A 44,656-nucleotide genomic window follows, 5' to 3' on the forward strand; every position below is an offset into this window, starting at 1 on the left:
TTTTTCCTCTTTTCTTTTTTCTCTTTTTTATTTCTTTATTCCTGTATTTCTTACGCTATTTCCCCTTCCCCTTTTCATCTCTTTGGCTTATGGGAAGCCATTAATACATCTTTACCGCTGATCGTGGTGAATAGAATTGTTGGAACTAAAGTAGTAAGTAACAGCCCACTTATTTCTTAATTAAGTACAGGTAAGTCAATAAAATCAAACGGATATAGTGTATTGATGATTATCTATTACTCCAGGGAATGTAACTGCTTGAGCTAAAGTAGTAAGTAACAGCTCACGTATTTTTTAATTAAGTGCAGGTAAGTCAATAAAATCAAATGGATATAGTGTATTGATGATTATCTATTACTCCAGAGAATGTAATCACTTGAGCCAAAGTAGTAAGTAACAACTCACTTGTTGAGGTGGGACGATGGCTGCTGGTGATGGTAGTGGGGTGGGGAGCTAGGAGGAGCAATGGAAGAAAAGCGGTTGTATTGGCGTCATGAATGGATGTTTTAGATACAAAGTAGTAAGTAACAGCTCACTTATTTCTTAATTAAATGTAGGTAAGTCAATAAAATCAAACGGATATAGTGTATTGATGATTATCTATTACTCCAGAGAATGTAATCACTCGAGCCAAAGTAGTAAGTAACAACTCACAGGTTATTTTGTGGAAAAGAGAATTTTAATAATATCACGTGAGTACTGTGGACTGGGTGTTTTTCCATCACGGTGATGAATGACATCGCTTGAGCCAAAGTAGTAAGTAACAGCTCACTTGTTTCTTAACTAAGTATAGTTAATTTCAATAAAATCAAATAAGTATATTGAGTCGACAATTATCTATTGCTGGGGGGAATGTAATTACTTGTGGTAAAGTAGTAAGTAACAGCTCACTTTTTATGGAAATATAAAAATATAGCTGGAAGGAAAGTAATAGAATGTAGAAAATAAGGTGGTAGTAATTTTCTAACTGATTAATTTTTATATAAAAATATGAGTTGGATTTATTGATAAAGAGAGTGGGTTAAATAAAAATTATCAATTATATTTATTGTTGAAGATAGGGCGGGAGAAAATATTAATTAATCTAACTTAAACTTAAACTTAAACTTAAACTTAAACTTAAACTTAAACTTAAACTTAAATCAATACTATTACTAAGTGGAGTTTAATAATATTACGTTTATTACTTGAATATTTATAATGCTACAAATAGATATAAATATTCTTCATAATTAAAAATGAAGATTAGAAAGTTAAATTATTCATAAAAATGTTATAAAACATATTTATTTAAAATCTAATAAAGGAAATTCTTCTAGTATCTTTTTGAACCACGGTGTGAAAATTTCAGGAGTAAGAACGATCTCTTGTCTTAATTGAGGAAGGCTTACCCATCTTACAGATGAGACTTCCTGTCTATTTGGTTGAATATATTGGTTATAATAACCAATAAAAATATGGTCATACTCATGTTCAATTAAGCCTCCCTGAACATCTGCTTTATAAATTAAGGAACCTATGTGCGTCAATGGAGTGACAAAACCTAATTCCTCTTGAAGCCTACGTTCAGCAGCTTTCTGAGTATCTTCATTTGGTCTAGGATGACTGCAGCAAGAATTTGCCCATTGTCCCGCTGAATGATACTTATGAAAAGCACGTTGTTGAATTAGTAGCTCATTTTTCTCATTAAAGATAAATACTGAGAATGCTCGATGTAAGTGACCGAGCTGATGTGCCAATAGCTTTGGCATAACCCCAATAGGTTGGTCATGCTCATCGACTAAAATTAATTCATCTTCCATTTATATTATTTTCCGTCATTAAATGATTGCTTTAGTTTAGTATAATTAAAAATATAAGTTTGCATATTAGAGCTGTTTAATTATAAATATAATTATTTTTAACTCACAGCTATCATAAGGTGATATAGCTGTGAGAGTAAAAATTATTTTTGTTGTAAAACCCAAACTGCAGCTTCAACTCTTGATTTTAAATTGAGTTTTTTTAGTAAATGTTTAACATGTACTTTTACTGTGCTTTCTGCAATATCGAGTTTACGAGCTATCATTTTATTTGATAAACCCTGAGAGATCAGTTCTAAAATATCGGCTTCTCTTGGTGTCAATGAAGCAATATTATTATCATCCTGTGTGGTGTTATCTCTTAGTGATTCAGCAAGCACAGATGCTAATGTTGGGCTGACAACTAACTTACCGCTTGCAGCTTCTTTAAGGGCTACGATAAGCTCTTCAGGCTCCATATCTTTTAGTAAATAACCATCGGCACCTCTTTTTAGTGCATTGACTAAATCATCACTATAATTAGAAACGGTAAAAAGAATAATTCTACCTGATAGCTCTCGCTTCCTAAGTTCATCGAGAGTTTCAAAACCATTCATGCCTGGCATGTTGAGGTCAAGTAAGATAAGGTCAGGATCTTGCTCTTCAGCGATCTGTATGCCAGTTTTACCATCTCCAGCTTCACCGATAACTTGCAATGAAGACTCCAAACTAATCAATTGTTTGACTCCATTTCTTAGCATCGGATGATCATCAATAAGTAGAATGGTTGATTTTTCGTTCACTATATTTGTATTTTCCATAGATGATTTTCCGGTATGTTAAGCGTCAGATAAAGGGAAGGTAACTTTTACCTCTGTTCCACCTTGAGGCCTAGGTGTAATACAACAATTTCCATTAAGGCTTAATGCTCTTTCTCTCATAATAATAAGCCCATAATGGTTAAGTTTATCAGTATTTGACGTGATCCCTGTACCATCGTCAGTAACTGTAATGGTAACAATACCATCATACTGGTTTAATGAAACCTCAGCCCACTTTGCATTAGCGTGTTTTAAAATATTAGTTAATGCTTCTCGGACTATTTGTATTATATGAATAGATTGATGCGGTGAAATACTTTTCGCGGGTAGGTCGTAATTTAAGCCTATTGTATACCCTGTGCGTTCACTAAATTCACTAATAGTACTTTCTAATGAGGGAAGTAAACCCGGTTCCATTAATTTAAGCCTAAATGTAGTTAATAATTCTCTTAACTGGCTATATGCGGTATTAATCTCGCTACGCATTTCTGTTAACAGTTGTTGAGGTTTTTCTGGTAATGGCTCTGGCTGTAATTGCAGATAGCTAATTTGCATTTTTAAACAAGATAAAGATTGAGCAATCGAGTCATGAAGTTCACGCGCAATTGCAGAGCGCTCATCCATGATAAGTAACTGTTGCTGTTGTTCTATCTGGTGCTCCATGGCTAACATACCAGAGATTTGTTTAGCTAAAACAGAAACGAGGCTATTTTGTTCATCTGAAAGTATTTGGTTATCTTCAATCTCTCCAATAATAATGCCATAACGATGCATATTGTCTGATAAATCCCACTGTAAGCTGAGCGGTTTTTCGATTGAAGCTTGTTGTTCTAGCTGCGTTGTATTCACTTCTGATAACCCGGTTGAATGGCAGCATATTTCGTGAAAATATGTTTCGTTGCTTTCTTCATACAACCGTAAACTGAGATTTTTGAGTATGGTAATATTTTCTAGTTCAATAAGGACTTTTTGTAATCGCAAGTAGAGAGGATCTGATGAATGAAGGATTTGGCTTGATTGATATAAGTATGATAACACTTTATTTTTTGTGATTAAGTCTGCAGTTTTCTCTGCAACCCTTTCTTCAAGCTGATGATAACTTAGCGCTAATTCATCCGACATTTGGTTCAGAGTTTCTCCTAGCGCATTTAGCTCATCTTGCCTATTATTTTTAGGGTAGCGTTGGCTAAAATCTTTTCGTCCAATCGCATTGACCATTGATAATAATTTAACCCATGGGTAATAAATTTTTCTTCTCAGGTGCCAGATGGTTCCCATCAGTAATAAGAATACTAAACTGATAAAAATCAGTTGTGTCATGGCAACATAAGCAATCTTTCTTTCCGTTTTCTCATCAATGTTATGAACTAATTCATCTAGTTTACTTACAAATGATATAACTTCGTATCTTGCATCATTAGGGGCATTTGCTTCCATTAATGAGGGTTTCAAGATATGTAGCCAGTAATTGTAGAGTTCATCAAATTGAGGCGTTAAATTTTCGATCTTTACAACTTGAGTCAGTTCTGGACTGATGAGGTCAGATTCTAATGCATCGAGATAACGCTGATTCTGGGTATTTAAAGGGACTAGAGAAAGTAATCTGTAGCTCTGCATTCGTAGTGAACCTGATTTATTTATTGCATGAGCATTACCTTGCACACTTATAATCATTCGATTGGAAATCGTCATCCCAATAATTCCTAAGATCGCAATAAGTAGCATTAGGCCGATCACTTGGTTAATGATTGAAAATCGACGATACAGCGTGGGCATGTGTCACTTCCTTAAAAAGTCGTGCTAGTGAACTTAAAATGCATACTTCTAGTATTGTTCATAAAGGTTTGAATATTAAATATACTACTTTGGTAGTAATTTTTGGGATTTATAACAGAATAGTAAATAGAAAATAAAATTCTCCGTTGAGTTTTATCGTGTTATTTATTGATATATAAGATTAAATTTTATTTTGCTGTGAGTGAATTTACGTATTATAGCGTAAATTAAAGATGAGTTTCTTTTGATTTAGATCAGTTTAAATATCGAAGTAAATCAATATGTAAACTAATATACATCGAAAGTATTTTTGATAATCATATCAATGATAGAAAGAAGGGCAGCCCTAATGGATAGAGCTACCTTTTTGTTTTAAGCTTTTTTTAATTTTTTGAATAGTGAGATTATCGCAACAAGGATTAGACCTGTTACTAGCCCAAAAAATAAATTAATTATAGTTGGTAGGATAAACTGCATAGTACTACCAATGATCGGTGTTAAGGTTGCAGTAAACGATATTTCGGTAATCCATTCTGAAATATAGCTGATACCGTGGGTTAGAATACCACCACCGACCATAAACATCGCGGCAGTCCCTACAACAGATAATGTTTTCATCAGATAAGGGGTTGCATAAATCAATGAATTACCAAATTTTTTTAATAAAGATGAAGTTTTCTTCTGTAAATAAAAGCCTAAGTCATCTAATTTGACAATCCCTGCAACTAAGCCATATACACCGATAGTCATTACGATAGCAATGATAGAGAGTACGGCCACTTGGTTGATAAAAGTGGTAGTGGAAACAATGCCTAGTGTGATAGCAATGATTTCGGCTGATAAAACAAAATCAGTACGAATAGCCCCTTTGATTTTTTTACTTTCAAATTCCTTAAGTTGTTCTTCTGATAACTGTAACTGGTTTTGGGAAACAGTATTTTTTACGTTAGAATGCAAGAGCTTATGAGTTATTTTTTCTGCGCCTTCAAAACAAAGGTAGGCCCCACCAACCATAAGTAGTGGTGTGATGGCCCAAGGAATAAAGGCACTGATTAATAACGCTAAAGGAACAAGTATTAATTTATTAATAAATGACCCTTTAGCGACGGACCAAACAACAGGGATCTCCCTATCTGCACGAACACCTGTGACTTGCTGGGCGTTTAGCGCGAGGTCATCACCTAAAACTCCAGAGGTTTTTTTTGCTGCCATTTTAGTCATGACGGAAACATCGTCTAGTACAGCGGCAATATCATCAAGTAAGGTGAGTAAGCTACTTCCAGCCACAAGGTTATCCTCAATATTTTTTTAAGGTGTCATTAATGTTTATTAGGTCAGTTAATGGATAATTAGTTCACTACAACATAAGCCATATTTACAAATAAGATAATCTCACTGCAGTTGAAAAGTCTGAATTTTGAATTATTAAATTTTTATGACAATGGAACCAATATGATTTTTTCGTTTCTAAACTATTAATTTTAGTAAAATAACATACAGTTATCTACTATCTTACTTTATGTTTGGTTTAATTATTTAGTTTATAAATAATTTTTAATAGATTGGTATAGGGTTATAATACATGTCTTCTCAGCCAGTTTTGAGTATTGTCGTTGCTGTATATAACGGTGAAAAATTTTTACCTCAGTTCTTTGATAGCTTAATCGCACAAAAATTAGAAAATTGGGAACTGATTGTTGTAAATGATGGCTCTAAAGATAAAAGTGAAGACATCATTAAGTCTTATGCAGATAAATTTGTACATTTGAAAGTGCTTTATCAAGAAAACCAAGGTGTCTCAGTTGCTCGCAATACAGGGATGGTTGAGGCCACCGGGAAATACATTACATTCCCTGATATTGATGATGAAATTAGCTCACAAATGTATGGGCGCTTATTAGAAATCGCATTATCAAATAATCTCGATGTTGCAACCTGTAATGGGACTTATGTTTACACTAATGGTGATGCCCCAAAGGCAATTTTTCCACCGAATAAAGTCCCGTCAACTGGTGTCATTTCAGGCCCTGAATGGCTTGAAATTGGCTTAAGCTCTCGCAAGTTTTTGCATGTAACTTGGCTGAATTTATATCGTTTAGACATGTTGCGCGAACACAAGTTTTTCTTTGAACCCAAATTACATCACCAAGACATTCCTTGGACAACAGAAGTGTTGCTCGTGGCAAAGCGCGTGCAATTCATCAATGAACAATACTATCGATATTTAATCCATAACCAATCTGTTTCTCACTCATTGAGTGGTGATGAACGTTCAGTCCGTAAGATAAAAACCTATTTGAAAATTATTGATATGCTGTTAAATATTTACCAGCGTTATCCTGAACAAGTTAAACAAGCACCGGCTTGTCTATGGCAGGTAGGAAAAGAAGGCTTAGGGGTGATTCAAGCGCTATTAGCTATCAAATCACCAGATGTACAGAAAGAAATGGTACAACTATTTTTTGATAAGGGTTATTGGCAAATTGTGTGGGCACATGCAACTACAGTAAAATTAAAATGGCGATTAATTAGGCGCTACACAAAGCTAAAAGAAATTATCAAATCATAATTTGCGGAAAAGGTAGCTATTCTTATAGGCTACCTTTTTTGTTTCTATTTTGCTAATTGCTTTAGAGAGGCAATAAACATATCCCATAACTGTGGGTTATCTAACTTTGTCGCAACTTGTGTGTGGCAATCTGCTTTAGCGGGGTGGCGAAAGTCAGTCACCGTCATACCCGTTGTTAAAGCGCCCTGTAGTTCGATATCAATCGGGGCTTTAATCGTTTCCATTATGGATGGGTCGATAACATAAGCAACAGCACATAGGTCATGAACAGGGGCATGGTCGGTATAGCCATTACGTCTGCGGTAACCAGCAGTGTAGTAATTTAGGGACTCAACAACAAAATCACTTACAGGTGTGTTTAACGCAGCAATTGTTTCCATTATTTGGTCGTCTGGCCTTGCTTGGTGTGTAAGGTCTAGCCCAATCATAGTGATAGGCCAAGTTTCATTAAATACGATATGAGCCGCTTCAGGGTCTATAAGGATATTGAACTCAGCGACTGCAGTACGGTTACCTGTATGGTAGCCTCCTCCCATTAATACCACTTCTTTGACTAACTCTACAATTTCAGGTGCTTTTCTTACTGCCAAAGCAATATTTGTGAGTCCTCCAATCGGGACGAGAGTCACCGTTTTAGGGGGATGTGACTTTAGCGTATCAATAATCAAGTCAACAGCATGGCGCGGATCAATAGGTAATTTAGGTTCGGGGAGGTGAGTGCCGTCAAGGCCTGTTGTACCGTGAACTTCTGGGGCTGTCTGAATGGTTCTCACGAGTGGTCGAGAGCAACCCGCAGCGATAGGGATATTATTTGCACTAACGAATTCCATAATTGCGCGTGCATTATGAGTGACTTTATCTAAAGTTTGGTTTCCAACGACAGTCGTTACCGCAAGTAACTCTATATTTGAATTGCCTAATGCTAAGAAAATTGCCATTGCATCATCATGGCCAGGGTCACAATCGATAATAATTTTATTTTTAGACATTATTTCTCCTTTTCTTAGGTTATTTACTTTTGATTAACATAATATAGGGATGAATTTATTTTTATGTGACGTAAGTTCTATTTTCATGAGTGCTAATGTAATGAAACTATTCATTAGGGTAACTAATGAGGAGTGATGTGATTAACATATTAATAACAATCGTGTTGAGTTTATAAAGATAATGTGTTCTTTATGTAGTTTTAAGCAATATAAATGAAACCGCCTAGAGGGTTTTTTATTAACGAGTTAATGATTGAGGAGGCAGAATGGAGAACTATCTAGAAAGATTACCTGATGTTATTGATTCTGTTGCAACTAATCAGTTTTACCCTAATTTATTATCATGGTTGTCTTCACTTATTGTATTTGATAATGCGATTGTTTACTCCTTTGAAAAAGGAGCGCCACCCCGATTTCTTTCCAAAGTAGAGCGCCGTAATAGCGATAGTATTAACAGAATCTATCAACGAGGTGCTTATTTAATGGACCCATTCTACCAAGAAATCCAAAGAGGAGGCGCTTCCAAAGTGTTAACACTAAAAGAACTCGCACCTAAAGGATTTTATCATACGGACTATTATCTCAATTTTTATCGCAAAACGGGGTGGTGCGATGAGGCTGGGCTGTTATTAGATATTTCAGATGATAGGCAATTAGGTATTTTTTTTGGTAATGAAGATAGGCCTTTTTTCTCGGAAAAATATACACAAGCGCCACTTAAAGATGCCTTCGATATCATTCGTAGTATGGTCAAACTTCATAAAGATATTTCTCCTTCTTCGGTGTCGAATCACTACCAAAATATCGATATGCAAACACGATTTGGCCTGACCCCCAGAGAGTGTGAAGTTGTCGAGTTAATTTTAGCGGGTAAAGGCTCACCACAAATTGCACAGGCGCTTTTCATTAGTTTAGGGACAGTGAAAAATCACCGTAAGAATATCTATCAAAAGTTAAGTATTAACTCACAAGTCGAATTATTTAACTTATTAATGAATAGGCTGAGTTAAGTACAAATTATCGTAATATATTGATTTAATATGGTTTTATGGGGTGCTGTCTTTTTTGTTATTACGTTATTTTTTTTGATTTTGTCTAGATGGTCTTAATGAACTAAAATTAATAAACAATATTGTTAATATGAGAATGGTTTGTTAATTGGTTGATTTTTTTGGTTGTTTAATATTTTTTGTGAATTTCGTTACTATTTAAATATTCTACTTGGCTCACATTTGTTAACTTTATGTTTCGAATGTCCCTAAAGGGCTATGTAATTGTTAATGTAAGGTTAAGATAATCGGGTTATCGAAAGATACTAAATAGGGTATCCATAATGAATAACCAAGTAGAATCATTGACTTACTATGCTGCAACTAAGAAGTATGACTTACGTTTTCCGACATTAAAGGAAGATCTTGATGTTGATGTCGTGATCATCGGTGGCGGCTTCTCCGGGATCCATACCGCACTAGAGCTATGTGAGAAAGGGATCACCAATATTGCTATTTTGGAAGGGCGTCATCTTGGCTATGGTGGTTCAGGGCGAAATGGCGGCCAAGTGATGGCAGGCATTGGTCATGATATCGATGCAATTAAAAAATATGTTGGGCCAGAGGGTTTAGAAACGATTTTTAAACTCAGTAATATGGGCGCGGGGATCATGCGTGATCGCATCGCTAAATATGATATTGATGCAGACTTTTGCCGTGGTTACGCATACTTAGGAAGCAACAAGCGCCAAGAAAAGACCTTACGTAACTGGTTAAAAGACTTCAAGTCAGTTGATCCTGATGAAGAAATTGAATTTTACAGTGGTTCAGAACTAAAACAGATTATTGGTTCCGATGCTTATACCTGTGGTATCAAGCACATGGGTGGTGGCCATGTCCACTCATTGAATTTATTATTGGGTGAAGCGAAAGCGATTAGTGAAATATATGGCGCTAAAATATTTGAAAATAGCCAAGTATTAAATGTGGAGTATGGTAATACCATCAAAGTTAGAACTGCGATGGGAACAGTTAAAGCACAGAAAATGCTATGGGCTTGTGACTCATTTCTAAATGGTCTTGAGCCGACGCTTTATCCTAAAACCATTAATACTTACGCATATCAATTAATGACTGAAGAATTGCCTGATGAATTAATTGAGCAAATTAGCCCAATCCGTGGTGCTTATAGTGATATTCGCCCCGTTATAGATTACTACCGAGTAACGAATGAAAATCGCTTATTATTCGGTAGTTCAACGCATTTTCTTGAATACATTCCATCTGATCTTAAAGCATGGAATCGTAATTTAATGCTAAAAGTCTTTCCTTACCTCAAAGATGTCAAAATTGAACTAGCTTGGGGTGGACCGATGGCATGTAGTGCAAATTTATTTCCACAAATTGGCTCATTACCACAACATAAAAATGTGTTTTATGCACAGGGCTATTCAGGTTTTGGTGTTACGCCTAGCCAGATTGTGTGCAAAGTCTTGGCTGAAGGGATGGTAGAAGGTTCTCATCGTTATGACTTAATGAGTTCTATCCCGCACGCCAATATTATTGGTAAAGATAGCATGCGTAATGTGATTGTTTCACTGGCAAAAATAATGCATCAGACATCCGGTTATTGGCAAGGTCGCCGCTAATTCGTTATCCACTTAACTAGTTTATTTAAATCGATTAAAGGTAAAAATTATGATCAGTCCATTACTGTTAAACAAACCACTGCCAGAACTATTAAATATTGGTAGTGTGACAAACTTAGGTTCTGTGGTTGTTGAAGGCGACCCTCAAGCGAGTGTTGCGATGATCCACGGTGAACCAACGGATAACCTGACCTGCGGTATTTTTGCTTGTACTAAAGGTAAGTTTAAAATGGTATATCCATTTGATGAAATGGCGACAGTTCACGAAGGTTCGGTGAAGTTAACGGATGTGAAAACCGGTGTGACGGTTGAATACCATAAAGGCGATACATGGTTTGCTGCGAAAGGTACTGAAGTTTTATGGGAAATTGAAACACCACGCTTCGTAAAACACTACTTAGCTTGTGTAAATGCCTAATTAATTTCTATTTAGTGGAGTGATAACAATGAGCGAGTTAAGCCTATTACCAGAAGTCAGTGAGTTTTTGAAGCGCCAGCACGGTCATTTTATCAACGGGTTACCGGTTTCTGGCAAGGGCGATACTTTTTTTGATGTTGTTAACCCAGCCACAGAACAGGTTATCGCGAAAGTAAAAGAAGGGACCTTAGCGGAAGTGGATGCCGCAATGAATGCAGCTCATACTGCGTTTAAAGGGGTTTGGGCAAATACCACACCAATGGAAAGAGGGAATTGCTTAAACCGCCTTGCTGACTTGCTTGAAAAGCACCTTGAAGAGTTAGCCCAGTTAGAGACGTTATGTTCAGGCAAAACCATTCAATTATCTCGTTTTCTTGAAGTGGGGTCATCTGCGCAGTTCTTGCGTTATTTTGCTGGTTGGGCGACAAAAATCAGCGGGGAAACGTTGAATGTTTCATTGCCTTCTTTTAATGGTGAGAAATATTCTGCATTTACCCAGCGTGAACCCGTTGGTGTTGTAGCTGGTATCATTCCTTGGAACTTTTCTATTATGATTTCCATTTGGAAATTAGCCGCGGCTTTAACATGCGGTTGTACGATTGTGTTGAAACCAAGTGAATTTACGCCACTAACTATGCTCAGAGTGGTGGAATTAGCAAAAGAGGCAGGGATCCCTGACGGTGTCATTAATATCGTGAATGGCGGTGGTCGTGAGGTTGGGCCCGCACTGATCCATCATCCGCTTTGTTCTAAAGTGACATTTACGGGGTCTGTACCGACTGGGCTGGCGGTAGGGCGTTCAGCGATGGAAGGTAAATTAACCCGAGTCACACTTGAACTTGGTGGGAAAAACGGCGCAGCATTCTTAGCTGACCTCTCGGTTGAAAAAATTGTTAATGGGATTATTGAAGCGGGATATCTAAATCAAGGACAAATTTGCGCAGCTGCTGAGCGGTTCTATATTCCCTCTAAATTGATGGATGAAGTATTAGCGGAACTAAAAACACGTTTGTCTGCGATGAAAGTGGGTTCTCCATTAGATGAAACAACCGAGATGGGGCCGCTGGCAAATAAAGCGCATTATGAAAAAATCTTAGCTTTGTTTGAAAAGGCTCGCGAAGAGGGTAGTGAAATTATTTATGGTGGCCAGCCAGTTGCAGGTGCTGGGTATTTTGTGCCTCCAACCATTATTCGTGCTAATAGCCCGGATGATGTATTGATGAAAGAGGAAACATTTGGGCCAATAGGGACTTTCTTGAGTTACGATGATGAAGAAGAACTTATTGAGATGATGAATAGCACTCCGTTTGGTTTAGCTGCGAGTTTATGGACAAATGATCTCAGTAAAGCAATGCGCATGATTTCACGCATTGAAGCGGGAACCGTATGGGTGAATATGCATACTTTCCTTGACCCCGCAGTGCCATTTGGTGGCATTAAGTCATCAGGTATTGGTCGTGAATTTGGTAGTGCCTTTATTGAGTATTACACAGAGTTAAAATCTGTCATGGTGCGTTATTAGTGTTCGATTTATATTTAATTAATCAACATTTCCCGGCCACCGTGCCGGGTTTTTTGTATTTTATAGCTATCGTTGCTTATTCGTGGTTATGATGAAAGCTCGTTATTATTCATTATGGGTAACAGTATGAAGAAAGTGTTGATTACAGGTGCTAGCCGAGGGATTGGTCGAGCTACAGCGATTAAATTGGGCAGCCTTGGTATGCATGTACTGATTAACTATAAAAATCACCAGCAAGCGGCTGATGAAGTTGTGCAAGAGATTCAATCTGCGGGGGGGATTGCAAATGCACTGCAATGTGATATCAGTGATGAAAATGATGTTGTTAAATTATTTGCAACCATCAAAGAACAATATGGTGACTTAGATTACTTAGTGAATAATGCCGGAATTTTATTTCAGCAGTGTCGTACAGAGATGCTGACTGCAGAGCGCATTAATCAGGTATTAGCCACGAATGTCACCGGATTACTGATTTGTTGTCGGGAGTTTATTAAACACGCCTACCATTTTAATCAATTCAAAGATAAAGCCATTGTGAATGTTTCATCTGCAGCTGCGCGTTTAGGTGCTGCAGGGGAATATATTGATTATGCCGCTTCTAAAGGCGCTGTAGATTCAATTACAAAAGGGTTATCACTTGAGCTTGCAGAAGTAGGAATACGTGTTAATGGCGTTCGACCCGGCTATATTTATACTCAAATGCACAAAGATGGCGGTGAGGAAGGTCGAGTTGACCGTGTTGCTTCGCAATTACCGATGAAAAGAGGGGGAGAACCACATGAGATTGCTGAAATCATCGTATGGCTGTTAAGTGGTGCATCTTCTTATGTTACAGGTTCAATTATTGATGCGGCGGGTGGCCGTTAGATTCATTATCATTTTTCTTGGCGAATGATAAACCCTGATGATACAAGCTCGGTGCGGTTTGTCACATTCGCTTTAGTGAAGATATTGCGTAAGTGAGTCTTCACTGTTGATAGTGAAACTCCCAATAATAAGGCAATTCGCTTATTACTTGCGCCTTCCCGTACTAAATGGATGATTTCTTGTTCTTTAGGGGTATAAGACACTAGCGAGTCGGGTAACACATCGAATGTCATTAGTTCAGCGACAGGCAAGATAGCATTTAATCGCATGATTTCTTGTTGGCTAAATGGGCTGTCTCGCAGTACCGAAATCCCCGCAATAATTTTATTTTTACGGCGAATAAATATTTCAGCCATATCAGTCATATTATTTGGCCGCATGAAATCATGGAAAAAAGCTTGATTTTGCTGGCATATTTCAGGGGCCATTCTCACTAAGCGTAAGTCATCACCGCGAAAATGGTCAGGGTGCAATGGGTCAAATTGGTGAAAGTAAGCGAGATACTCTTCGTGCATTTTTGCCGGGATCCCATGAAGAACATAGTTACCTGGCTGGCAATGATCATTCACGAGGTAATACACCAAAGCAGAAACTGGAATAATATGTGCAATGGTATTTAGGCAGCAATCAATTAATGTTTGTTGATGAGGCTCGAATAATGGTGAATTCATCATATTCCCTTGTGTATTAATCGAATTATTATCATGCCCCTTAATGTCATTAACATAAAGCAAACATATTAATAACGTGAGGTTGATAGCAGTATTTAAAACGCATAAAAACTCCACAAATATTGATTGGTAGCTTTTTGGTATCTTTAGAGGATTGTTTATTAATATATTAATGAGTTAATTGATTGCTACATATTGATATTACTTTAATTATTTTTATTTCCTCTCAAAGTGTGGGTACTTTTCGTGAGTTAAATTTTATTTCCCCTCTCTCTAGGTATCGTTCTTTAGAACGATAGCAGCCTATTTGGGCTTATTTCTATAGTGGATGTGTAGTTACTTTGTTTTTACAAAAAATTCACATTCATGGCTGGGTAGAGAGTGAGAGGGATGTAAAATGAATTTATCCTCAAAATTGTCGACACATTTAGAAAAAGGGAAAGTTGGCTTTCCGACCACATTGGCGAGTTCTGCCGGCTTGATTATGGCTAGCCCCGTTATTTTAACCGTTACGAGTGGATTCGGTATAGGTGGTGATACGTTTGCCCTAGCCGTGCTACTTAGCTTCATTATGATGCAAGCTCAGCTAACCACATTTTCGGAGGCTGCAGCCATTCTACCAACGTCAGGCTCAGTATATGACTATATCTCTTGTGGGATGGGGCGGTTTTGGGCGATAACTGGCGCGCTTTCGGCTTATTTGATTGTGCATGTGTTTGCAGGAACTGCCGAAACGATCCTTTCTGGAATTATGGCGCTTGTTAATTTTGAGCATCTCAATACTGTCTTAGAAACCAGTAATTCGTCTTGGATGGTCGGCGTGGGATTAGTTGTCGCGTTTGGGATTTTAAATGCATTCGGCATTGAAGCCTTTGGTAAGGTTGAGGTTGTACTGACATTCGCCATGTGGTCTACGTTAGTGATTTTTAGTGTGAGTGGTTTGATGCTGCCGTTTCATGTCGATATGGACGGCTGGTTTGGTCAGCCACTCAATACTGACCCAACATTGATTCTCAGCTTTGTTGGTATGGCGATGTTCATGTTTGTTGGGTGTGAGTTAGTGACACCAATGGCGCCTGAAATTAAAAATTCCGCTAAGGTGATCCCTCGCGCGATGACAACGGGCCTATTTTGTGTCGCGCTCTGTATGGTGTTATTCGGTGCAGCTTTAGCGAACCAAGTGGAAAATGTGGTCGTTGACCCGCAAACAGGCACACGTTTACTGGAAACACCAATGGCAATCCCTGCATTTGCTGAAATTGTGATGGGTGAGTTTGGGAAGTATTGGATAGGTGTCGCATTATTATTGGCTGGTGGAGCAACCATTAATACGTTAATGGCAGCGGTTCCTCGTATTCTTTATGGAATGGCGCTTGATGGGGCATTACCACGCATCTTTGCTTATTTACATCCACGTTTCAAAACCCCAGTATTCGGCATTTTAGTGGCCGTGATGATCCCGTGTTTGCATGCTTTTGCTATTCAAGGCGACCTTGACCGTATCATTCCATTGGTACTGGCGGCGGTGTGTTCTTGGGGAACGGCTTACTTGCTGGTAACGATTTCAGTGGTATTATTGCGTATTCGTCGTCCTGACTTACATCGTGCTTATCGTTCTCCTTTTTTCCCTATACCGCAAATTATTTCGAGTGTCGGAATTATTTTAGCTATTGTGTACATTACCCCACCGGGTATGAATAAATCGGATATCTATATTCCTTTTGCCATTATGTTAGGTTTAACCGCAGGGTATGCATTAATTTGGACCGTTTTCGTGCAGAAAGTTAACCCATTTAAACCCGTAGATGTTGAATCCGTTTTATCAAATTCCTTTGCCGATGAAGAAATGGAAGGAGGCCAACTTGAGCCATTACGTCATCTCGCCTAAACCGTCTTTGTGGGAAAAAATCGGTAAGCTCACTCAGCAACGTTTGCCTGCCGGATATCAAATAGGATTGACACTTAACCGTGTTGAAAAGGACATGGCGCCTTATCCATGTGAGTGGGGAGCGACCGGAGAGCTCCTTGTACAGCCTCAACCGGAGTTAACCATTGAGGTGACAGAGCGACCAAGAAAGTTGTTTCTTGCTTTCATTGTGTATAGCCGTTTTGCGGTGTCAGGCCAGTGCACAGATAATATCAATGCAAAAATTGAAGTAAAAACCCGAGGGAGTATAAAGAAAAAACATATCCATTTCGTCTCAAAACAAATGGATGGACAGAGAGTTATTGAATGGCTGAATGAATACCCCATTATTAGGCAAACATTAGAAGAGCTGGAATTTAATCATTGCGAAATAGAGTTTAGCCATGGTCGTTGGCGTTGTGAAATCGAGCCTTACACCGCATCAGAAATGGTGAGCCGTATTCCTGCGACTCGCCGTTATTTGAGATTAGTACAAAAACAACGCTATTATTTATTGAGTGCGCTGCAGTTAATTAACCAATTGGTGGAAAAACGTGCTGTGAGCCATTGAGTTTAAAAGAGTTTTTTGATAGTAATAATTATTATCAATTGACTCGCTGGAATTTGATGTGAAATCTTTGCCTCTTTTAGGTTGTATGTTGCTGTCATCTACTGCAATGGCAACGCATTCTGACTGCATGCGTTTATCTGAGCTTTCCTTTGTTGAAGGGCTGCATGATAGCGAGGGCCATAGTTGCTTATCTATTGAAGTATCACAGCAAGATTTTATAAAACAACGTGGTGAAGGCCTTTCCAAGGTCCTGTTATTGGACTCCAATAAACAGCCAGTGCGTGCATTGCAAGAGTATGGCTCGGTGCAAGAACCCCATAGCGCAGACTATGTCGTATCAGAAAATGGGGTTTATTATTTAGCATTGAATGGTGAGCCGGGTAAACCTTGGCAGTTAAAGTTTGATATCAGCGAGTACCAACCTTTAGCCATTAAGAAAGATAATGAACCTATTAGCCCGATGCTACAAAGTTTACTTGATGAACATTATCAAAATGGCGATACAAGCGCATTTTGGCATGCTGTCTCCGCGCAAGGAACACCACTGGTTGAGGTGTTTTCAAATCGACAAAAACGCGTGACATTTCTTTGGCGAGGCGCGAAAGCAAATGCTTATATTCTAGGGGCACCGTCGGGTAATCACGAAAGAATGGCCCACTTGGCGGGAACGGATATTTGGTATCGTTCTTTTATCATTCCTAATGATACGTTATCACAATATAAAATTGCACCGGATATCCCTTCTGTGCCTGAGGGCGGCTTTGCTCAACGTAAGGCGATTTTAGTCACTGCGCAGTCAGACCCTTATAATTCTCACGTTATTCCTTCGCAAAGCATAGATAAATATAACCGTTTTTCTTTGTTATCATTAGTACCGAATATACGCCAATGTCATTTCTCTGATGTAGAAAACAGGCAGATTAAAGGCCATTTAGAGACATTTACGTTAGCGAGTCAGGTATTAAAAAACGAAAGAAAAATAACGGTTTACCAGCCTAATATCCCAATGGAAACCCCAGCACTATTGGTGCTATTGGATGGCCAAATTTACCTGCAAAACTATCAAATGGATAAATTCTTTGATAAGTGGATGGATCAAGGGAGTTTCCCAGCGATGAATATTGTGTTTGTGGACAGCATCAATTCAGCGCGTCGTGGTGATGAGCTTCCTCCTAATGATGCGTTTCCTAAGTTGCTGGCGGATGAACTTATGCCTCAGCTCGCGGAAATGGGAATTCAAGCACCTGCAAGCCATACGATTATTGCAGGTTCCAGCTATGGAGGGCTTGGGGCGACATGGAATGCGTTACAGTACCCGGAAATTTTCGGTAATGTCATTAGCATGTCAGGATCTTACTGGTGGGCTCCGAAGGATAAAGACCCTGAATGGTTAATTCGTGAAATTGAAATGATGCCAACACAACCGATCCGTTTTTTCCTTGAGGCTGGCCTATTTGAACAGCGTGGTAGTTGGGGGGGAATTATTCAAAACCACTACCGGTTATTCGATGTTCTAAAACATAAAGGTTATCAAGTTGATGCCATTGAACTCCCTAGTGGGCACGACTACGTTTCTTGGTGTGAAACGCTTTATGAGGGAACAAACCAACTTGCGTCACAATGGTAAATAGCCCTAACGCTCATTCATAAAAAGCAGCTTATATTTAGCTGCTTTTTCACATTTATGACAAGCGTCTTCATTTCGCCATAAAAGCGTCATTCAACTGTCATCTGGCTCCTTTAGCATGCCTTTCATTATTTGAAATATACATCTTCTATTTTCATTATTGATTGGCAAGGAAACAGTTATGACTGGTAATTTTATGAAATCCCTTTTAGCTGTCACGGTAAGTACTTTAATTTTAGGGAGTACAGTCCCTGCCTACGCGGCTGATAAAAATGATGCGGTGTCAGAAAACCGTGCGGCGCAAGGTGATATCACCAAATTTGGTGGCGCGCGTCGTTTAGCGACAGAGCAAACTGATATCATGAAAGCGGCACTTCACAATGGCCAAGCCAAAAATGTGATTTTATTTATTGGTGATGGTATGGGGGACTCAGAGATAACTGTTGCTCGTAACTATGCAGAAGGCGCTTCAGGGTTCTTTAAAGGTATCGATGCGCTGCCAATTACGGGTCAGTACACCCATTATGCATTAGATAAAAAAACACAAAAACCCGACTATGTGACTGATTCTGCCGCGTCTGCCACTTCGTGGTCTTCCGGTGTGAAAACCTACAATGGCGCATTGGGAATTGATGTATTTGGTAACGACCATGAGACATTAATTGAGATAGCTAAACGTAATGGTAAAGCTACAGGTAACGTCACAACTTCCGAGATTCAAGATGCAACGCCTGCTGCGCAATTTTCGCATGTGAGTGCGCGTAAATGTTATGGCCCTGAGGAAACAACAGAAAAATGTGCGACTAACGCGCTAGAAAATGGCGGTCGTGGTTCAATTTCAGAGCAACTGTTGGTAACTCGCCCAGATGTCACACTTGGTGGTGGCGCTAAGAGCTTCAAGCAAGAAGCAAAGGCGGGTGACTACAAAGGTAAAACGTTGGAGCAACAGGCGATTGAACGTGGGTACAATATTGTGCGAGATGCTAAATCATTAGACAGCATTAAAGTCGCAAATCAAGACAAACCTGTTCTTGGCTTATTCCACGATGGCAACATGACGGTTGCATGGGAAGGCCCGAAAGCGGTTCATTACGGCAATATCAACAATGCGCCGTTAGAGTGTAAACCGAACGCTAAGTTAGACCCTAATGCGCCAACATTAGCTCAAATGACGAAAAAAGCGATTGAACTGTTAGAAGTTAACCCGAATGGTTTCTTCTTACAGGTTGAAAGCGCTTCTATCGATAAGCAAGATCATAAAGCAAACCCATGTGGCCAAATTGGTGAAACAGTTGCTCTCGACCAAGCTGTACAAGTTGGCTTAGATTTCGCTAAAAAACATGGTGATACATTAGTTATTGTGACAGCTGACCATTCACATTCAAGCCAAATTATTCCAGAAGGCACAAAATCAACGGGCTTAACGCAAGCGTTGATTACTAAAGACGGTTCTGTGATGGTAGTGAATTACGGTAACTCTGAAGAAGATGATTCTCAAGAGCACACCGGTGCTCAGTTACGTGTGGCGGCTTATGGCCCACATGCGGCAAACGTAATGGGTCTAACTGACCAAACTGATTTGTTCTTTACCATGCGCGATGCAATGGGATTGAAGCAATAAACCAACCCTGTAGTGAAAATTCTCCGCAATAGGATGTTGCGGGGGATTTTTTTATTTTTTAGTCTATTTTCTCCTTATTTTTCAACCATTCCTCAATAAACTTACTAAATATTTGCACTTCTTTTTTTATCCGTTATCTTGAGAAATTGATTTATCTGATAACAATAAATGTGCTTATTCATAGGCACGAATAATGAGAGTGGCATAATGAGAGAAGTTCGCGAACTACAACGAGATGAAATCCCATCTGTTTGGTCTATCGACCGCACTGAATTAATTGAAAACCTTTATCTGTATCAAAATGGCGAGTTGGTGCTATCCAAACAGCGGTTTGATATGAAAGGTTGGCCAGAAGGTGAACCTGAAGCCTATACCCCCCATTTGTTGGAAATTTATGACCAAGGCGCGGTATTTCTTGGGGTTTTTGAACAGGGCAAGTTAATTGCTGCTGCAAGTTTAGATAATGTGTGGCGCGGTGAGCAAAAAAATTTACTGCAATTATCTTTCCTGCATGTGAGCCACTCGTACCGTGGCGAAGGTTTAGCAGGGATGTTATTCCAGCAATGTGTTGAAATTGCAATGCAAAAAGGGGCAAAAGGCTTATATATTTCTGCGACGCCTTCAGAAAATACAGTGCACTTTTATCAATACCTAGGCTGTACCTTAATTGCACAACCTGATCCTGAATTATTTGCATTGGAACCTGAAGATATTCACTTTATTTATCTATTTTAGTAAGTTTTTATTTTGTAAAATAAGTGTTAATTTATAGGGCGATGAAATAAAAAAGCATTGAAATTTACTAAAAACTAGATATTATTGATAATCATTATCATTTAAAGTGTTGAGGTCACTATGCCAACTAGCATATCAAAAACCACAGGTTTAAAGCGTATAGGCGCTGGCCTTTGGGGGGTCTTTGCTGTGATATTGTTGAGCATTGCTTATGTACTCAATAATATGGGCTTAGATAATTTAAAAATCATTATGATTATCATGATGGTAGCAACTGCGGGGATGTTATTTAATCGTGGTTCTCGTCGTTTATTGATTGTCCCAGCTGTGATCTCACTTGCATGTTTTATGATGGCCTTTGTACTACAAAGGTAGCTCTATAATCTAATTGATAATTAAATAGAACAGAAAAAAGTGGTATCGAAAGATATTGATAATTGAATGGTATTCAAAATAACGGTTTATTTAAATGATTTATTATTGTCTTATAGTAAATAAGGCAAATAAGACAGCGTTAGCATTACAGAGAAGGTCAAAAGGGCAGGATGTTATAAAAAAATGACTGACCAGTGGTGCGAAAGGGGGGACTTGAACCCCCACGTCCGAAGGACACTAACACCTGAAGCTAGCGCGTCTACCAATTCCGCCACCCTCGCAATACTGTCACATCAATACTACTGTCACATCAATACTATATTATTGTGATTTACCCAAAGCTAGTGGTGCGAAAGGGGGGACTTGAACCCCCACGTCCATAGGACACTAACACCTGAAGCTAGCGCGTCTACCAATTCCGCCACCCTCGCAGTACCTAACTAAACTTTGGTCCATCAATGCTTTTAACCAGCAATAATGTGGTGCGGATTTTAGGCTAATTTCGACGAACGTCAATAATTTTTTTATGAAGTATTTTTTGATTGATGAAAAAATGGCCGGTGAAGGATCACCAGCCAATGAGAAGCATGATAAATTGTGCTTTAGTCTAAATTACTCGTGTATAAATTAACGCTTAACTGCTTGGTAAACTTTAAATTTTCCCGTTTTTGCAAGTACTTCGTGACTACCAAAAGCTTTATCGAGTAAATCAGGGTATGGTAAGAAAGCATTCGCAACGATCCGCAAGCGGCCCCCTTTTTTCAGGTATTTAGGGGCTTGATAAATCATATTTTCCACCGCACGATAACTGGTGTTTAGGCCATCATGGAATGGCGGGTTAGAAATAATCCAATCAAATTTATCGTTAATATCTGAGTAGGCGTCACTAGCGATGACTTTGCCAGTCAGTTTATTGGCTTCAAGAGTGGATGCTGCGGAATCTAGTGCAGACGCACTGACATCACTTAAGGTAAGTTTGATCTCTGGGTTTTGTGAGCCGATCACCGCGGCAATCACACCGTTACCGCAAGCAAGATCAAGCAGATCACCACTCATTGGATCGGTTAATGTTGATAACAGTAGGTCACTACCGATATCAAGCTCATTATGGCTAAACACCCCTGGTAATGCGTTAATTCTAACATTATCAAGTTCATAATGACGCCACCAGCGAGCAATATCAAAGGTGGTTGGTTGCTCTAATTCACCATAGTACAAGCCACAGCGACGTGCGGAGTCAATTTTTTGTAAGCTAGCGATCCCCTCCATAATGGATTCGGCGCTTTTAACACCACTGCGATTCTCACCGACGATAAAAATTTGGCTACCCGCAGCAAGATGAGTACAAAGGTCATCGAGTTGGAAACAGGCTTCTTGCTTGTTTTTTTGCCAAAAATAAATGAGAGTATCGCAAGGCTGGATAAATTCCGCAGGCGTAGTGGCAGAGAATAACGCCATATCTCCCATTAACGGCTGTAAACGCTGCCAGTGATGATACTGGTTGGTGATGACACGAACACTAGCCGCTTCTAAGGTTGCAGCGAGCTCATCCTGAATGTCACCGGCCAAAATGACATGACGATCTGTAAAATGTTCGAGATGGCGTTGAATAACTTCGCTGGCAGGTGTCAGTAATGACATATTCTGTCAATCTCCTAAAATAATAAAAAAACCGATGACATCTTACCAAAGATAAGAGAAATAGCATTGCTCTGTTGGCGCTATTGATCCCCTTTGATAAGATGTGGTTGTAAAATTGCGACTGGAAAATCAAATGACACGACGTGACAGGCTTTTAGAACAACTGGGGATCACTCAATGGATGGTGAGAAATCCTGCCGTGTTACGTGGTGAGCGTGGTGTAAGGATCCCAGCGTCGACTAAGCTTATTATTATTACTGATGAGAACCTTGATTTAAATAGCCAATTGCTAAAAGATATTTTTCTTTCCATGAATATTGCACAGGACGATGTGGTTTGTGTAAATTCAGAGCAACTAGGTTTAATCCCAACACCAATAATAACACCATGTTGGGTATTAGGTGATGAAATCCAGCCTGAAGGTTCAAAAATCATGTTTACTTCACCTGTTTTGTCTGAGCTAAGTACAAGCTGTAGCGCTAAACGGGCACTATGGAAACAAATTTATCAATATGATGAAAATTTCAACACTAAAGCAATCTGATCTCGCAACTGCGTACTTAATTGAGAAGTTGAGCCATGATTTTCCATGGACTGAGCGAGTTTTTTATGGGAACCAAGGGGAAAAGTACCATAACATAAAAATATCTGTTAATAATCAAATTGTTGGCTATGCAATAACACAGTGTGTTCTTGATGAAGCGACCTTGTTTAATATTGCCATACACCCTGATTACCAAGGGAAAGGCTATGGCCGTTTGTTGCTAGAACAGCTTATTGAAGAACTCGTAAAGAAAGGTATTCTCACGTTATGGTTAGAAGTGAGGGAATCAAATGCATCTGCTTTGCATCTATACGATAAGCTAGGTTTTCATCAAGTGACGGTGCGTAAAGATTATTACCCCGCCAAAAAAGGCCGAGAAGATGCTTTAGTACTTGCTTTGACTCTATTTTCTGATGAATAAATTTAAGTAACAAATAATTTATTACTAATATAATTAAAACCCCAATATGTCATGAGACATACTGGGGTTTTGTGCTTTTAGTGAAATTTATTTTTCAATTTCAGGAAGAATGGGCTTATTAATTATTTGGATATTATCTTTTAACGCTTTTTTTGCCGCCGCTTGTGCGTTGACTTCTTCGTTGAGGCCTTTATATGTGGAATAACACATAATTAGCATCATGATGGATAGTGGCACAGCCATGGCGACCAGTGCGGATTGTAAGCCTGATAAGCCACCCGTCATAATTAGCACAATCGCAATAGCAGCAATAACGACACCCCAAATGGTTTTAGTAACATGAGAAGGATTTGGGTTGCCATTCTCACTGACCATTCCCAGTACAAATACCGCTGAGTTAGCTGATGTGATAAAGAAAATCAGCACTAAAACAATCGCTAAGACACTAATAAATGTCGATGCAGGGAAATAGTCTAAAAACTTAAACAGTGCAGATGTGACGTCGGTTTTTACAGCATCTGCTAGTGCGGTTTGCCCTAAGTTTTGAATTAAATGAATGGCAGAACCGCCCATGACTGCAAACCAGGCAAAAGCACTTAATACAGGAATAAATACTGCGCCAATCATAAACTCTTTAATTGTTCTTCCTTTTGATATACGCGCCACAAAGCTACCCACTAATGGTGCCCATGCTATCCACCAGCCAAAGTAAAACAGTGTCCAGTTAGCAATCCAAGTACCGTCATTATAGGGCTCAGTGCGAAATGACATACTGACAAAATTTTGGACGTAGTCACCAATACCTTGGAATAAAACTTTTAAGATAGTTTGGGTGGGGCCAGACAAAAATATAAATGCCATCAATCCTAGAGCAAGTATGATATTTAAGTTTGATAGGTGTTTTATCGCTCCTTGTAATCCAGAGATCGTCGAAGCAACATAAACAACGGTAATTATTGCGATCAAGCCAATTTGTACATAAATACTGATGGGTAATCCCCATAAGTAATTCATACCACTGTTAACTTGTAGTGTACCAAAGCCTAATGATGTGGCGATACCAATGACGACGGACAACATCACCAAGATATTGATCCATTTCCCGACAGAGCCGTAGATCCGATCCCCGATTAAAGGATAGAAAACCGAGCTGAGTGAGGATGGCAATTTTTTTCTAAATTGGAAATAGCCTAAAGCCACACCGACGAGTGCATAACACGCCCATGCGGAAACCCCCCAGTGCAGATAGACATATTGCATCGCTGCTTTGGCAGACTGTTCTGTTAAGCCTTGCCCAACGGGTGGGCTGATATAATAGGAAACTGGCTCTGCCACCCCCCAGAACATCAAGCTGATACCAATCGAGGCACTGAATAACATCGCAATCCAGGTGACCGTGCTGTATTCCGGTTTGTCATTGTCATCGCCGAGGCGTATGTGACCAAATTTGGAAAAACCGAGAAACATACAGAAGCTGAAAAAGATAAAAACGGAACCTAGAATGAACCAACCTAGGTTGTTATAGATAAAACTTAAGGCGGAATGTGAAAATGCTTCCAGTTTATCAGGAATAAATGCACCAAAACTGATTAACGCCAGACTAAAGGCTAGCGACACGTAAAATACGGATTTTTTGTGATTCATCATACCTCTTCTCCAGTTGCTCACTTATTTTTTTCTTTTATGAGAGTTGGCTTGCAGGGAATACTCGTTTTGTTTTTTAGGGTACTTTTTTGTTAATTGCTACTTTTGGTTTACAGAGAATAGCCATGCAAAGATTGTGTAGTCAACAAGTAATTAACCAATTGTTAACAGTTTTAATAATTAAAAGTAATTCAACTCATTGTTATATATTGGTTAAATGTTTTTGGTTAAATTTTTATCAATATTTCGTTTGATCATTAATGCGATCTGCATTAACATTCTCAAAAAAGATGTTAACTATAAGTTTACATAAGTGAGGGCAATTATGAGCAATGCAGCTAAAGTCATTTCGATTAATGATCACCTTGATATCGATAACGCATGGACAATCCCTGCGCGTTATTACACGTCTAATGATGTTTTTGAGTATGAAAAAGAAAAAATATTCGCTAATTCATGGGTTTGTGTCGCACATGTTAGTGAGGTAAAAGAAAAAAATTCGTATATCACCCGTGAACTCATTGGTGAAAGCCTTGTGATTGTTCGTGGTCGCGATGATGTATTGCGCGGTTTCTATAATGTGTGTCCACACCGAGGGCATCAGTTGATCAGCGGTGAAAGCGGTAAAGTCAAAAATGTGATTACTTGCCCTTACCATGCGTGGGCATTCAAGCTAGATGGCCAATTAGCACATGCGACTAACTGTGAAAATGTGAATAATTTTGAAGCTGATGCAATGACATTAAGTAGCTTCCATGTTACTGAACATGCAGGGTTTATCTATGTAAATATGACCGTAGGCGAACCTCAGCCTATTGAAGAGCAACTTCCAGGTTTAGCTGAAAAAATGCAAGAAGCTTGTGCGGTAATTAGCGATTTAAAATTGGCCGCTCGGTTTGTTAGCCATACACCAGCTAATTGGAAAACCATTGTTGATAACTATATTGAGTGTTATCACTGCCCAACCAACCATGTGAGCTTTGCAAGTTCGGTGGATGTTAACGTATACGAACACCAATTATTGGATAATTGGACTGTTCAAATTGGTAAGGCAAAACCTTCTGAGTCCTCCTATCAATTTGATGAATCTGTTTTAGACCCGCGTTTCTTTGGTTTTTGGATTTGGCCAAGCACTATGTTCAATATGCCTCCAGGCGGCGATTTCATGACAGTCATTTATGAGTTTCCTGTGAGCGCAGGGGAAACTTTGCAGCACTATGATATTTATTTCCTCAATGAAGAGTTGACTGAATATCAGAAAAACTTAGTGGAATGGTATCGCACGGTGTTCCGCCCAGAAGATTTACGGTTAGTAGAAAGTGTACAAAAAGGGTTGAGATCGCGTGGCTATCGAGGCCAAGGGCGTATCATGGCTGACAGGCAGCGCAGTGGGATTAGTGAACATGGCGTTGCTCATTTCCATAAAATCATCGCTGGCGCGCACACTGAGTAATTACGTTAACCATAAAAATAAAAGGAGAAGTCACAAATGCATCATTTAACTCACCCTGCACTATTTCGTCAGTCATGTTACATCAATGGGCAATGGGTTGATTCAGACAATAAAATCCCTGTGACTAATCCTTTTGACCAATCTGTGCTGGGAACGATCCCCAGCCTGTCGGCCACACAAGTAGATGAGGCTATTGAATCTGCGTATTCTGCGATGGAAGGCTGGAGTAAGCTGACTGCGAAAGCGCGTTCTATCATTTTACGTCGCTGGTTTGAGCTGATTGAAGCCCATGTTGACGATCTCGGGCGTTTAATGACGCTTGAACAAGGTAAGCCACTGCATGAGGCAAAAGGTGAAATTCGCTATGCCGCGTCATTTATTGAATGGTTTGCGGAAGAGGGCAAGCGAGTTTACGGGGAAACGATCCCTCAAACGGTAGGTAGCAACCGTATTTCGACCATAAAGCAGCCGATTGGTGTTTGTAGTGCGATTACCCCATGGAATTTTCCCGCAGCGATGATCACTCGTAAAGCGGCTCCAGCACTGGCTGCGGGTTGCAGTATTGTTATCAAACCCGCGACAGAAACGCCTTTTACGGCACTAGCCTTAGCGCAGCTGGCTGATGAGGCGGGTATCCCCGCTGGGATATTTAACGTCATTACTGGGGACTCTCGCGTTCTAGGGGAACGCCTAACTAAACATGAGCTTATCAGTAAATTTTCGTTTACCGGTTCAACACAAGTTGGCCGAATATTGTCTGAGCAGTGCGCATCAACGATTAAGAAAACCTCACTCGAACTGGGGGGGAACGCGCCTTTTATTGTCTTTGATGATGCAGACATTGATAAAGCGGTAAAGAGTGCGGTTCAAGCGAAATTTCGTAATGGTGGGCAAACTTGTGTTTGTGTGAACCGTTTTTATGTTCAAGATGCGATTTTCGATGAATTTCAGACCAAGTTCGTTACAGAAGTCGCCAAATTGCAAGTCGGTAATGGTCTTGAAGCCAGTACCGACATTGGGCCGATGATCACAACACGTGCTATCGATGGGATGAATGAGTTATTGCAAGATGCATTAGCGAAAGGCGCTCGCCAATTAACCTTAGGGAATGAAGTCACTGAGTATGGCAATTTCTTTAATCCCAAAGTCCTTGTTGATGTTGATGATTCAATGAAGATTATTCATGAGGAAATATTTGGTCCCATTGCAACATTGATTCGTTTTAGTGATGAAAATGAAGTGATTACTCGCGCCAACAATACGATTTATGGCTTAGCGGCTTATTTCTTTTCTCGTGATGTTAGCCGTGTTTATCGTGTTGCTGAAAAGCTACAAAGTGGCATGGTCGGTATCAATACAGGCTTGATTTCTAATGAAGTTGCTCCTTTTGGAGGTGTGAAGCAATCAGGTCTAGGAAAAGAAGGCTCTCGATATGGTATTGAGGATTATTTAAGTACTAAGTATCTGTGTTTAGATATTGAATAATAAGAGAGGCACTGTGATGAACCAACAAAAAATTGCAGTCAATATTAGCCGAATTGAGCAAGTTAGCCCAAATATCAAGATGTTCGAATTTGTAGCGCAAGATGGTACTTTTGTGCCTTTTAGTGCAGGTAGCCACGTTACCGTTCACATGGATGGGCAGGCCGGTTTACAACGTGCTTATTCGTTAATCAGTGACCCACAGCAGTGTGGCAGTTATTGTATTTCTGTATTGCGTGATGAAAACTCGAAAGGCGGCTCTGCATTTATGCATGAGCAGCTATCGCCAGGGGACAGTTTGTACCTGTCACCAGCACAGAATTTTTTCTCGTTGGCACCGGATAACCAATGTAAGCATATTTTGATCGCTGGTGGAATTGGGATCACGCCTTTTCTCTCTTATCTCTATGAATTAGAAGAAAATGGAATGGATTTTGAGCTCCATTACTGTTTTCGTGATAGCGCAACAGCGGCATTTCTTGAACATTTGCAACAGCGTATTGGCTCGCGATTATTTCTCTATGACGGCAGCCAAGGGCAACGAATGTCTGTTGAACAGTTGGTTCAAGCACAAGCGAGCAATAGCCATCTGTATGTATGTGGTCCCCAATCATTAATTAATGAGGTGATTGAAAAGGGTCATCAGCACCTTGGTGAATCACAGGTTCATTTTGAAAATTTTGGTGAAGTTGCCAGCGAAGGGGATTCATTTGAGGTCTATTTTCAACGTTCAGGTTTTAGTTTGGAAATCGGTAAAGATGAGTCCATTTTGCAGGTAATCGAAGCAGATAAGCGCATTAATGTGGAATGTTTATGCCGTAATGGGGTTTGTGGAACCTGCGAGACGGCAATACTTGAGGGAGAGGCTGATCATCGTGACCACTACCTCGATGATGATGAAAAAGCTGAGCAGAAAACGATGATGTTGTGTGTTTCTCGAGCTAAATCTAAACGGTTAGTCCTTGATTTATAATCAAAGTTGCCCCGCTTAGGTCACAAGTGGGGCAGAATACCTGTTTTAAATATCTTTTAATTCAAACATTAAAAAAGGCTGTTTTTCATCATTCAAGTGTTGATAAGCGGTAATTTGCTTGTCTTGAAATACGATTTGCCCCCGTCCAGTCCGAAATACTTCATCTAGCCATGGCTTATGATTAATCACTAACTGATACAATAAACGTTGTAGTTCAAGGTAATCTATTTCAGTCGATTGGTTGTGTAAGTTGCTGGCTAATATTTCACCTGCTTTATCGGTAAATACGACTAAGTGGTTGAAATGGGACAATAAAACATCAAAATAGCATTTGATTTTACGCAGGCGCAGTTCAGTATTTTTACGTTCTGTGTTGTCTAAGCTGATCCCAACCAGTTTTGTCACTTTGCCATTAGGGCCTTTGACGCCTGTGGCTCGGGATGTGATCCAGCGGTAATCGCCTTCCCAGTTAATTTTGAAATCCATTTCATGAGCACCCCCTTCACGGATAATTTTGGAATATCCATTAACCAACTTTTCCTTGGAGTCATGGCTCATTAAGGCCCAGAAATCTTCATTACTGGTGATTTTGATGCCATATACGGCTTCAACGTTGTCGGAGTAGTTCAATTCCCCCGTTAATAAGTCCCACTCCCATGTCACGATATCTGCGGATTCTTGAAGATGGACTTCGTTGATATTGCGCATGACGCCTGAATTGCTAACAGTGATTTGGTTATTGGTATATTCACCGTATTTCAACCATATCTTGTCGACATCCAATAACGTGGCGAGCTTTTCAAGATTATCTTCATCAATCATGCCGCCTTTCGTCCACTTGTTAACTGCCGTTCGGGAAACGCCAAGGGCTTCAGCTGCCTTTAATTGACTCATTTTTTTCTGTTTTAGCAATTTCAACAAACGTTCTTTGAATGTCTCTGTTTCTGTCATCAATTCATGTTTACCTTATAACTTATGGGGTTAACTAAAAACCATGTGATAAGTGAGTAGCAAGGTATTGCTCTAGATTTTCGATAAAGACTCTAAGGTTAGCACTCGTTCGGAGACTTCTCGAATATACAGCATAAACATCCGCGGTTTGATGCCATTGCGGTAACACTCGCACTAATTGGCCAGACTGTAACTCAGGCTGCACACTCCATTGGGAGCGCAATAGGATCCCTTCACCACTTAAGCACCATTGCTTGGCGACTTCACCATTATTGACGGTTAATTTGCTATTGGGAGTGACCGTCATACTTTCTTGCTGATGTTCAAGCTTCCATACCGCGGGGGCTTGATTACGTTCTTTAATCGCAATACAAAAGTGCTTTTGTTCCAGTTCTTGTGGATATTTTGGGTAGCCGTGTGTTGCTAAGTAGCTTGGCGAAGCGCACAGGATACGTTGGTTTTGTGCAATCCGCCTAGCAATAAATTGCTCAGCTATCGTACCGCCAATACAGATATCAACATCAATGTTTTCACTAATAATATCGACAGACTTATCGGTTAAAGTGAGGTCAATGCCTAATAAAGGGTAATTTCCCCGCAATGTCAGTATAAACGGGTTAATGTAAGTACTGCCAAAGCCTGTGCTACAACTGATACGCAGTGAGCCGCGGATCTCTTCGCGACAGGCGTTGAGTTGCTGTTGCATCTGTTCCAATTCAGCTAGCATCACTTCACTGCTACGCAAAATAATTTGCCCTTCATGAGTCAGCTTAATTGAGCGAGCAGTTCTAAAAAATAAAGTTTGTCCTAAATTTTCTTCTAGCAACTTAATGCGTTTAGAAACATAAGCTGGGGATACCAACAGCTGTGAAGCGGCTTGAGAGAAACTCATCAAACGGGCAACCGTGACAAAAACGCGGATATCCTCTAACGAAGGAAGCTTGTTCATAGTTTGTAAACCTAAGGATTACACTTCATATCTATACTTTATCACAGCAACCCCTAAACTGGAGAACAAACAGACATAATTCAATTATCAGAGGTTTTCACAATGTCACAATTTAACATAGCGGTTATTCCTGGTGATGGTATTGGTACCGAAGTGATCCCTGAAGGGTTAAAAGTATTAGAAGCAGCGGCAAATAAGCACGGGATAAAATTGCAGTTTACCCATTTTGATTGGTCGTGCGAAACCTATCACCGTACGGGGCGTATGATGCCTGAAGATGGCTTAGAACAATTGAAAAAATTTGATGCGATTTTTTTAGGCGCAGTCGGGTTCCCAGGTGTTCCTGATCATATTTCATTATGGGGGCTGTTATTACCTATCCGCCGCGCTTTCAACCAATATGTTAACCTGCGTCCTGTCCGTCTGTTTGATGGCATTAAGTGTCCGTTAGCAGATAAAAAACCGGGAGATATTGATTTTTATGTGGTGCGTGAAAACGTTGAAGGGGAATACTCTGCGATTGGCGGTATTCAGTACGAAGGTACTGATGAAGAAATGGTGCTGCAACAAAGTATTTTTACCCGTAAGGGAACAGAGCGTATTTTAAAATATGCTTTTGATTTGGCACAGTCGCGTGAGAAAAAACATTTAAGTTCAGCGACGAAATCCAACGGACTATTTCATTCAATGCCTTATTGGGATAGTCGTGTAGCCGAAATGGCGAAGCAATACCCAGATATCAAAGTTGACCAATTTCATATTGATATCTTTGCTGCAAACTTAGTGAGAATGCCAGAGTTCTACGATGTGATTGTTGGGTCAAATCTATTTGGCGATATTTTGTCTGATTTAGGGCCTGCTTGTACAGGTACCATTGCGATTGCGCCGTCTGCCAATATTAACCCAGAAAAACAATTCCCATCGATGTTTGAGCCGGTTCATGGGTCAGCACCGGATATTGCAGGGCAAAATATTGCTAACCCGATTGGTACGATTTGGGCGGCAGCCATGATGATGCAGCACTTGGGGTGCCCTGAGATGCATGATTCGATTATGTCTGCGGTAGAAACCGCGATTAAACAACGTCAACATTTGACTCGTGATATGGGCGGCGATGCCAGTACGCAGGCGTTGGGGGATGAAATAGCCCGTTTGGTCAGTGCTTAGTTGATGCATAAAGACGCTGTTTATTGAGCCAATTTCGTGAGCCATCGGGGGACTGTTTTGCCTGTTCCTCGATGCTTTGCTTTTCAATGATGTTCAAGTGTGATTTCGGAAAGTGTGTACAAACTTGAGTACAAATTCCGTTTTATGGGCCTCTGGCGAAAATTCCATGACATAAACCGTCTTGTATCCCTTGTTATTCATAGGCTTGAGCTAAAAATTTCCATCTTCGGATGGGACTTGTTCTTTTATCACTTGATCTAGTAACTGTACAAAGCAAACACACCAAAACATTGCAGATATTACTCGCGGACTGGACAAAGTAAGTTTTCTAAGTTTCGGTAGATTTGGTTTAAAATTTGGAAATTATACGGCGATATTCGCCGTGAATAGAAAGAATAGTAAACCACGCCTTGTTGTGATAGTTTATTAAGTCTAGGTTTTACGGCGATATTAGCCGCAAAATAGCAAAGAGATAAACTAGAAAAAGGTTTGGTGTTTAAAAATGGTTAGTCATTCCCAGCGCGAAACGGTGAAAGAGTCTTATAAGCAGTCTCTTAAAACTCTTTTACCTTATGGTATGTTAGCAACAAAAAAATGGCTTGCAGAGCAGGGCTTGAGTGCTCATGCGTTGGATAACGCTGTCAAAACCGATACGTTATTGCCGCTAGCTATAGGTGTTTACAGCCAGTATTCTCGAACAGTCACTTGGGAAGGCGTAGTCGCTTCTATGCAGCGTATGATGAATAAAAGTGCAGATGAACAACTTCCGCCTGTCGTGGTCGGTGGATTGTCAGCGCTTTCCATATCTGGTTTGTCGCAATATTTGTCATTAGGAAGTACACCTCATATTCATTTATATGTAACGGGAAAACTGCCTTCCTGGCTTGAGAGACTGTCATTGCCAATTAAGTTCGAAGGACATAGTACAAGTAAACTTTGGCCTGAGAGCTTATTCAAAGATAGAGCATTCGTTAAAGAGCATGAATGGGGAGAGCAATTACCACCTGTATATTTTTCATGTCCTGAAAAAGCCATATTGGAAGTGTTGGTGGATTTGCCTGAAAGTGTGTCATTTGAACATGCCGATGAGCTAATGCAGGGGTTGGTGAATTTATCTCCAAGAAAACTAGATTCGCTCTTAAAAGCGTGTAAAAGCGTAAAGGTCAAACGATTGTTCTTTTGGCTTGCAAAACGCCAAGCTTATCCTTGGTTTGATAAGTTAAATGTAGAAAATTACGATTTAGGCTCAGGTAAGCGTGTTGTTGCTAAAGGTGGAAAATTGGATACAGAGTATCTAATAACAGTACCTCAGCATATGGTGTTGGCAAGTAAAGGATAAGTTCAGCGATGGATAGAAACAGTATTTATTACAAGCAAGTACAGCTTTTGATACAGGTATTGCCTTTCGTTGCCAAACAGAAATGCTTTGCGCTCAAAGGTGGTACAGCAATCAATTTATTTGTCAGAGACTTTCCTCGTTTATCGGTCGATATTGATTTGGTGTATCTGCCAATGAAGAGCCGTGATGATGCCTTGCAGGAAATCTGTGATGCACTTGATGCTATTAGCGTGGATTTAAAAATAACATTTAAAGATGTCGAGCTAACGGAAGCTTATCGGTCAAAACGCGATGCTCTAAGGTTGATCATTGCTCGCAACGGTGTGCAGATCAAAGTCGAGTTATCACCTGTATTGCGCGGTACTGTTTATGAACCAAAGCTGATGGAAGTTTGCGCAGTCGTAGAAGACGAATTTGGTTATGTTGAAATACCTGTTGTTGACTTAGCTGATCTTTATGCTGGAAAGATATGTGCAGCATTGGATAGACAGCATCCAAGAGACTTATTTGATGTGAAGTTGCTTGTGGAGAATGAAGGGCTAACGGATGAAATTCGTAAAGCATTACTCGTTTATTTATCAAGCCATAATCGGCCAATGGCAGAATTGCTCAGTCCGCAATTTAAGGATATTACTGCCACCTATGAAGGTGAGTTTACTAACATGGCCGAGACGGATGTCCCGTTGGTGGAACTGGAAACCGTAAGGGGACGCCTAGTAGACCTCATTCACCAAGGACTGACCGATGTTGAAAAGGCTTTTTTGCTATCCTTTAAAAATCGAGAACCTGACTGGTCTTTACTCGGCCTGAATGGAGTCTGTGAGCTTCCTGCCATCAAATGGAAACAAATCAATTTAGCAAAAATGCCGAATGACAAACATACACAAGCCTTAGAAAAGCTGAAAGATGTTCTCAGTATGTGATTTCTAAAAAATAGATGTTTATGCAGGGCTGATCTTCTGAACAAATCATGCACCTTTCTGACCATTAACAAGTGGTAAATCAGACGATGAAAAGTCAGATTTATTCAACCAAAACTAGATGTTTTGCTGCTTTGAGTTGTTGGCTCGTCACATTGGTATCATACAGCAGCTGATCAGCCAGATTTGCTCTGGTAAATCGACTAGGTCTCGTTACACCATGCAATACCGAACAACGGCAATTGCAGTATTATTGGCGTAGTACGACAAGCTATCATCGATTTTTGGTAGCGAAGGAATTTGTGGTTTAGAGACAGTTGTTTATGGGCTGAAGAAGCAACGATTACAAACAGCTACAACTGAGTATTGGCGCACACTGAGAGTAAATGGTAACAGATTAGATAGCCTTTGATTGTTAATACCCCCAAGATCTGCGAAAATAACCGCCAATTTTGATTAACAAGACGGATTTGCGACGCCAAGAGCCACATTGAGCCTCTTCGAATGCTTATACAAATCTGTATATAAACGAAAAGAACGGTTAAATGACAGATCAGAACTTTCTCCATGAAGTTAGCACACGCAGAACGTTTGCTATCATATCCCACCCCGATGCGGGTAAAACCACAATAACCGAAAAAGTGTTATTGTTTGGACACGCTATTCAACGTGCAGGTACGGTAAAAGGCCGTGGTTCTAACCAACACGCTAAATCCGACTGGATGGAAATGGAAAAGCAGCGTGGTATTTCGATTACCACCTCTGTCATGCAGTTTCCTTATAATGATTGTCTTGTTAACTTACTGGATACCCCAGGTCACGAAGACTTCTCTGAAGATACTTACCGTACATTAACAGCGGTTGACTGCTGCTTAATGGTGATTGACTCAGGTAAAGGGGTTGAAGACCGGACACGTAAGCTGATGGAAGTTACCCGTTTACGTGACACTCCAATCTTAACTTTCATGAATAAATTGGATCGTGATATTCGTGACCCAATGGAATTAATGGATGAAGTGGAAAATGAGCTGAAAATTGCTTGTTGTCCAATCACATGGCCTATCGGTTGTGGTAAATTATTCAAGGGTGTTTATCATTTATTACGCGATGAAACAATCCTATACCAAACAGGTCAAGGGCATACAATTCAAGAAATCCGTATTATTAAAGGGCTAAATAACCCGGATCTCGATGCAGCCGTAGGTGATGAACTAGCCGCGCAGTTACGCGATGAGCTGGAATTGGTTCAAGGGGCATCCCATGAGTTTGACCATGATGCCTTCTTGCAGGGGGAATTAACCCCAGTCTTTTTCGGAACAGCGTTAGGTAACTTTGGTGTTGACCATATGTTAGATGGTTTAGTGGAGTGGGCTCCGCAGCCGCAACCACGCCAAACTGATTTACGCCAAGTTAATGCGACAGAAGAAAAATTCACTGGCTTCGTGTTTAAAATTCAAGCCAATATGGACCCGAAACACCGTGACCGTGTTGCATTTATGCGTATTGTTTCAGGTACTTATGAGAAAGGCATGAAACTGCGCCAAGTCCGTATCAAAAAAGACGTAGTAATTTCCGATGCGTTAACTTTTATGGCGGGGGACCGCTCTCAGGTCGAAAACGCCTACGCAGGGGATATTATTGGGTTGCACAACCATGGTACGATCCAAATCGGTGATACCTTCACACAAGGTGAAGAACTCAAGTTTACGGGTATTCCAAACTTTGCCCCTGAATTATTCCGTCGTATTCGTTTACGTGACCCGCTAAAACAAAAACAACTGCTAAAAGGCCTCGTTCAGTTATCTGAAGAGGGGGCGGTACAGGTTTTCCGTCCGTTAACTAACAATGACTTAATTGTTGGTGCGGTAGGGGTGCTGCAGTTTGACGTGGTGGTTTCGCGTTTGAAAAGCGAATATAACGTTGAAGCTATTTATGAAGCTGTTAACGTTTCTACTGCGCGTTGGGTTGAGTGCGATGATGCGAAGAAACTTGAAGAGTTTAAGCGCAAAAATGAGCAAAACTTAGCTCTTGATGGTGGCGATAACTTATCTTATATCGCACCTACAATGGTGAATCTTAACCTCACCAGTGAACGCTACCCTGACGTTAAATTCCGCAAAACACGCGAACACTAATTGTGTTTATGACCCACGACTAACATGGTTAGCAGTGGGTCATCTTATTTCGAACTTCATTTAAAGTTACTTTCCCTGTTTTTTGGTGCTTATCATCAAGAATATTCTGTGTTTATTACCTTTCTCTTTATTTTTTATGTTTTTTTACTTAGGCTATATTATTCGTTGTCCATTGCAGTGAAAGGAAGGTTTTTATGAAAAAAGCAAAACTATTGAGTTGGTTAGGAGTTATTGGGTTGAGCTGGGCACTCGCGGCTTGTAGCTCATCATCTGATAGTGCTTTGAAAAAACAAGCTTCAGATACGTGGGACAGTGCATCTAAGACAGTTGAAATGGCAGGTAAAGATACTGGAAATGCTATTTCGAGTGGCGCTAAAAATACCGGCGAGTACATTGATGACTCAGCGATTACTGCTGATGTAAAAGGGAAATTACTGGGTACGAAAGGTATATCGAGTAACAGCGTATCAGTTAAAACCGTTAATGGTGTTGTTTACTTATCAGGCTTTGTTAAATCAGCTGAGCAAATGGATAAAATTACCCAAGTTGCATCACAAGTTAATGGGGTCAAATCGGTACAAAATGGTTTAGTGATTGCTAACTAAGTGGTAAATAAATGTCTCAATAGCTCATATTGCTGAGTATTTATTGTACAATGTTGATAGAATGGGCTTTCTAGGGGAAGCTCATTCTGTTTTTGAGCTATTTAAAGTGAATTAAAAAGAACTTCTGTCATCCAGAGGCATTATGGGAAAACACGTTTCAGTTACACTCGGCACGATTGAGCCGCTTGCATTCTTTGATAATATCAACTCGGGAAAAACGGCTCTGATTTGTGAAGGTGGCGGCCAACGAGGGATTTTTACTGCAGGTGTACTGGATGAGTTTCTTATCTCTGATTTCAACCCTTTTGATCTGATGATTGGTACTTCTGCAGGAGCTCAAAACCTTTCTGCGTATATTTGTGGGCAAGCGGGCTACGCTCGTCGCGTGATCACACGCTATACAACCAATTCAGCATTTTTTAATCCCTTGCGGTTTATTCGAGGTGGCCATCTGATTGATTTAGATTGGCTAGTCGATACCACAGCAAAAGAATTTCCATTACGTATACAAGCAGGGCTCGATTTATTAGATTCAGGCCGTGAATTCTATATGGGGGCAAGTCGCAGTGATGATTTTTCTGCGGCCTTCTTACAGCCTGATGCCGACACTTGGTTGGATATCATTCGTGCGTCCAGCGCGATCCCGGGTTTTTATCGGGAAGGCGTCGAACTTGATGGCACTTTATATCAGGATGGCGGTATTAGTGCTGCGATCCCAGTTGAAGAGGCATATCGTCGTGGCGCAGAGACCATTGTTGTGATCCGTACCGTTCCCTCCCAAATGTATTTTACCCCTGAATGGGTGAAAAGAATGACTCGGTGGTTGGAAGGGGAAAATAATGGCCTACAACGTATGGCCGCTATGCTGAAAGTTCATCTGAAAAGTTACCGTAAAACGCAAGAATTTATTGAAAACCCACCAAAAGATGTACAGGTCTTTGAGATTTATCCACCTGTTCCACTGAAAAGCAGTGCGCTGGGTAGTAAGGTGTCTTCACTTAATCAAGATTACCATACGGGTCGCCGGTGTGGTCGCTATTTTATTGCAGCACTGGGTGATGCATTTGACCACAGTACAAATCGCTTTAGACATACCTTGGCACAGAAAATTGAGTCGAATCCATTAGATATTCAGCTTGAGCCTCAAGTACCGAGCGAGCTCATTCCTGAATTGGTGACTGAGCCTGTCTCTTCAGTGCCTCTGGCTGCAATATCAGCAAATGAGAGCCGTGATGGCTGAGCTTCAATTTATCGATACCCATTGCCATTTTGATTTTCCACCCTTTAGTGACTCTTTTACTGAAAGCTTGAAGCTTGCTCAGCAAAGTGGCGTGAGCGATATTGTCATTCCTACGGTGAGTGTGGATAATTTTGAGCGGGTTTGGCAACTGGCACAGCAGTACCCGCAGCTCCATGCTGCTATGGGTTTTCATCCATTATATTTAAGTCAGTTTCAAGAACAACATATTGATATATTGACTGATTATCTAACTGAAAAAAATAAAAAATGTGTAGCGATAGGCGAGATTGGGCTTGATCTCTATATGCAAAACCCGCAATTTGAACGCCAGCAAGAGGTGTTGTCCGCACAATTAAAGTTAGCGAAACAGTTTGATTTACCCGTTATTTTGCATTCACGAAAAAGCCATGACCCATTAGCAGCGATGTTACGTCGTTTTGAGGTCCCTGCTCGTGGTGTCGTACATGGCTTTGCTGGCAGCCTATCTCAAGCGCAAGCCTTTGTTAAACTTGGTTATTATATTGGTGTGGGTGGAACCATTACTTATGAAAGAGCGAATAAAACTCGCCATGTGATGTCCCAACTTCCTTTGGCTTCATTATTATTCGAAACGGACGCCCCCGATATGCCTGTTTCGGGTTTCCAAGGTGAGCCAAATCGGCCTGAACGTATTGAGTGGGTTTTTCGTTCATTATGTGAGCTTCGCCACGAATCCCCTGAAGAAATAGCCCAACAACTTTACAACAATAGCTTGTCGTTATTTAATCTCACCAAATAAAACCGCATACAAATTCATAAGTAATGTTTATGTAATTTCACTAGTTAGCTATTTAAATCTATTTAGTCTTTATTGTGATGAATTAGGACTTTAGTTCCTTTCCAGACTAAACCGAGTCTATTTTGTGATTTTTGTCACATTATGTGAATTTTTGTTGTTTATTGCAGTGTGTATTTGTGATGAGTATTGCGGGTTATTGGTGATGACTAGGTATAATCATCAGATTAAGAATCAAGGCGACTTACACGTTTCCTTATATATCAACCTAAAATAAAGTGAACAGGGATCCTTCCATGCAGCTCATTATGAGTATTATCGGAATGGCGGTACTTATCGCGATAGCTATTCTATTTTCCAGCAATCGCCGAGCAATCAAACTCCGCACAGTCGGTGGTGCATTTTTAATTCAATTAGCCATTGGCGCATTTGTTCTTTATGTTCCTGCGGGGCGTAGTGTGCTTCAAGGGATGTCTGATGCGGTTTCTAAAGTTATTGGATATGGCCAAGATGGGATGAGTTTCATCTTCGGTGGCCTTGTTTCCGATAAAATGTTTGAACTGTTTGGCGGCGGTGGCTTTATTTTCGCTTTCCGTGTTCTGCCAATTATCGTTTTCTTCTCTTCATTAATTGCTGTGCTTTATTATTTGGGCATCATGCAGTTAGTGATTAAAATTCTTGGTGGTGGCCTGCAAAAAGTACTGGGAACCTCAAGAACCGAATCCTTATCTGCGACAGCGAATATCTTCGTAGGGCAAACGGAAGCGCCATTGGTTGTTCGCCCTTATATTGCAACAATGACCACATCAGAGCTGTTTGCCATCATGTGTGGTGGTTTAGCTTCTGTCGCGGGTTCAGTTTTGGCGGGCTATGCACAAATGGGTGTGCCTATGGAATACCTGATCGCCGCCTCCTTTATGGCCGCTCCAGGTGGTTTATTATTCGCTAAACTGATGGTTCCAGAAACGGAAGATGTGAACGATCGGGTTGATGCAACCGATTTAGTTGCTGAAGATGAGCGCCCAGCCAATATCATTGATGCAGCAGCATCTGGTGCATCATCAGGGATGCAACTGGCACTGAACGTGGGTGCAATGTTATTAGCTTTTATCGCATTGATTGCGTTGATTAATGGCATCTTAGGTGGCATTGGTGGTTGGTTTGATTATCCACAATTATCACTTGAATTATTATTAGGTTGGTTATTTGCACCGATTGCCTTCTTAATTGGTGTACCGTGGAGTGAAGCGACAGTTGCGGGTTCTTTTATCGGTCAAAAAATTGTCGTGAATGAATTTGTTGCCTTTATGAACTTTGGTGATTATATGAAGGCAGATGCAGAAGTGCTGGCAGCGGGTAAACAAGTGCTTTCTGATCATACTAAAGCGATTATTTCGTTCGCATTATGTGGGTTTGCGAACCTTTCATCCGTCGCTATCTTACTCGGTGGTTTAGGGGGAATGGCGCCAAATCGTCGTAGTGAGGTTGCTCGTTTAGGTATGAAAGCGGTTATGGCGGGTACCCTGTCTAATTTAATGAGTGCAACCATCGCAGGCTTTTTCTTGACGTTAGGCGCAGCGGCAGTCATTTAATTTATGTATCTAGTGGTAAGATTTATACCATCTCAAATAAGTCAATCGGAAGGGCAATAGTCCTTCCGTTTTCATTTTGATTCGCTATATTCTTTTATGACTTTTTATATCAATCGTAAATTTTCAACTATTCTTAACTTAGTCAATTAATGATGAAGAATACATTGAAAAGCCATTTGAGCGAAAAACTGATGGTGAGAGATGATATAATTAGATATTCATCACATTTTTTATTTTAATAATGTAACATTCAGTCGATTAATGTGATTTGTAGCACATAAAAAGGCATCATTCCATGGTCAAATAGGCATTAGTAAGCTGCTATGGAACTGCTAGTTCTCAGAGTCTAGGACTCTAGGGCATGATGCGGTGAGAAGGATCTCAGCTGCTCAGTTCGGAAAGCATCCGACTAGCATCTTTAAGGAACCAAGCCCGCTCGCCAACAAAGAACGTGTCGTTCTGAAGAATTAACAACGTTGGAGAGTTATATGACTGATTTAAAAGCGGCCGCACAACGCGCGCTGTCCCTTATGGATTTAACCACTTTAAATGATGACGATACCGATGCAAAAGTCATCGCACTGTGTCATCAGGCGAAAAGCCCAGCAGGCAATACGGCAGCAATCTGTATTTACCCTCGTTTCATTCCAATTGCACGTAAAACATTACGTGAACAAGGCACTCCAGATGTGCGTATTGCAACGGTCACAAATTTCCCACACGGTAACGATGATATTGATATCGCATTAGCTGAAACTAAAGCGGCGATTGCTTACGGTGCAGATGAAGTTGATGTTGTTTTCCCTTATCGTGCACTGATTGCCGGTAATGAACAAATTGGTTTTGACTTAGTGAAAGCCTGTAAAGACGCTTGTGCAGCTGCCAATGTGTTGTTGAAAGTGATCATTGAAACAGGTGAATTAAAAGATGCAGCGTTAATCCGTAAAGCGTCTGAAATTTCGATTAAAGCGGGTGCTGATTTTATTAAAACCTCTACGGGTAAAGTGCCTGTTAATGCAACTTTAGAAAGTGCAGAAATCATGATGCAAGTCATCCATGATATGGGCGTTGAAAAAACAGTGGGCTTTAAGCCAGCTGGTGGTGTACGTACCGCAGAAGAAGCCGCTGAATACTTAGCGTTAGCGGGACGAATTTTAGGTGACAATTGGGCTGATAGCCGCCACTTCCGTTTTGGGGCTTCTAGCTTATTAGCAAATTTATTAAATACGCTGGGTTTTGACGTTAAAAAATCAAGCAGCAGCTATTAATTATCGCAATATTGTTAGCCGATAAATTCGACTTTAAAGGAGCATATTGTGTTTCTGGCACAAGAAATTATCCGTAAAAAACGCGATGGTAAGCCATTAAGTGAAGAAGAAATTCGTTTCTTTATCAATGGAGTTCGTGATAACTCAGTTTCAGAAGGTCAAATTGCTGCATTGGCAATGACTATCTATTTTAATGATATGACCATGCCTGAGCGTGTTGCATTGACATTAGCAATGCGTGATTCAGGTACGGTTCTGAACTGGAAATCACTCAACCTCAATGGCCCATTAGTTGATAAACACTCAACGGGCGGCGTGGGTGATGTGACTTCACTGATGCTTGGTCCAATGGTTGCAGCTTGTGGTGGTTATGTACCGATGATCTCAGGCCGTGGTCTAGGCCACACCGGTGGGACATTAGATAAGCTTGAAGCGATCCCTAATTTCGATATCTTCCCAGATGATGTCCGTTTCCGTGACATTATCAAAGATGTCGGGGTGGCAATTATTGGGCAAACTAACTCATTGGCGCCTGCTGATAAACGTTTTTATGCGACCCGTGATATTACCGCGACAGTGGACTCAATTCCGCTAATTACGGCTTCAATTTTAGGCAAAAAACTGGCTGAAGGCCTTGATGCTCTAGTGATGGACGTTAAAGTCGGCTCTGGTGCATTTATGCCAACGTATGAGAAGTCAGAACAGCTAGCAGAGTCTATTGTTAAAGTAGCCAATGGGGCGGGTTGTAAAACGACCGCATTATTGACTGACATGAATGAAGTGTTGGCATCCAGTGCAGGTAACGCAGTTGAAGTACGTGAAGCGGTTCAATTCTTAACGGGTGAATACCGTAATCCACGCCTTTATGAAGTTACCATGGCATTATGCGTAGAAATGTTAGTGTCTGGTTCATTAGCTGCAAACCGCGAAGAAGCGCGCCAAAAATTACAAGCAGTATTAGATAATGGTAAAGCGGCAGAAGTGTTTGGCCGCATGGTTGCCGCTCAAAAAGGGCCTGTTGATTTTGTTGAAAACTACAACAAATATCTGCCAACAGCTGTGCTGAGCAAAGCCGTTTATGCACCACAAGACGGTATTATCACGCAAATGGATACACGTGCACTGGGTATGTCTGTCGTGACTTTAGGTGGTGGTCGTCGTAAAGCGACAGACCCAATTGATTATAGCGTTGGTTTGAGCGATATCGCTGCGTTAGGTGCCAAAGTGGATACCCAGACGCCACTGGCCATTATCCATGCAAATAGTGAAAAAGCGTGGGAAGAAGCGGCGAAAGAAGTGCGCGAAGCGATGGTGATTGGCGACAAGGCACCTGAAGCGACACCTATGGTTTATCGCCAAATCAGCGAATAATACAAATAGATTTTAGTGGTATATCGTATTTAAAAATACCGCAGGAGAAAAATATGAAACGCACATTTATTATGGTTTTGGATTCCTTTGGGATCGGAGCTGCACACGATGCACATAAATTTGGTGATGAAGGCTCAAATACGTTGGGTCACATTGCAGATGCTTGCGCACGCGGCGAAGCGGATATTGGCCGTAAAGGGCCTCTGCATTTACCGAATTTAACAAAATTAGGTTTAGGTAAAGCAGGAGAGGAATCAAGCGGTTCATTCCCTGCGGGCCTTGATCCTAAAGCAGAAATTATTGGCGCATATGGTTATGCGAGCGAAATTTCTTCGGGTAAAGATACGCCATCAGGCCACTGGGAAATTGCGGGTGTGCCTGTGCTATTCGACTGGGGTTATTTCTCTGATGAAGAAAACAGCTTCCCACAAGAACTGTTGGACACTTTAGTTGAGAAAGCTAACTTACCGGGCTATTTAGGTAACTGTCATTCATCAGGTACAGTTATCCTTGATCAACTGGGTGAAGAGCATATGAAAACAGGGAAACCTATTTTCTATACCTCTGCTGACTCAGTATTCCAAATTGCGTGTCACGAAGAAACTTACGGCTTAGATAAACTGTATGAGCTGTGTGAAATTGCGCGTGAAGAGTTAACCAAAGGTGGTTATAACATTGGCCGTGTTATCGCGCGTCCATTTGTTGGTGACAAGGCTGGTAACTTCACACGTACAGGTAACCGCCATGACTTAGCGGTAGAGCCACCAGCACCAACGGTATTGAAAAAATTAGTTGATGAAAAACAAGGTGAAGTCGTCTCTATCGGTAAAATTGCGGATATTTACGCTCACGTAGGTATCACTAAGAAAATCAAAGCCACAGGCATTGATGCGCTGTTCGATGCCACCGTTGAAGAAATGAAACTGGCGGGTGACAACACTATCGTTTTCACTAACTTTGTGGATTTTGACTCTGCATATGGCCACCGCCGTGATGTGGCCGGTTATGCCGCAGCATTAGAATTATTCGACCGCCGTTTACCTGAGCTGATGAAATTAGTTAAAGAAGACGACATTCTAATTTTAACGGCTGACCACGGTTGTGACCCAACTTGGCCAGGTACTGACCATACCCGTGAGCACATTCCTGTGTTGGTTTATGGCCCGAAAGTGAAACCAGGTTCATTAGGTCATCGCGAAACCTTCGCGGACATTGGGCAGACAGTGGCTAAGTACTTTGATTTGTCGCCGATGGATTATGGTAAACCAATGCTCTAACACCCATTACCCGTCATAC

At 40.4% G+C, this 44,656-nt stretch carries 39 protein-coding genes and 2 tRNA genes; 29 read left to right on the forward strand and 12 right to left on the reverse strand.

Going from position 1 to position 44,656, the window contains the following annotated elements:
• A partial coding sequence (locus PR809_RS18760; protein ID WP_272524634.1) for a hypothetical protein occupies nt 1-180 on the forward strand: 180 nt, incomplete at its 5' end.
• Nucleotides 181-1,286: 1,106 nt separating this feature from the next.
• Here PR809_RS18760 and idi read toward each other — a convergent pair.
• The 4 genes from idi to PR809_RS18780 form a co-directional block, all read right to left on the reverse strand.
• Nucleotides 1,287-1,802, reverse strand: a complete 516-nt coding sequence (gene idi, locus PR809_RS18765) for an isopentenyl-diphosphate Delta-isomerase (RefSeq protein WP_206277131.1) — start codon at nt 1,800-1,802, stop codon at nt 1,287-1,289.
• Nucleotides 1,803-1,945: 143 nt separating this feature from the next.
• Nucleotides 1,946-2,602 (reverse strand): two-component system response regulator NarL, encoded by a 657-nt coding sequence (gene narL, locus PR809_RS18770; protein ID WP_102140311.1) that lies wholly within the window; start codon nt 2,600-2,602, stop codon nt 1,946-1,948.
• Between the two features lie 18 nt (nt 2,603-2,620).
• Nucleotides 2,621-4,378 carry a nitrate/nitrite two-component system sensor histidine kinase NarX gene (gene narX / locus PR809_RS18775; protein WP_206277132.1) on the reverse strand — a complete coding sequence of 586 codons (1,758 nt, stop codon included), beginning with the start codon at nt 4,376-4,378 and terminating at the stop codon, nt 2,621-2,623.
• A gap of 372 nt (nt 4,379-4,750) precedes the next feature.
• Nucleotides 4,751-5,665 carry a DUF808 domain-containing protein gene (locus PR809_RS18780; RefSeq protein ID WP_206276347.1) on the reverse strand — a complete coding sequence of 305 codons (915 nt, stop codon included), beginning with the start codon at nt 5,663-5,665 and terminating at the stop codon, nt 4,751-4,753.
• A gap of 295 nt (nt 5,666-5,960) precedes the next feature.
• Between PR809_RS18780 and PR809_RS18785 the strand changes: the two genes are divergently transcribed.
• Complete coding sequence (locus tag PR809_RS18785) at nt 5,961-6,947, forward strand: glycosyltransferase (protein WP_102140308.1); 987 nt, start codon at nt 5,961-5,963, stop codon at nt 6,945-6,947.
• 44 nt (nt 6,948-6,991) lie between these two features.
• Here PR809_RS18785 and uriH read toward each other — a convergent pair whose 3' ends face one another.
• Nucleotides 6,992-7,936 (reverse strand): uridine-preferring nucleoside hydrolase UriH, encoded by a 945-nt coding sequence (gene uriH, locus PR809_RS18790; protein WP_166266548.1) that lies wholly within the window; start codon nt 7,934-7,936, stop codon nt 6,992-6,994.
• Between the two features lie 266 nt (nt 7,937-8,202).
• Between uriH and PR809_RS18795 the strand changes: the two genes are divergently transcribed.
• From PR809_RS18795 to PR809_RS18815, 5 genes are all read left to right on the forward strand, one after another.
• Nucleotides 8,203-8,946: a helix-turn-helix transcriptional regulator gene (locus tag PR809_RS18795; RefSeq protein ID WP_195698168.1), complete on the forward strand. Its 744-nt coding sequence runs from the start codon at nt 8,203-8,205 to the stop codon at nt 8,944-8,946.
• 323 nt (nt 8,947-9,269) lie between these two features.
• Complete coding sequence (locus tag PR809_RS18800) at nt 9,270-10,574, forward strand: NAD(P)/FAD-dependent oxidoreductase (protein ID WP_166266552.1); 1,305 nt, start codon at nt 9,270-9,272, stop codon at nt 10,572-10,574.
• Nucleotides 10,575-10,623: 49 nt separating this feature from the next.
• Nucleotides 10,624-10,992: a cupin domain-containing protein gene (locus PR809_RS18805; protein WP_102140304.1), complete on the forward strand. Its 369-nt coding sequence runs from the start codon at nt 10,624-10,626 to the stop codon at nt 10,990-10,992.
• Nucleotides 10,993-11,020: 28 nt separating this feature from the next.
• Nucleotides 11,021-12,514 (forward strand): aldehyde dehydrogenase family protein, encoded by a 1,494-nt coding sequence (locus PR809_RS18810; RefSeq protein ID WP_102140303.1) that lies wholly within the window; start codon nt 11,021-11,023, stop codon nt 12,512-12,514.
• 126 nt (nt 12,515-12,640) lie between these two features.
• Nucleotides 12,641-13,384 carry an SDR family oxidoreductase gene (locus PR809_RS18815; RefSeq protein ID WP_102140302.1) on the forward strand — a complete coding sequence of 248 codons (744 nt, stop codon included), beginning with the start codon at nt 12,641-12,643 and terminating at the stop codon, nt 13,382-13,384.
• 8 nt (nt 13,385-13,392) lie between these two features.
• Here PR809_RS18815 and PR809_RS18820 read toward each other — a convergent pair whose 3' ends face one another.
• Nucleotides 13,393-14,055 (reverse strand): LuxR C-terminal-related transcriptional regulator, encoded by a 663-nt coding sequence (locus tag PR809_RS18820; protein ID WP_166266788.1) that lies wholly within the window; start codon nt 14,053-14,055, stop codon nt 13,393-13,395.
• Between the two features lie 397 nt (nt 14,056-14,452).
• Between PR809_RS18820 and PR809_RS18825 the strand changes: the two genes are divergently transcribed.
• From PR809_RS18825 to PR809_RS18850, 6 genes are all read left to right on the forward strand, one after another.
• Complete coding sequence (locus PR809_RS18825; RefSeq protein ID WP_206276348.1) at nt 14,453-15,943, forward strand: APC family permease; 1,491 nt, start codon at nt 14,453-14,455, stop codon at nt 15,941-15,943.
• Nucleotides 15,918-16,532: a DUF3156 family protein gene (locus tag PR809_RS18830; RefSeq protein ID WP_241098681.1), complete on the forward strand. Its 615-nt coding sequence runs from the start codon at nt 15,918-15,920 to the stop codon at nt 16,530-16,532. Before PR809_RS18825 ends, PR809_RS18830 begins: the two co-directional genes overlap by 26 nt.
• Nucleotides 16,533-16,590: 58 nt before the next feature.
• Entirely contained in the window at nt 16,591-18,159 is a 1,569-nt protein-coding gene (locus tag PR809_RS18835; protein WP_272524639.1) for an alpha/beta hydrolase-fold protein, read from the forward strand.
• A gap of 181 nt (nt 18,160-18,340) precedes the next feature.
• The gene (phoA, locus tag PR809_RS18840; protein WP_102140299.1) at nt 18,341-19,780 is read left to right on the forward strand and encodes an alkaline phosphatase; all 1,440 of its coding nucleotides are present in this window, start codon (nt 18,341-18,343) and stop codon (nt 19,778-19,780) included.
• Between the two features lie 207 nt (nt 19,781-19,987).
• Nucleotides 19,988-20,515, forward strand: coding sequence for a GNAT family N-acetyltransferase (locus PR809_RS18845; protein WP_206276350.1), 528 nt, complete (start codon nt 19,988-19,990; stop codon nt 20,513-20,515).
• 120 nt (nt 20,516-20,635) lie between these two features.
• Nucleotides 20,636-20,890 (forward strand): DUF1435 family protein, encoded by a 255-nt coding sequence (locus PR809_RS18850; RefSeq protein WP_206276351.1) that lies wholly within the window; start codon nt 20,636-20,638, stop codon nt 20,888-20,890.
• 195 nt (nt 20,891-21,085) lie between these two features.
• Here the strand turns inward: PR809_RS18850 and PR809_RS18855 are convergent.
• The 3 genes from PR809_RS18855 to rsmC all read right to left on the reverse strand — a co-directional run bounded on the left by PR809_RS18855 (nt 21,086) and on the right by rsmC (nt 22,531).
• A tRNA-Leu gene (locus tag PR809_RS18855) sits at nt 21,086-21,171 on the reverse strand.
• A 64-nt stretch (nt 21,172-21,235) separates the two neighbouring features.
• Nucleotides 21,236-21,321: transfer RNA gene (locus PR809_RS18860), tRNA-Leu, on the reverse strand.
• A 196-nt stretch (nt 21,322-21,517) separates the two neighbouring features.
• Nucleotides 21,518-22,531, reverse strand: a complete 1,014-nt coding sequence (gene rsmC / locus PR809_RS18865; RefSeq protein ID WP_206276352.1) for a 16S rRNA (guanine(1207)-N(2))-methyltransferase RsmC — start codon at nt 22,529-22,531, stop codon at nt 21,518-21,520.
• A 133-nt stretch (nt 22,532-22,664) separates the two neighbouring features.
• Between rsmC and PR809_RS18870 the strand changes: the two genes are divergently transcribed.
• Nucleotides 22,665-23,075 (forward strand): DNA polymerase III subunit psi, encoded by a 411-nt coding sequence (locus PR809_RS18870; RefSeq protein ID WP_102140297.1) that lies wholly within the window; start codon nt 22,665-22,667, stop codon nt 23,073-23,075.
• Complete coding sequence (gene rimI / locus PR809_RS18875) at nt 23,044-23,496, forward strand: ribosomal protein S18-alanine N-acetyltransferase (RefSeq protein WP_102140296.1); 453 nt, start codon at nt 23,044-23,046, stop codon at nt 23,494-23,496. The genes PR809_RS18870 and rimI overlap by 32 nt, the downstream gene beginning before the upstream one ends.
• 87 nt (nt 23,497-23,583) lie before the next feature.
• On the opposite strand, the gene PR809_RS18880 is transcribed toward rimI, so the two are convergent.
• Nucleotides 23,584-25,143, reverse strand: coding sequence for a BCCT family transporter (locus PR809_RS18880; RefSeq protein WP_202981448.1), 1,560 nt, complete (start codon nt 25,141-25,143; stop codon nt 23,584-23,586).
• 322 nt (nt 25,144-25,465) lie between these two features.
• Between PR809_RS18880 and PR809_RS18885 the strand changes: the two genes are divergently transcribed.
• Genes PR809_RS18885 through PR809_RS18895 form a run of 3 tightly spaced genes read left to right on the forward strand, consistent with a single transcriptional unit; the run spans nt 25,466 to nt 29,048 of the window.
• Nucleotides 25,466-26,593 (forward strand): aromatic ring-hydroxylating oxygenase subunit alpha, encoded by a 1,128-nt coding sequence (locus tag PR809_RS18885; RefSeq protein WP_102140295.1) that lies wholly within the window; start codon nt 25,466-25,468, stop codon nt 26,591-26,593.
• A 36-nt stretch (nt 26,594-26,629) separates the two neighbouring features.
• Nucleotides 26,630-28,078: an NAD-dependent succinate-semialdehyde dehydrogenase gene (locus PR809_RS18890; protein WP_206276353.1), complete on the forward strand. Its 1,449-nt coding sequence runs from the start codon at nt 26,630-26,632 to the stop codon at nt 28,076-28,078.
• Nucleotides 28,079-28,094: 16 nt separating this feature from the next.
• On the forward strand, nt 28,095-29,048 hold the full coding sequence (locus tag PR809_RS18895) for a PDR/VanB family oxidoreductase (RefSeq protein WP_166266560.1): 954 nt from the start codon (nt 28,095-28,097) through the stop codon (nt 29,046-29,048).
• 45 nt (nt 29,049-29,093) lie between these two features.
• On the opposite strand, the gene PR809_RS18900 is transcribed toward PR809_RS18895, so the two are convergent.
• Together PR809_RS18900 and PR809_RS18905 are read right to left on the reverse strand one after the other, a co-directional pair.
• Nucleotides 29,094-29,999, reverse strand: coding sequence for a helix-turn-helix domain-containing protein (locus PR809_RS18900; RefSeq protein ID WP_102140292.1), 906 nt, complete (start codon nt 29,997-29,999; stop codon nt 29,094-29,096).
• A gap of 34 nt (nt 30,000-30,033) precedes the next feature.
• A complete protein-coding gene (locus tag PR809_RS18905; protein ID WP_206276354.1) occupies nt 30,034-30,948 on the reverse strand; it encodes a LysR substrate-binding domain-containing protein in 915 nt (304 codons plus the stop codon).
• A gap of 102 nt (nt 30,949-31,050) precedes the next feature.
• Here PR809_RS18905 and PR809_RS18910 point away from each other — a divergent pair, with 102 nt between their 5' ends.
• The 11 genes from PR809_RS18910 to deoB all read left to right on the forward strand — a co-directional run bounded on the left by PR809_RS18910 (nt 31,051) and on the right by deoB (nt 44,637).
• A complete protein-coding gene (locus PR809_RS18910; RefSeq protein WP_206276355.1) occupies nt 31,051-32,115 on the forward strand; it encodes a tartrate dehydrogenase in 1,065 nt (354 codons plus the stop codon).
• Nucleotides 32,116-32,617: 502 nt separating this feature from the next.
• Nucleotides 32,618-33,454, forward strand: a complete 837-nt coding sequence (locus PR809_RS18915) for a type IV toxin-antitoxin system AbiEi family antitoxin (RefSeq protein WP_206276356.1) — start codon at nt 32,618-32,620, stop codon at nt 33,452-33,454.
• Nucleotides 33,455-33,462: 8 nt separating this feature from the next.
• Complete coding sequence (locus tag PR809_RS18920) at nt 33,463-34,377, forward strand: nucleotidyl transferase AbiEii/AbiGii toxin family protein (RefSeq protein ID WP_206276357.1); 915 nt, start codon at nt 33,463-33,465, stop codon at nt 34,375-34,377.
• Between the two features lie 542 nt (nt 34,378-34,919).
• Complete coding sequence (gene prfC / locus PR809_RS18930) at nt 34,920-36,509, forward strand: peptide chain release factor 3 (protein WP_166266566.1); 1,590 nt, start codon at nt 34,920-34,922, stop codon at nt 36,507-36,509.
• A 194-nt stretch (nt 36,510-36,703) separates the two neighbouring features.
• Nucleotides 36,704-37,114: a BON domain-containing protein gene (locus PR809_RS18935; protein ID WP_166266568.1), complete on the forward strand. Its 411-nt coding sequence runs from the start codon at nt 36,704-36,706 to the stop codon at nt 37,112-37,114.
• Between the two features lie 142 nt (nt 37,115-37,256).
• On the forward strand, nt 37,257-38,354 hold the full coding sequence (locus PR809_RS18940; protein WP_102138935.1) for a patatin-like phospholipase family protein: 1,098 nt from the start codon (nt 37,257-37,259) through the stop codon (nt 38,352-38,354).
• Entirely contained in the window at nt 38,347-39,132 is a 786-nt protein-coding gene (locus PR809_RS18945; protein ID WP_232368229.1) for a TatD family hydrolase, read from the forward strand. Before PR809_RS18940 ends, PR809_RS18945 begins: the two co-directional genes overlap by 8 nt.
• A gap of 305 nt (nt 39,133-39,437) precedes the next feature.
• The gene (locus PR809_RS18950; protein ID WP_181490142.1) at nt 39,438-40,721 is read left to right on the forward strand and encodes a NupC/NupG family nucleoside CNT transporter; all 1,284 of its coding nucleotides are present in this window, start codon (nt 39,438-39,440) and stop codon (nt 40,719-40,721) included.
• 488 nt (nt 40,722-41,209) lie between these two features.
• A complete protein-coding gene (gene deoC / locus PR809_RS18955) occupies nt 41,210-41,989 on the forward strand; it encodes a deoxyribose-phosphate aldolase (RefSeq protein ID WP_102138938.1) in 780 nt (259 codons plus the stop codon).
• A 48-nt stretch (nt 41,990-42,037) separates the two neighbouring features.
• A complete protein-coding gene (deoA, locus tag PR809_RS18960; RefSeq protein WP_102138939.1) occupies nt 42,038-43,360 on the forward strand; it encodes a thymidine phosphorylase in 1,323 nt (440 codons plus the stop codon).
• Between the two features lie 53 nt (nt 43,361-43,413).
• A complete protein-coding gene (gene deoB / locus PR809_RS18965) occupies nt 43,414-44,637 on the forward strand; it encodes a phosphopentomutase (RefSeq protein ID WP_102138940.1) in 1,224 nt (407 codons plus the stop codon).
• Nucleotides 44,638-44,656 lie beyond the last annotated feature (19 nt).

Source organism: Providencia sp. PROV201 (assembly GCF_028479545.1).
In the GTDB taxonomy this organism is placed as follows: domain Bacteria; phylum Pseudomonadota; class Gammaproteobacteria; order Enterobacterales; family Enterobacteriaceae; genus Providencia; species Providencia huaxiensis.

Coding starts and splice junctions, on each gene's coding strand:
- PR809_RS18800 (WP_166266552.1), top strand. CDS start 9,270: ATGAATAACCAAGTAGAATCATTGACTTACTATGCTGCAACTAAGAAG.
- rsmC (WP_206276352.1), bottom strand. CDS start 22,531: ATGTCATTACTGACACCTGCCAGCGAAGTTATTCAACGCCATCTCGAA.
- PR809_RS18895 (WP_166266560.1), top strand. CDS start 28,095: ATGAACCAACAAAAAATTGCAGTCAATATTAGCCGAATTGAGCAAGTT.
- PR809_RS18945 (WP_232368229.1), top strand. CDS start 38,347: ATGGCTGAGCTTCAATTTATCGATACCCATTGCCATTTTGATTTTCCA.
- PR809_RS18870 (WP_102140297.1), top strand. CDS start 22,665: ATGACACGACGTGACAGGCTTTTAGAACAACTGGGGATCACTCAATGG.
- PR809_RS18950 (WP_181490142.1), top strand. CDS start 39,438: ATGAGTATTATCGGAATGGCGGTACTTATCGCGATAGCTATTCTATTT.
- PR809_RS18820 (WP_166266788.1), bottom strand. CDS start 14,055: ATGAATTCACCATTATTCGAGCCTCATCAACAAACATTAATTGATTGC.
- narX (WP_206277132.1), bottom strand. CDS start 4,378: ATGCCCACGCTGTATCGTCGATTTTCAATCATTAACCAAGTGATCGGC.
- PR809_RS18845 (WP_206276350.1), top strand. CDS start 19,988: ATGAGAGAAGTTCGCGAACTACAACGAGATGAAATCCCATCTGTTTGG.
- phoA (WP_102140299.1), top strand. CDS start 18,341: ATGACTGGTAATTTTATGAAATCCCTTTTAGCTGTCACGGTAAGTACT.
- PR809_RS18825 (WP_206276348.1), top strand. CDS start 14,453: ATGAATTTATCCTCAAAATTGTCGACACATTTAGAAAAAGGGAAAGTT.
- PR809_RS18915 (WP_206276356.1), top strand. CDS start 32,618: ATGGTTAGTCATTCCCAGCGCGAAACGGTGAAAGAGTCTTATAAGCAG.
- PR809_RS18885 (WP_102140295.1), top strand. CDS start 25,466: ATGAGCAATGCAGCTAAAGTCATTTCGATTAATGATCACCTTGATATC.
- PR809_RS18850 (WP_206276351.1), top strand. CDS start 20,636: ATGCCAACTAGCATATCAAAAACCACAGGTTTAAAGCGTATAGGCGCT.
- PR809_RS18920 (WP_206276357.1), top strand. CDS start 33,463: ATGGATAGAAACAGTATTTATTACAAGCAAGTACAGCTTTTGATACAG.
- PR809_RS18910 (WP_206276355.1), top strand. CDS start 31,051: ATGTCACAATTTAACATAGCGGTTATTCCTGGTGATGGTATTGGTACC.
- rimI (WP_102140296.1), top strand. CDS start 23,044: ATGATGAAAATTTCAACACTAAAGCAATCTGATCTCGCAACTGCGTAC.
- idi (WP_206277131.1), bottom strand. CDS start 1,802: ATGGAAGATGAATTAATTTTAGTCGATGAGCATGACCAACCTATTGGG.
- PR809_RS18785 (WP_102140308.1), top strand. CDS start 5,961: ATGTCTTCTCAGCCAGTTTTGAGTATTGTCGTTGCTGTATATAACGGT.
- PR809_RS18880 (WP_202981448.1), bottom strand. CDS start 25,143: ATGATGAATCACAAAAAATCCGTATTTTACGTGTCGCTAGCCTTTAGT.
- PR809_RS18940 (WP_102138935.1), top strand. CDS start 37,257: ATGGGAAAACACGTTTCAGTTACACTCGGCACGATTGAGCCGCTTGCA.
- deoB (WP_102138940.1), top strand. CDS start 43,414: ATGAAACGCACATTTATTATGGTTTTGGATTCCTTTGGGATCGGAGCT.
- PR809_RS18810 (WP_102140303.1), top strand. CDS start 11,021: ATGAGCGAGTTAAGCCTATTACCAGAAGTCAGTGAGTTTTTGAAGCGC.
- PR809_RS18905 (WP_206276354.1), bottom strand. CDS start 30,948: ATGAACAAGCTTCCTTCGTTAGAGGATATCCGCGTTTTTGTCACGGTT.
- prfC (WP_166266566.1), top strand. CDS start 34,920: ATGACAGATCAGAACTTTCTCCATGAAGTTAGCACACGCAGAACGTTT.
- uriH (WP_166266548.1), bottom strand. CDS start 7,936: ATGTCTAAAAATAAAATTATTATCGATTGTGACCCTGGCCATGATGAT.
- PR809_RS18795 (WP_195698168.1), top strand. CDS start 8,203: ATGGAGAACTATCTAGAAAGATTACCTGATGTTATTGATTCTGTTGCA.
- PR809_RS18900 (WP_102140292.1), bottom strand. CDS start 29,999: ATGACAGAAACAGAGACATTCAAAGAACGTTTGTTGAAATTGCTAAAA.
- PR809_RS18815 (WP_102140302.1), top strand. CDS start 12,641: ATGAAGAAAGTGTTGATTACAGGTGCTAGCCGAGGGATTGGTCGAGCT.
- PR809_RS18890 (WP_206276353.1), top strand. CDS start 26,630: ATGCATCATTTAACTCACCCTGCACTATTTCGTCAGTCATGTTACATC.
- narL (WP_102140311.1), bottom strand. CDS start 2,602: ATGGAAAATACAAATATAGTGAACGAAAAATCAACCATTCTACTTATT.
- PR809_RS18935 (WP_166266568.1), top strand. CDS start 36,704: ATGAAAAAAGCAAAACTATTGAGTTGGTTAGGAGTTATTGGGTTGAGC.
- PR809_RS18805 (WP_102140304.1), top strand. CDS start 10,624: ATGATCAGTCCATTACTGTTAAACAAACCACTGCCAGAACTATTAAAT.
- deoC (WP_102138938.1), top strand. CDS start 41,210: ATGACTGATTTAAAAGCGGCCGCACAACGCGCGCTGTCCCTTATGGAT.